This window comes from Hymenobacter persicinus (genome assembly GCF_004167665.1).
Lineage (GTDB): Bacteria > Bacteroidota > Bacteroidia > Cytophagales > Hymenobacteraceae > Hymenobacter > Hymenobacter persicinus.
In genome coordinates this window covers 1-57,671 of sequence record NZ_SEWE01000008.1, presented here as the reverse complement: position 1 = coordinate 57,671, position 57,671 = coordinate 1, and the positions used below count along the sequence as shown (strand labels likewise).

The following is a 57,671-nucleotide window of genomic DNA, read 5'->3' as shown; positions in this document are numbered from 1 at the left end:
CCCTGGGCTACGAAGTGCAGACCGAGGCCCATCCGCTCGACCCCACCATGCCCGCCTGGGGCGAGAGCCGCTACTTCACCCTGCGCCTGCGTCACCCGGCCCTGCGCCTGCGCGACCTGCTCAGCCACCTCTACGTGCTGATTCCGGTGCTCGACAACGACAAGCACTACTGGATCAACGAGGCCGAGGCCGAGAAGCTGCTGCACCGCGGCGCCGCCTGGCTGCCCGCCCACCCCGACCGGGAGTTTATCACCCGGCGCTACCTGCTGGGCCTGGCTGAGTACGTCAATCCGACCCTGCGGCGCCTGCTGGCCGGTGACCAAGCCGACCCGACCGACCCGGCCGCCGAGGAAGCGCTGCCCGACGAGCCGACCGTAGCGGAAGCACGCACGCCCCGGCAAAACCTGCACGACCTGCGTCTGGACCGCGCCGCGGAGGTAATCCGGGAGCTGGGGGCGCGGCGGGTGCTGGATTTGGGCTGCGGCGAGGGCAAGCTGGTGCGTCGCCTGCTCCAGCAGCCACAGGTCGAGCACATTCTGGCCCTCGACGTGTCGTGGCGGGAGCTGGAGCGGGCTGCTCAGCGCCTGCACCTGGCCGAAATGCCGCCCCGGCAGCGGGAGCGGCTCACCCTGGCCCAGGGCTCGGTGCTCTACCACGACCCGCGCCTGGCCGGCTACGATGCGGCCGCCGTCGTGGAAGTCATTGAGCACCTCGACGAAAGCCGGCTGGCCTCCTTCGAGCAGGTCGTCTTCGCCCGGGCCCGCCCCGGCGCCGTGCTCGTCACGACGCCCAATGCCGACTACAACCAACGCTACGAAACCCTGTCGGCCGGGCAGTTCCGCCACGCCGACCACCGCTTCGAGTGGACCCAGAGCCAGTTCCGGGAGTGGGCCGAGGGCGTGGCGGCCCGGCACGGCTACCGGGTCCGCATCGAGCCGCTGGGCCCGCAGGCGCCGGAAGTGGGCGCGCCCTCCCAGCTGGCCGTGTTTGAGCAGTAATACCAGGTTGGCTTCCGTATTAAATGTGGGCCGGGGGTGACTACTTTTGGAGAACCGCTCTGATCTGGTCTGTTCGATGATGAAGTTTTTGCTGCTGTTGGCGTTGGTGATAAGCTGGGCAAACCTGCGGGCGCAAAACCCGGCGGGCGGGCAAACCTACACCGACGCCCGCTCGGGCTACCGGCTCGTGTACCCCTCCGGCTGGTGGGTGCAGCAGCTCGACAACCCTACTGACGCCGCCTTTTACCTGGGCCCGTCCTGGCAGCAGGCGCAGGCCGTGGTCACGCTGACCATCCGGCCCCTGCCCGACGCCCAGAAAGACCTTAACCTGCTGGCCCGCGGGCAGGCCGACTCGCTGCGGCGCGCGCTGGCCACCCTGCCGCAGGTGCAGGCCCTGCGCCTGGCCGGCTCCGACGTGGGCTTCTACCAGCAGGTGCAATATGATTACACTTTCGTGCCGGATGCGGCGCCCGCCGTCCCGACCCGGGTGGTGGGGCGGCGGCTCTGGCGCAACGGCTACGAGTACCGGCTCGAGTACCGGGCCGCCGTGGCCCAGGACGCCCGCGCCCTGGGCGAGGGCCGCCGGCTGGTGGAGTCCTTGGTGCTCATTGGCAAGGGCCTGCCCAGCCGCCGCTACGCCGACCAGCCCTGCGACGACAAGTTCTACGGTATTGCCGCCCTGCGCTTCAACGGCGACCAATGGGAAGACGACTGCCAGACCATCCACGAGTTTGCCGGCTCCGACCTGAGCGCCTCACCCACGGTGCACCGCCGGGCCCTGCCCTTCCAGTCGTACGCCCTGGCCAAGGGCTTCGACAACTGCCTGTACTCGGTGACCAAATCCCCCACCGACGCGCCCGAGTACGTGTACCGCTACGACCCGGCCCTGCGCCAGGGCGCCTACACCCGCTGGCAGCTGCCGGCCCAGGGCCCCGAAACCGTCTGGATTGCCGCCTCTACCGACGCCCGCGGCAACCTCTATTTCATCACGGCCGATGCCGCCAAGCTGGTGAAAGTCAGCCCCACCACCGACTCGGTAAGCCTGGTGTGGGAAGCGGACCCGGTGCGGCGGGCTTCTTACTACGCGGCCATCGGCTTTGCCGGCGCGGGCACCCACGCCAACTTCTGCCTCGACGAGGCGGGCACCCTCTACCAGGTCTACAGCACCGACGGCTCCCTGCTCCAAATCAACCTCGCCACCGGCCAGCCCGCCCCCGAACTGCTGCCCTTGGACGGGCTGCCGGCCAAGGGCGGCTACAGCGACATACAGCTGCAAAACGATGCCGCCGGCCGCCGTCACCTGTACCTGGCCGGACCGAAGTCGGTGTACCAGGTAGACCTGAATCGGCACCAGGCCCGGCGGGTGCGCAGCGGGGTCTACACCGACCTGGCCGGCTGCAACATCTTCCGCCAGCCGCCCGTACCAGCGGCCACGGCGGCCTGGCGCGGCCGAATACTCGACGCCACCACCCGCCAACCCCTGCCCCAGGCTCAGCTGCGCCTGCAAGCCAATGGCCGCGAAACCACAGCCGCACTGACCGCCGACGGCAGCTTCTCGGTGCCGGCCGCACCGGGGCAAACTCTGGCGGCCCAGGTGCGGCAGGCCGGCTACCTTACCGCCGACAGCACCTATAAAATCCCCGCGGGTGGCCTGGCCCAGGACATTCTGCTGCGTCCCCTGGCCGTCGGAGCCACGTTGCGGCTCGACAAAGTACAGTTTCAGAAAGGCCGGGCCGTGCTGCTGCCCTCCTCCTACCCCGCCCTCGACCCGCTGCTGGCTTTGCTCACCCAGAATCCCCAGCTCACCATCGAGCTGCGCGGCCACACCGACAACGTGGGTGACCCGCAGAAAATCGTGGTGCTCAGCGAGCAGCGCGTGGCGGCAGTCAAGGCCTACCTGGTCCGCCACGGCGTGGCCGAAGCGCGCATCACCGGGCTGGGGCTGGGCGGCACCGAACCCCGGGCCAGCAACGAGCGGGAAGCCACCCGCCAGCTCAACCGCCGGGTGGAGTTCCGGGTGACGGGGCTGCGGTAACGGGGTCGCAGCTCCCCTTCCGGCCGGGAAGCCCAAACAGCCCTGTGGTCCTTAGGGGAGTTGCTTTTTGATTTCCTCCCGCCACTCGTACAAGCCTGCAACGTCAAAAACGCCGCCCTGCAGAAACCGTCCGATAAATTCCGCTAAAGAGTCGGTGAGCACAATCGTTAGCGCGTCACTGCCGTGGTTCGAAATCTGGTAACGGCCAGGCTGCTCTTCATTGAGTTCAACCTTCCACATGTCACCGTAGATGAGATACTCAGCCACGTAAAACTGTCCTTTGGGGTGCTCACTCCTGCGTTCTAGAATTTCTTCGAGCGGAATAACCCGGAACACGTCCTCTTCGGATTCAAAGCCGTTGCAGAACGAGTAAAACTCTTTAAAGTCGGCCGGTAAAACCAGTCCCATTTCCGCCTCGAAGTGGCTGACAAGTTGCGCACTGGCGGCCGGATACAGGCTGATATCGGTTTGCGCCGGGTTGGCCGTAAGCAGTTGGATCAGCGCAGAACTAGGCATAAAGGTGTAATCTTATAGTCCGAATCAACCAAATATAGCACCGCTACCTTTCCTTATCCATTATGCCCCTTACGACTCTGAAGCTCCCCGAACTATCCCTGGTCTTGCTCATTGGCACCTCAGGGGCGGGAAAATCCACCTTTGCCCGGCGCCTGTTTCGGCCCACCGAAGTCGTGTCGTCAGACCAATGTCGGGCCCTGGTGGCGGATGATGAGAATGACCAGTCGGCCACGCCCGCGGCCTTTGCCCTGCTGCACTACCTGGTCGGCATGCGCCTCAAGCGCGGCTTGCTGACGGTCGTGGACGCTACCAACGTGCAGCCCGAGGCCCGCAAAGCCCTCGTGCAGCTGGCCCGCGACTACCATGTGCTGCCTACGGCCATCATCCTCGACGTGCCCGACCGGCTGGCCGAGGACCGCAACCGCGCCCGCGCCGAGCGCCAGCACATGGGCCGGCACGTGGTGCCCCAGCAGCGGCAGCAGCTGCGCCGCAGCCTGAAAACGCTCAAGGCCGAGGGCTTCCGCCAGATCTTCCACCTGCGCGGCCCCGAGGAAATCGACGCGGTGCAGAGCATCGTGCGCGACCCGCTCTACAGCAACCGCAAAGCCGAAACCGGCCCCTTCGACATCATCGGCGACGTGCACGGCTGCTACGACGAGCTGGTGCTCCTGCTCACTACCCTGGGCTACGCGGTGCAGGACGAGCCCGTGCACGATGCCCGCGACCTGGGCGTGCGCGTGACGGCTCCCGCCGGCCGCCGGGCGTTGTTTCTGGGGGATTTGGTGGACCGCGGCCCGGCCTCGCCCCAGGTGCTGCGCCTGGTGATGAGCATGGTACAGAGCGGGGCGGCCCTGTGCGTGCCCGGCAACCACGACATCAAGCTGCTGCGCTACCTGCTGGGCAAGCAGGTCAATGAGCAGCACGGCTTTGCCGAAACGGTAGCCCAGCTGGCCCCGGAATCGGACACGTTCAAGAGCCAGCTGCGGCAGTTTCTCGACGGGCTGGTGAGTCACTACGTGCTCGACGGGGGCAAGCTGGTAGTGGCCCACGCCGGGTTGCGCGAGGAAATGCAGGGCCGGGGCTCCGGCGCCGTGCGGGCCTTTGCCCTGTTTGGCGAAACGACCGGGGAAATCGACGAGTTTGGCCTGCCCGTGCGCTACAACTGGGCTTCGGAGTACCGCGGCCGGGCCATGGTGGTGTACGGCCACACGCCCGTGCCCGACCCGGAGTGGCTCAACAACACGATTGACATTGACACGGGCTGCGTGTTTGGCGGGCGCCTGACGGCCCTGCGCTACCCCGAGCGGGAACTGGTGAGCGTGCCTGCCGCCCAAGTGTACTGCGAGCCGGTGCGCCCGTTGCGGCCCGCCGAAGCGGCCCAGGAAGCCGTCCAGCTCACGGCCCAGCAGCAGCACGACGAGCTGCTCGACATCGGCGACGTGACTGGCAAGCAGATCATCAAAACCCGGCTGCTGCCCTCGGTCACGATTCGGGAGGAAAACGCGGCGGCGGCTCTGGAAGTGATGTCGCGCTTTGCCCTGAACCCGAAGTGGCTGCTGTATCTGCCGCCCACCATGAGCCCGTCCGAAACCTCGGCCCTGCCCGATATGCTCGAGCACCCCGCCGAGGCCTTCGACTACTTCCGTCGCCAGGGCGTGGAGCGAGTGGTGTGCGAGGAAAAGCACATGGGCAGCCGCGTGGTGGTAGTACTGGCCTGCGACGAGGACGCCGCCCGCCGCCGCTTCGGCGTGGTGGGCGAAGGCGCGGGCAAGGTGTATACCCGCACCGGCCGCAACTTTTTCACTGATTCCGCCCTGGAAGCTGCCTTTATCACTCGCCTGCAGCAGGCCCTGACCACGGCCGGGTTCTGGGAACGGTTCCAGACCGACTGGGTCTGCCTCGACGCGGAGCTGCTGCCTTGGTCGGCCAAGGCCCAGGAGCTGATCAAGAATCAGTACGCGGCCGTGGCGGCCGCAGCCACCGCCGCCCTGCCCGAAGCCGCCGCCGTGCTTGCTCAGGCCGCCACCCGCGGCCTCGACGGCGTGGAAGCGCTGCTGGCTCGCACCACGGCCCGCCAGTCGGCCGCCGCCCACTACGCCGACGCCTACCGCCGCTACTGCTGGCCCGTGGAAAGCCTGGACGACCTGAAGTTGGCGCCGTTTCATCTGCTGGCCACCGAGGGCCGCACCTACTTCGATAAGGACCACGCCTGGCACATGGAAACTCTGCGCGCGCTGAGCCTGGCCGACGAAGGCCTGCTCCGGGCCACGCCCTACCGCGTGGTGCCCCTGGCCGACATTGCCGAAGTGGAAGCGGCCACGCAGTGGTGGCTCGACCTGACCGCAGCCGGCGGCGAGGGTATGGTAGTCAAGCCCTACGACTTCATTCCCGGGGGCCGCAAAAATCTGGTGCAGCCGGCGCTGAAGTGCCGGGGCCGCGAATACCTGCGCATCATCTACGGACCCGACTATCTGCTGCCCGGCAACCTGGAGCGCCTGCGTGACCGGGGCGTGAAAGCCAAGCGTAACCTGGCCCTGCGGGAGCTAGCCCTGGGCGTGGAAGGTCTGGAGCGCTTCGTGGCCGGCGCCCCGCTGCGGCAGGTGCACCAGTGCGTATTTGGGGTGCTGGCCCTGGAAAGCGAAGCCGTGGATCCGCGCCTGTAGCCGGATTCGTTTGGGCAGCTGACCGAGGCAACTAGGTAGAAATACGTGGTAGGGAAAATGCGTAGTTCTACGGTGCTATGCCGGGTCTGAGCGGGGCTCCTTTGCGGGTAGAAACGCTATGCCTCCCGCCCCGCCTTCTTCCGAGTTGACTACTGCCGACTTTTGCGCGCCGGGCGGTATTCTGGTGGCCGATGCCGAGCCCCTGTTCCGCAGCGGGCTGCGGTACGTGCTGAACCAGACATTTGCGGCGCATGCACTGCGGGAGGCTGGCACGGCGGCGGAGCTGATGGCGCTGGTAAGCCGTCAGCCACCGGCGTTGGTTGTCCTCACAACCAACCTGCCCGATACGGCCGGCGAGTTGCCCCAACTACTCACCGACCTGCGCGCGGCGCAGCCCCAGCTGGCTATTCTTGCGCTTCTCGAACCTGCGGCGGCCACGGAGCTGACCATTCTGCGCTTGGTGCGCCAGCGCATTTCCGGACTGCTCCCACGGGCGGCCACCCCGTCCGAAGTGAGCGAGGCGGTGGCCGCAGTGTTGCAGGGCGGGCAGCACTACGCCGCCTGGACTTTTCCCTGCCTGCCCGACCCGGCCAGCGGTCTGCCGCCGGCACCAGCCATTTTCACGCCCCGGCAGCTGGAGGTACTGCGCCTCGTTGCCGACGACCATTCCAACGAGGACATTGCCGAATACCTCGGCATGAGCGTCCGCACCGTGGAGTACCACCGCAGCCAGATGCTGCACAAAACCGGCACGCGCACCACCCTGGCCCTCGTACTTTTCGCCCGGCGCCGGGGCTGGCTGTGCTTTGCGCCCGTGGAAGCGACAGAATCAGCCGGCGTCCCCCGGCGCTCGTGACCTCTGCAGCCCGGCTGAAATAACGGCAGCCGCACGGCCAGCGGTTAGTAACGCTTGCCAGTCCGGCTGCCAAACTTCCTGTGCGCACCATTCGCATTCAGGCAGGCTCCGGATAGCGCCCCACTTGTTTAGAAGCAACTCCTTGATCAAAAGAACTATACCCCAATAACCGCGAGGCAAATAAATTAAATCAATAAAATTGTTTTGATATTTTATAATATAAAATAAATATTAGCAAAATAAAATACTTTTAGCTGGCCAGCGCTTTTCTGCGTGTCGCCTGCTTTAGTATTTCTCCGCCCTACCAATCCTATTGCGCCATTTTTTCCGGCCTTCCCCTAACTCATCGGTGGGTTCGGGCTGGTTACGTGCGTCCTGTATTATCCATTTTCTTCACTGGTACTCCCATGAAAAAACTTTCTATTTGTTTACTGGCCGCTTTGGGGCTGGCAGCTCCGGCCAAAGCGCAGTTTTCGCTTACCCCAAGCACGCAGCAGAAGTTGAAGGAAAGTGACAATAAAGACTTGTCCGAACTTTATTTTGTGGGCAACGGGGATATTCAGACGGGCTTTACAAACGCGAAAAAGGAAATTGCCGCCAATACCGGCTTGGGCATTCTGTTCTGGCGCATCTGGCCCAACTGGGAGTTGCAGCTCGACGCGAAAGTAAACGTGGCCTCCACGGTCGACACGCTCACTAATGAGCGCGTCAACGGGCTGGTTCAGAACAACCGGGTCTATGGCCGCAGCGTGCTGGTGCCCGGCTTTTCCAGACAGTCGACCGTAGTGCACGCCTTATGGTACCGCACCAAAGCCGCCAAACCTTTATACGGTTTTATCAGTGGCTTTGAATTCCGGGTGGCCGCTTCCAATAATGTGTGGGGCTATTTTGAAAATCAGCAGATTATCACTGCCAAGGACACCTCCACCGTCCGGCGCAATACGTTTATCGACGTATCGAATCTGGGTGGGCGGTTCGGGGCCTTTTACGAGTTTGTGGACGAGGACCAGCGGCGGCTGAACGGTAATTCTGTGCGGCTCGGGCTCAACGTTATTTTCCGCAGCATCCAGGGAGATATTGGGCGGCACACCGATGCCGTGCGCAGCCTGCGCCGCGACTTTTTGCTCACCTCGAATACCATTCACGTGGGCTTTGAGCCGGTGCTAACTTTCCGGCTGAAAAATATTCAGGCCGAAGCTTCCGTGCCGTATTTATTTGCCGGGTCCAGCAATACAGTCCCGGGCTTATCGGGCGCCCAGTTTATCACTTCCATCAGCTTTGTAGGCGGCTTCCCGGTCAAGATGGAATAAGCCCCGCGGCCTGCTGGGCCCCGCCCGGGGTAGCTGCCGCAAGTCGGGGCCAGCAGGCCGTAAGGACAAGAGGCAACGCGGTCCGGCCGCATTTTTTCTGCTACTTTCAGGCGCCCTTATTATTACCCTTAGCTAGAAAGATTTTCCTATGTCCTTGCTCGCCTGGAAGCAAAAAGTATGGCTGCAGCTGGCCGTCATTTACACCCGCTACCTGATTGGCGGCGCTTTCGTTTTCGCCAGCCTCATCAAGCTCAAAGGCCGGCGCTTTACCACGCTCAGCGGCGAATCGGCCCCGATTCATTCGGCTGCGCACTTCTTCGAAACGCTTTATCAGGCCGGCCCCTACTGGAAATTTATCGGTCTGGGGCAGTTGGTGGCCGGCCTGCTACTCATGACCCAGCGCTACGCTTTGGTCGGGGCTCTGCTGTTTCTGCCCATCATTGCCAACGTGTACGTCATCACGTATTCCTACGACTTCGGCGCCACCACCTGGACCACCGGGCTCATGCTGCTGGCTACCGTGGGGCTGCTGGCCTGGGACTGGAACATCTTGCGCGCCCTGGTGCACCAGCCGGTGCTGCCGGCGCCCACGTCGGCGCTGTATGAGCGCCGGCTCTGGGAAGCGGTGGGCGGCGTGCTGTTTCTTTACACGGCCATTTACCGCGCCCTCGTCGACCAGTACAACGCGCTCCAGTGGTTTGCCATCTGCGGGCTGGTGGGGCTGCTGGGCTTGGTCATTGCTGCGGTGCTGCACCGGCGCGAACGGCGGGCACTGCCCAGCTAGGCCGCGGCGGATAGCCCGCGCTCCTGGTCGGCTTCGGGGCCCGGCTTGTTATCAAGCCGTCAGAAAGCTGGTCAGCTCGCCCGAATAGGTGAGCGTGAGCTGGTGCATGGCCCGGGTACAGGCCACGTAGAGCATGCTCCGGTCGACGTCGGTTTTGTAGGTTCGGGCCGAGGCGAAGGGCACGATAACCTCGTCGAATTCCAGCCCTTTGGCCAAGTGGGCCGAGGTGATGATGACGCCTTCCTTGAACGTGGTCGACTCGGCCGTGAGCAGGTGCACGCCGGGCGCCTGCAGGGCCTGATAGGCCTGCTCTGCCTGGCGGAGCGTCTTGCAGATAATGCCCAGCGAATGACTCGCGGAGCGCTGAAACTCGGCAATCATGCCCCGGATGGCCGCTAGTTCTTCGGCCGGGCCGGCGTAGCGCGCCACCACCGGCTCCCGCCCGTGCCGGTCGAGGGGCAGAATGTTGGGGTTGGGGGTGATGCGCTGGGCGAAGGCCGTGATTTCGACCGTGGAACGGTAGCTGCGAAAGAGCTTGACCACGTCGGCCTGGGGAAACACCCGCTCAATGGTTTCGGCCGAAGACGAGCTATAAGGGTTCACCATCTGGCTCACGTCGCCGAGAATGGTCTTGCGACACGTGAACAGGCGCGAGAGCACGGCGTATTGCACGGGCGTGTAGTCCTGCATCTCATCCACGAGCAGGTGCTTGACGTGCTCGTAGGCTGTGATGCCCTCCAGACGCAGGCGCAGGTAAATCAGGGCGAAGACGTCGGCGTATTCGAGGTACTGGCGCTGGTCGAGCTTGAGCAGTTCGGGCTTGCCGAGCCAGCGGTAAAAATCCCGGTACAGCTCCGGCACCTGCTGAAAGCGGAACATGCGCGGAATGGCTTCCCCGATACTGGACTTTTCCTGCCCGGTGAGCTTGCGGCGGGTGGCATCGCGGACAAAGTCGCGCACGTCGTTGGCTACCAGCGGAAAGCGCTTCAGCAACGGCACCCGGTGGTAGGCCTTGAACCGGGCCAGCAGAAACGGCGCAGGCACCACCGTGCTGCCCACCCGCAGCTCTTTGACGGTGAAATAAGTGTTTTCGACGTAAATAAGGTACTGATTGAGCTGACTCAGAAACTCAAACGACGACTTAAACCGGATTCGCTCGATGAAGGCCGCATCGTGGTGCTCGAGCAGAGCCGTGACCTGCTCAAAGAACGTCTGAAACCGGAACCGGGGGTCGAGCAGGTCGGCGGCCAGCTCGTCCATGCCCAGCTCGGGAATGTGCTCCTCGCCCAGCTCGGGCAGCACGTTGGAGATGTAGTCGGCAAAGACCTTGTTGGGCGAAATGATGAGCACGTCCTTGGCCGCAATGGTTTCGCGGTAGCGGTACAGCAAAAACGCAATCCGGTGCAGGGCAATGGAAGTTTTACCCGAGCCCGCCACGCCCTGAATCACCATCACCGAGGCGTCCTCGTTGCGAATCACCGCATTTTGGTCGCGCTGAATGGTGGCCACGATGTTCCGCATTTTGTCGTCGGAAGATTTGGCCAGCTCACGCTGCAACACGTCATCGTGGATGTTAACGTCGTTTTCGAGCATAAACTCCATGCGCCCGTCGCGGATTTTGTACTGGCGCTTACGCTCAATCTGTCCCTGAATCCGGCCCGAAGGCGTGGCGTAAAAGGCGTCGCCGAGTTCGAAGTCGTAGAACATCGACGAAATCGGCGCCCGCCAGTCGTAGATCCGGTTCAGGCGCTGCTGCTCGTCGAAAAAGGAGTGCACACCGATGTAAACCGGCGCGGCGGCTTGGCCCCGGGCGGCAAAATCGATGCGGCCGAAGTACGGGGACTGGCCCAGCTTGAGCAGCTTGCGCTTGCGGGCCACGGCGCCCTCCCCCGTGAAAGCCATGCGGTTGATAGACTGCCCGGCGGCCACCATGTCGGCTTCGTCCATGCCCGACTGGTGCTCGTGGATGTACTGCTTTTTCTGCCGCAGCTCGTCGGAAAACTGCCGCACGGCGTCGTCGACCCGCCGGATGGCCAGCGTGAGCTGCTCCTTGATTTCCTCCAGATACTCTTTTTCTTCCTGTTCGGTAACGTTCATCATGGCGGGCGGCTTGGCAAATGGAGGGCAAAGGTCGCACTATATTCCGGGCCGTGGGAGCCCACCCAACGGTCCAGGGCACTACCCTGAGCTCATTTTTCCCGCTCCTCCCCGTGCAAGCACCAATAATTTTCCCGCAGCACCGGCTAAAAAAACAACTGCCGCCTTCATCTCTGCTCACCCACCCCGCAAGGCGTATGGGGTTGAAGTGCAGCAGTCAGGGCCCAATGGCTTACGCCCCGCTTAATGGTCAGGTGCGCCGCGTTAGTTCAACCGAAATTTCTGCATCACCCTCGGCACCAGCGGATGCCGGTCCGACAGCAGGGCGTACTGAATGGCAAAGGTGAAGGCCAGCAGCAGGGCAATGGTAAGGTTGCTAAGCAGGGTGGCCTGGCCTTCCGTAACCCGGGAGTTGTGCGAGAGTTCCTCCCCCACCCGTTGCTGAATGGCATTGAGGTGGCGTAGGTCGGCGTGAATACGGGCAAACTGCTGCGCCGCCGCGGCCTGCGCCCGGCTGGCCGGAACCGGCGCGGTGAGCAACTCTTTTTCGAGGGCGTTGTAGTGGCGCAGGTGGGCCTGAAACGCGCGCAACTGCTGGTTTTCGTCGGCCACCAGGTAGGTTGCCTGGTGCCGCTCCAGGATGGAGTCAATCTGCACGTTTCGGCCCGCCAGCTGGGTGTAGGTTTCCCGCCGGCCGGCCGGGGTGGGCGCCGCCAGGAAACCGGCCAGCAGCTGCCGCTTTTCGTGCATCAGGTCGTTGAGCTGAAACAGCCCCGTGGCCGGCAGCAGCCGGTCCTGGTAAAGCGAGGACACGGAGGTGCTGAACTGGCGGATCAGGCGCTTTTCTACCAGAATGCTGCCCACAATGCCCAGCATAACGACCAGAAACAACAGTACTGGCCGGGCCTTGCGGTGAATGCGCGACAAAAAGCTCATTGCAGTAGCGTAAGTGTGATTAAAAGCCGGAACCAGCCCGCCCCCCAACAACGGGCCCGGTCGGAGCGCCCCAGGCTGGCCCCGTACAGGGCCGTGAAGCTGCCCAGCGCCGCCTGCAGGCCCAGAGGTTGCTGCCCGGCCAGGGTAAACAATCCCAGCGGCAGCCCCATTGCCACTGCGGATTCGAGCCCGACCTGCCAGCGCCAGGGGGCATCGTGCAGTTGAATCAAGCTGCGCATAGCCCGGCGGGTACGCGGAACATAACGCTGGAAAGAAGCTTTCATAGCGGGCGGAGCACCATACGGCGCCAATACGGGGCTACACGCTCAGCGTGGTGGTAATGGCAATGCTGCCTTCCAGGGACTTGTGAATGGGACACCGCTCGGCAATGGCCAACAGGCGCTGCCGCTGCTCTTCGGATAAAGCCCCGCCTAGCGTCAGCGTGCGCTGCAGACTGCGCACCACGTGGTCGGCGGCATTTTCAAACTGAACCTCAGCTTCAATGCTTTCCAGCGGCCAAGCCTTGCGCGCGGCGTACAGGCGCACCGTAATGCAGGTGCAGGCGCTCAGGGCCGCGGCCAGCAGCTCACCCGGCGAAGGCGCCTGGTCCTGCCCGCCGGCTTCCACGGGCTCATCGGCCAGCAGCGCGTGTCCGGCGGCCGTGCGCAGGTGAGTTAGATAGGCGGGCCCCGTAAGGTCGGTGTGGGCGGTGAGCGTGGGCATGGGCGGCGGATGGTTGGGGTTGGCAAGATACGCGCTTCGGCGAGGCCGCGGCGAGCTTTACGGCCGGGGCTTCACTGCGGTGAAATAAGACGCGCAACCGCCGGTTCACGAAAAGCCTGGCCCGCAGCTTCCCGCAGCATTTATTCAGGTACCCCAGCCGTCGAAGTGGGCAGTAAAGACGGGATAAGCGGCGGACTCAGGCACTGGCGCTTTCCCTGCCCTGCAGGCATTCGGGGCTGGCCGCAACGGCTTCGGCGGGGCGTTGCCGGAGCAGTGCAAATTCCTTTACCTTACGCAGCGGGCCAGCCGATAACCCTGCGAAAACCCGGCGGCCTGGGCTCCACCCGGAAGGGGGTGCGCACCGAGGCCGGGCCTGAACCGAACTCCCCTCAGGCCGTAGTAATCTGCCGGCTCCGGTGGGTCCGGCGCCGCCGCCGCCCGCCGCCCGAGCTGCTCACTTTTAGCTTTAGACTTATGGAAGTTGGCATTGATAGTTTCGCCTCGCACCTGCTCCAAAACGGCGGCCTGCCCCTGAGCGGGCAGGAGGCAATGCGCCTGCTGCTGGAGCGCATTGAGCGCGCCGACCAGGTCGGCCTCGACGTATTTGGTATCGGGGAACACCACCGCCGCGAATACCTCGACTCGGCCCCGGCCGTGATTCTGGCCGCCGCCGCGGCCCGCACCCGCCACATTCGCCTTACCAGTGCCGTCACGGTGCTCTCGGCCGCCGACCCGGTGCGCGTTTTTCAGGAGTACGCCACGCTGGACCTTATTTCGCAGGGCCGCGCCGAGATGGTAGTCGGCCGGGGTTCTTCCACCGAGGCCTTCCCGCTGTTCGGCTTCAGCCTCGACGACTACGACGAGCTCTTCGCCGAAAAGCTGGACCTGCTGCTGGCCATTCGCGACACCGAGAAAATCCGCTGGCAGGGCCAGTACCGGCCCGCCCTTACGGGCCAGGGCGTGTACCCGCGGCCGGCGCAGGCCCGGCTGCCCATCTGGCTCGGCGTGGGCGGCACGCCCGAGTCGTTTGTGCGGGCCGGCACGCTGGGCCTGCCGCTGATGGTCGCCATTATCGGCGGCGACACGCACCGCTTCCGCCCGTTGGTTGACTTGTACCGCGAGGCGGGCCGCCGGGCCGGACACGCGCCCGAGCAGCTGAAAGTGGGCCTGCACTCCTTGGGCTACGTGGCGCCCACGGCGGAAGAAGCCGTGGCCGATTTTGTACCCGGCTACCTCGATACCTTCAGCAAGCGCGCCCGGGAACGTGGCGGCAGTCCGCTCACCCGCTACCACTTCGACGCCCAGTCCGGGCCGCAGGGGGCGCTGCTGGTTGGCAACCCGGAAGAAGTAGCGGCCAAGATTCTGCGGCACGCCGAGGCCCTGGGCGGCATTTCGCGGGTAACGTTTCAGATGGACGTGGCCGTGCTGCCCCACGAGAAGATTCTGCGGGCCACCGAGCTGCTGGGCACCCGGGTGGCCCCGCTCCTGCGCGGCTAGCCATTGGCCGGCGGCCTGCCTGCTGGCTCTAGTCTGGCAGGCGGCCCGTTCGGAAAACGCTGCCGGATGCTCCCGCCGCGCCTTCGTCTTCTGGTTTAAGCTTCCCGCCGTATGCAAATTTCGACGCCCGTAGAAAATGTGCTGCACGAGCTGGGCGTAGACCCCGACACCGGGCTTTCCGACCAGGAAGTGGCCGCCCGGCGGGCGCAGGTGGGCTCCAACCGCCTGCGGGCCCAGGCGAAAAAATCCATTCTGCGACTGGTGCTTTCCCAGCTCAACGACGCGCTGATTTATGTGCTGCTGGCGGCCGTGGCCATCACGGTAGCGTTGGGCGAATACGTGGACGCCGTTATTATTGTGGTCGTCGTTCTGATCAACGCGGCGCTGGGAGTGGCCCAGGAAGTGAAGGCCGGCAATGCCATTGAGGCCCTGAAAAAGCTCGCGACGCCCCGGGCGCTGGTGCGCCGCAACGGCGGGCAGGTGCAGGAACTCGGCTCGGCCGAGCTGGTGCCCGGCGACATCGTCATTCTCGACGCGGGCCGGGTTGTGGCGGCCGACCTGCGCCTGCTCGAATCGGCCAACCTGCAAATCGAGGAGTCGGCACTGACGGGCGAATCGGTGCCGACGAACAAGAATGCGCAGGCCACTTTCGCCGATCCGCAAACCCCGCTCGGCGACCAGGCCAACGCCGCCTTTATGTCGACGCTGGTAACCTACGGCCGGGGGGTGGGCGTGGTGGTCGGGACGGGGATGAACACGGAGGTTGGCAAAATTGCTATCCTTATCGACGAAGAGGAAGAAGGCCAGACGCCCCTGCAGAAAAAGCTCGATGGGCTGGGCAAAACCCTGGGCAAGGTGGCCATCGGCATCTGCGCGGCCTTGTTCGGGCTGGCTTACTGGCAGGGCCGGGACTTGGCCCACACGTTTCTGTTGGCCGTGTCGTTGGCCGTAGCGTCCATTCCCGAGGGCTTGACGGCCATCGTGGCCGTGGTGCTGTCCATCGGCGTCACGGCCATGGCCCGCCGCCACGCCATTATCAAAAAGCTACCCGCCGTCGAAACCCTGGGTTCAGTTGACATTGTGTGCTCCGACAAAACCGGCACCTTGACCCAGAATAAAATGACCGTGACCCGCTACTTCCTGCCGGGCGAGGGCGACGTGGCGCTGGACAACGAGGCCGCGCCTTCGGCCGAAGCTTTGTTGCTGGCCCAGGCCCTGATTCTGTGCTCGGATGCAACCTATGAAAACGGCACCGGCACCGGCGACCCCACCGAAATTGCCCTGCTTGTGTTCGGCGACCAGCTGGGCCTGGACCGCAAGGCCCTGACCGCTGCCACTACGCGGGTCGGCGAGTTGGCCTTTGACTCCACCCGCAAGCTGATGTCAACCCTCACCGACGACCACGGCCAGCTGCGCGTGTACACGAAGGGCGCCATCGACTGCCTCCTGCCCCGCTGCACCCACGTGCGCGCCCAGGGCCAGGTTGTACCCCTCACCGACGCCCACCGCGCCCGGGTGGCCCAGGCCACCGATGCCCTGTCGGGGCAGGCGCTGCGCCTATTGGCGGCGGCCTACAAGCCGGTCGACCAGCTGGTGGCGCCGGAAGCAATGGAGCAGGAGCTGATTCTGCTGGGCCTCGTGGGCATGCTGGACCCGCCGCGGGAAGAAGCCCGGCAGGCCATTCGACAGGCCGCGCGGGCCGGCATCACCACCGTCATGATTACCGGCGACCACAAAAGCACGGCCTTCGCCATTGCCAAAGCGCTGGGCCTGGCCGACGCGCCGAGTCAGGCCGTGACCGGGGATGAGCTGAACCAGTATTCGGACGAGGAGTTTGCCACCCGGGTGGCGCAGTTCCGGGTGTTTGCCCGCGTCTCGCCGGAGCACAAGGTCAAGATTGTGCGCGCCTTCAAGGCCCGGGGCCACATCGTGTCGATGACGGGAGACGGGGTCAACGACGCGCCTTCACTCAGCGCGGCCGACATCGGGGTAGCCATGGGCATCACCGGCACCGACGTGGCTAAAAACGCCGCGGCCATGATTCTGACCGACGACAACTTTGCCACCATCATTGCCGCCATCGAGCAGGGCCGCAACATTTACAACAACATCAAGAAGGCCGTTATTTTTCTCCTGGCCAGCAATACGGGTGAGGTCGTGGCCATGGTTGTCAGCATCCTCATTGGCTGGCCGGCCCCACTCGTGGCCACCCAGCTGCTGTGGATCAACCTGCTCACGGACTCGCTGCCGGCCATTGCCCTGGGCATGGACCCCGGCGACCCGGACGTGATGCGCCGGCCGCCGCGCCGGCCGAACGAGAGCTTTTTTGCGGGGGGTGCGGGCTGGCGGGTCGGGCTGGGCGGGGTACTCATCGGCTTGCTTACGATGGCGGCATTCTGGTTCGGCTTCTACGAGCACGGCTACCAGCCCTTTGCCCGCTCCCTGCCGGAGCCCGTGCTCGAATACGCGCACACCATGGCCTTCATGACCATCATCTGCAGCCAGCTATTGTATGCGCTCAGCTTCCGCAGCGACACCAAATCTATTTTTCAGGCGGGACTTTTCGCCAATCCCTACCTGACCGGAGCCGTGGTGCTGGGCATAGGTCTGCAGCTATTGGCCCTCACCGTCCCGGCGCTCCAATATGCCTTCAAGCTTCGGCCGCTGGACGCGCGGGGCTGGCTGGTGGCCATCGGCCTGGGCTTGGTGCCCTTGCTGGCCACCGAAGTTGCCAAGGCCATCAAGCGCTGCCGGTCCGCCGGTCCGCCGGCCGGCACCGCCTGAACTTGACCCGGCCCGGCGACTTCTGGCCCAGGCAAGTAGCCGCGGGCCGAACGGCTACCGCATCAATGCCCTACCTTGCGGCACCCGGGAAAGCCCTGCCCAGCTGCTCCCCCTGCCCTGCTACGCTATGAACATCATCTACCTGACCGACCTACTCGGCACCGGCGTATTTGCCGTATCGGGCACGCTGGCGGCGCTGCACAAAAAGAAGGACCACGACTTACTCACGCTGTTCATCTTCGCGTTTGTCACCGCCGTTGGGGGCGGCACGCTGCGCGACGTTATTATTCAGGCCTACCCGGTGGTCTGGATTAGTGATGCTAATTACCTGGTTGTCATTACGGCTGGCGTCGTGCTGGCCGTAGCCTGCCGCCGCTGGTGGCTGGGCATTCTGCGGCGCCCCCTGCTGGTTTTCGATACCCTGGGTACCGGCATTTTCACCATTATGGGCCTGGAAAAAGCCCTGCACGCGGGCGTGAATGCGTGGGCAGCCGTGCTGCTGGGCATTGTGTCGGCACTGTTTGGGGGCGTCATCCGCGATACGCTTGCCAACGAGGTACCCCTGGTATTTGAGCGGCAGCTCTACGCCACTCCCTGCCTGATTGGGGCCATTGTGTACGTTCTCACCCGGCCCCTTCCCATCCCGGCAGCGGTGCACTTTCTGGGAGCCGTGGGGCTGATTACCGGCTTTCGGCTGCTGGCCGTGCGAAAAGGCTGGACGTTGCCGGCAATTCGAAGCTAACGCGCCACAACCGGCGGCACCTAGCGCTGCTGCAGCCAGGCACAGGCCGTGGCTAAATCATCAAAAGCGGCCACGAATGGTTTGGGGGTGCTTCCTAAGGTTGTATCCAGCGAAAAGCGGGCGGCCAGGGCTTCCAGGTACACGCACGCCACGCTGCGCACGCCACGCTCGGCCAGTTGGGGAAACAGGGCCTCCCCCGCCCACTGCTCCCGGCCGGCCCAGCCTTCCACCGCGTCGCGGGCATCGTTGAGCAGCTTGGTGCAGGGCTGCAGCCGCAGGCACCGCAGCAGCAGGACCCAGCCGGCGCCCGCGTCCTGCTCCCGGTAGTTGCCGCGCCACCGCACGTACAGCCACCGGGCCCCGGCATCGTACCAGATCTGCACCGACGTGGTGTCGCCTAATAGAGTTAGACTGCTGTTTTCCAGAGGCCAGGCCATCATCAAATAAAGGTAGCAGGTCGGCGGCTTGCAACGACTCCGCAACCGAAATTTCAATGCCGGCTGAACCAAGCCACCTACCTATTCACCATCCTCACTGAGCCGCATTCATTGCCGCTTCACTGGCAGTGGACCAGCAGCGAGATTATAGTGTCCCTGCTACGCCACCGGTGCGCAACCCTTCTCTGCTCGACACTGCGCGCCGGAGCTAAATAAAAAACCCTCCCTGCATGACGCAAGGAGGGTTTTGGTGATCCCGCTGGAATCACGCTATAACTTACACTATTTTATAAAAACAGCTTCTACAGGCGCTCTAAGGCCTATTGTTAGTCAATAGGCTTATCGAGATTACTATCCAGTAGGCGAAATTTACATACCCACTTGCATACCCACTTTTACTTGTGCTACTTTTGGGCAACTCCTCCCCTACCCCTGCATGGCCACCACCAAATTGCGTCTGCGCAATGACCGCACGTCTTTCGGCAAGACGACCGTGTACGTCCAATACACGTTTAAGAGCCGCAACTATTACTTTTCTACCAAAGAGAAAATAGATCCGGCCCACTGGCATGCTCGGCTGGAAAAGGTGTCCGGTAATGCGGAGGAAATTAAAGCCCTCAATAGTCGGTTACAGGCGTATCTGGCCGATATAAACCAGCTTGTTGCGGGAGCCATCCACCAGAAGCTCGAGCCTACACCCGCCTACCTCCGCGAGCAGCTGTCCTCCCCGACCGGCTCCGCGGCTACCTTGGCAGAAGGGACGCCAACCGCGACGCCGAACTTCTTGGCCTTGTTCGACGCCTACATTACGGCGACCCAGGCTACCAAAGCGCACGGCACCATCAAGCATTACCGCACTACGCTGAACCATCTCACCGCCTTTGCCGCCCAGAAACGGCGTCCACTAACGCTGGACGCCATCGACACGCCCTTTTACCATGCCTTTGTCACCTTTCTGACCAAGGAGTTGCGCATGACCAATGGCACGGCCAACAACCAACTCAAGCGGGTCAAGGTCGTCATGGGCTACGCTAGTGAACAGGGCTTGACGCAGAACACCTCCTTTCGCCAGTTTAAGGCCCTGCGCCATACCGAAACCGACGTGGTTTATCTCACCCGCGAGGAACTCGACCGCCTGGTACACTTCGATCTGCTAGCCGAGCCGCGGCTGGCCCGCGTGCGCGACCTGTTCGTATTTGCCTGTAGCACGGGACTACGCCACTCGGACTTCAGTACCGTGCGCCCTGACCAGATCAAAGGCAACCAAGTAGTAGTGCGCACTATTAAAACCCGGGACTGGCTGTACCTAGACCTGAACCCGTATTCGCGGGCTGTCCTGGAACGCTATCCGCAGGGTCTGCCCCTACTCTCCCAGCAAAAGTTCAACACCTATGTGAAGGAGCTCGGACAGTACTGTGGGCTGGACGCGCCGGTGCAGGTGGTTCACTATCAAGGCAGTCAGCGCATCGAGCACTGGCAGCCTAAATACGAGCTGCTCTCCTCCCACACGGGACGGCGCACCTTTGTGACGCAAAGCCTGGAGCGCGGCATGGCCCCGGCCATCATCATGAAGTTTACCGGGCACAAAGACATTAAAACCCTGATGCGCTATGTCAAGGTAGCCGATACGGAGAAGCGGGCCCAGATGGAAAAAGCCTGGGGCTAGCGCTCCGCCCACCGACCTGTAGGCATCACCGGGGGGTGGCTTAGTTACTTTAGGTGCCCGAACCAGCCCTCTCAGCCACTTTCGATGGCTAGCGGCGCGTGGGGTACGGCCCGACGCCCGCCTTTTTGAGGCGCTCCAACGCGTAGGGTATGCGTGGTGGTGTGAACGCGCGGCTCCATCCCCAGGGCTCGTCGCAAACCCACACAAACCCAAGTAAACCCACACAAGCCCACGCCCCCCACAGAAACCCTTTGATCCGCGCGGCGCTGGGTCCTGCCTCCGCGGCCACCAAGCAGCCGTAGTGAGTGCTCCATCCCAAACTGGAGGGCCAGTCCAAACGGTCACAAGCGTTCAGAAACGGGCATAAACGTTTTTGAAACGGTCAGAAGTGTTTTGCACCGGGGGTGGGAAACCGTGAAAAGAGCACCCTGCCGGGGCTGCGCCAAGGCAACGCGGTGCGTTGGGGCAGTGCCGACCGGATGCGCGAGCGCGTCGACTTCTATGGGTGGCAGAGATAACACCAGGTATCCCCCTCTGGGATACGTTATTATCGAAGCAAAAAAGAACAGCGCCAGACCGCCTTGGCTTACCAAAGCGGGCCGGCTGATGGGTCCCAGGCCCCGGTCTGGGACGGGCAACCGCCTACTACGACCACGGAAACGCTCGCAAGTGCTTCCGAGCGTTTAAAAGTGCTTCCGAGCGTTTAAAACGCTCGGAAGCACTTTCCAGAGGTTGAAATGGCTGGGGAGCTGCGCACTTCCTAGCCGACCAGCTGGCGCAGGGGTGCCTGGCGGGGTCAAAACAACTTGCTAGGCCTGGCAAACGCTCGCCCGTTGCTGAGAATAGTACCAGGAAACGGCACCCTGCTGTGGAGGGATTCTACGCCCCCTTTTTGGATCGATAAATCCCCAGTGCTAGGCCGTACCAATGCGGCTCTTTGGCTGACGCAAAAAACAGGGGCTTTCCTCCCGCCGATACACGTGGCAGCAGCACCGTATTGTAAGGCTTTTCGTGGGGTGTAACGACCCCGCATACGGGCACGATATGCCAGACCAATGCAGCCCCCTGGAAATTGCCAACCTGTTCAGCGGATTCCGCGCAGGAGCCCTTTTTCTCCGCTCATCGGCTCACACCTTTTCCGGGGTAGAAGACCGGTTCCCGCACTCAGCAAATGGCGTTACCAGGGCATCCGATCCGCCGCGCTCCGTTCGGGGCCAGATACCGCTACAAACGGGTGTCAAAACATCCGCCTAAAGGCTGGTGTAGAAGCCCTATCTACCAGTACGGGAAAACCGCGTCAAACGATGGGCCTTTCGGCCCAGTTTTGCCCGCACCGAATCGTAGCATAAGTCAATTTCGATGAGGTCAGCGACACACCGGCTCCAGCCGGCGCGGGAAAGCTATGCCGGATACCACGCCGGCTACCCTTTTCGGCGGTAGTTGAGCGCTTGCGACCGTTATTCTGTACCTAATATAGCGTTACAGACGCGGCCTTTGTGAAAAGCGGTAGTTTCGAGGCTTAGCCGTTTATGTAGTATTACGTCACTATGCCCTCCCCCTGCGAAGCCTGCCGTCTGCGGCCCGTTGTGATACGAGAACGGCTCAACGAGTCGGTACTTCCCTACTGTCTATGCCAGGCCTGCTATCACCGGCTGCAGCAGCGGTCCTTGCGGCCACTGGAATACTTCCACCTAGTGGCTCGCCATGGACACGAGTACGATCTACACGATGACTTCTATGACGACGATGGGATTGCCTGCGCGGCTGAGGAGGTAGTCCAACATGAAGAGTTATTCGCTTTCCCTACCCTGGTTAGTTTAAGTAGCCAGGTGGATGGCTTGATTGATTATGCCTTAGTCAAATGGTGGTACCCGCCTGCAGTGACAGCTTACCTAGTGGCTTTTGCTCCCAGCCAAGTGCTACATGTTTTAGACGAGAAGCTAGCTCTGAATCCGTATTTACTCCCGAAGTGCGTAGAAATTGCCGCAGAATCATTGGGGGACCAAGCCTATGCCTGGGTGAAATATCAGCTGGATTTAGCTGAGGAGCCAGAACAAGTGTTGGCTTTTGCTTACGCCTTATCTCGCTGCTTTCCTGCCGCTGAGGCGAATGCCTACATCCTGTCAGCGCTCAATACACTTAGTGAAAAGACCCTTGCAGAATACGTAACGTGCTTGTGTTATTTAGAGGGCGCCACGCCGTTAGACTGGCTTGAGACTCACTGTTCTTCAATTACCCATGTCGTAGGAAACTATGGCGTGGCCGCTGCCGCTCTGGGCATCACCTGGGAGCGCATCGATAGGTGGCTGCAAGCTGGGCGCCCCTTAAGTTTAATTGCGTTAGATGCTTTGGTGAATTGCAGCACCACGAGCGAAACACAAAATACCTCACTCTGGCTGCGCGAACATCTCCCACACCTGCATGCTCCCATTGCAGTGGAAGAAATGGATGAGGTGCTACAGGAATATGTAAGCCGAGATAGTGTGCCCCGAACGAAAAATGCCCTTCGGTTCATCCAGGAACATTGGCAGCAAATTCTGAAAACAGAACAAGGTTAATACAGATCCTCCTTTCGCTTTCGCTTTCCCTACCCTTTTCGTGAACTTAGAGGCACTGCTTTAGTAATACATTATTCATTATTCGTCAGCAAGTCCCTAGGAATACTCCGGACCAAAACAGCCTCGTTCCACCGCCTGTAGGATGTCGCCGACGGTAAAGAGCTCCCTCGGGCGATACCCCATCAAAAAGTTGCCCAAGTGGGGCTCTGAATAAAAATATTTATCCCAGCGCAGGTGGCGCAAGTCGACGTGGTAGCGCGCAGCAATAGCGAGCAATAAGTCAACAGCATCTTGCCCTGTAACCCCAAGGTCTTCCTCAATGCGAGTGGCCGGGGTGATGACCAAATCCTGAGTACTGGTGACGTCTTGGATAAACGTCATTATTGCTTGCGCTGCTTCCATTCTCAAAAAAGGTGATTGTACCTTGGTTAATAAGGCTACGAGGCGGCCTTACGCTGCCAAATCATGTAGCTCTGCACTGATGGCAAGCAGCACGCATTTAGGTAGCTTATTCCTTAGAATTCTTAAGTTGTTCAAGTTTGGCTTTGGCCTGCTCTGAGGTGCATTGTCTCCGGTTTAGACGTTGCAGGGCATTGTATTTCCCACAGTGCATCCGTGCCACCCCGTCAGGTATTTCTATTAAGTTTAATTCAAAGCAAGCCTGACACTGGGCAACCATAAAGCAAGCACTAGGAATGGCCTCCCGTTTTTCAAGAATAAACGTTTCTAGTACCGCCTTACACTTCGTGCACTCCTGCGTAAGGGCAGGAGCCGCCTTTTGGGGCTTGACACTCTTAAATACCTCTATTAGCGCAGAGAGAGCATTCCCGTAAGACCACGTATTTAATTCGTCCTTCATATCGACTTCCACGAGCTGCGCCAACTCATAGATCCTATCAGCGATGAACTCCTTTTCTTCGGTATCATAATCTCCACTGTCAAAAGTAGTAAGCCCCATCACCAGCGTCTGCTTTAGTTGGCGCTTGGTGGTTCCCTGTTGAACCTGGATAATTAGCTTTTCAGTGCAGTCATTAAACAAGCTCTTCATGTGGGCCAACAACTCGCTGGCGGACGAATTCAAACCCCGTGCTTCCCATACTGCATCAGCAAATTTGTTTTCAGCCTGGAAAGCCTGCAGGTTAATTAGGGTTCGAGAACTCATGGTAATGCGTTGGTTGTAGGGCTAGAAACTTGAGATAGTAAAGCGGATGGCTGCCTAGTTGCGTTGCGCAAAAGATACCAAATAGAATCCATCACTTCGGGTTACCCTCGTTTCGCTATTCGGACCGTTTCCCTAAACGGAACGCTCTTTACTTTTAGCACCCATGTACCGTTTACTTCCTGCCGACCATGGATGAGCCGAATCGCTGTTATTTCCCCTTGGTCCTTCCTTCGGACCCGAAGGTCATCGGGGTGCGCAATGGCATTATGCAAGTCGAGATTTGCGACGACGACTTTCTCGCGACGCTGCAGGCATCTGAGCCCCAAAGCGATGCAGTGCCCGGCGGGCGCATCCGGTGCTTGCGGGTGCTGCGTGGGGCCAAAATGACCGATTTTCTTTCCTTCGGGCCCCATCTGTGGAAGTGCCCTTTTTTGCTGCATAAACGGACACAAGCCCTCCTCGCGCCGTTCAACACCCGCTTCACGCACACCTTCCCCGTGGAGGTGCCGGGCGGGGCACCGGGCGTAAACGACTATGCGCTGGTGCGGGTGCCGTTGCTGGGCGCGGGCTTTATTGATTTTTCCCGCTCAACCTTTTGCACCGGCAATGACCTGTTGAACAACAAGCAACAGCTCCGATTCGCGACCCAGCAGGAGTTCCTCAACTCCCAGGAATGGCTCATGTGGCCGGAGCACTTGGTACTGACTCCCGCGTTTGACAAGCACCTGGATTTGTTTTTTCTACAAGGGGCAGGCCTTTACGTGTCGGAGCGCGTAAAGCAAACGCTGGAGCAAGCACAGAGCACCGGGATTAAATTTTCGGGCATGCAGTTACCTATCATAACTTGCTAAAGCCTGGTTTAGCTGTGGACCGTTTAGATGAACCAGTAAGCACTAGTGTTAGATTCCATTTGCTGGTCAGCGCGTTTCAATCCACGCATCTGCCAGGTCGTGAACGGCGCCTTCGTCCCTCGCACGTTGCGTCTCCCTGGGAATGCTTCAATCTGCCGACGGTACCCGGTACAGGGTGCCCCCTCTGGTGACAACGTACAGTGCGTTTCCGCTGGCTACCAAGTTCGAGAGCGAATTATCTAGTGGGGAGCTGTACTGGAGCCTGACAGTGCCCGGGGGGGCAGTAAGAGCCAAGCGCACGAGTCGGCCGTCAGCGCTGCCGAACCACACTGCTCCAGGGCGAGCGAGTAGGGCCGTGGCCACCTGCGCCCCCGCGGGCAAGGCTAGCTCTTCGCGGGTTCCGCAGCTCACGTCCACCACGTGCAAGCGTGGGGGGTAGAAGCCGAATACAAGCTGGGTCCCGATGAGGGCGGGCCGGACCAGGTTCTCAGCCCGATGCAAGTATGGGCGGCTCGCCACAGGCGTCGCGTAGGTGTGCTGCACCCGCCCGTCGGCCAGTCCCATCATCACTGTCAGAGCGGGTGCCTCCCCCAGCGAGGAGGTGTTGAGGGCTACCTGCGTGGCGGTGACGGCCGGGACAGAAACAAAGCGGTCGGGCAAACGAGTACGCCACACGAGCGCGCCGGTGTGCGGATTGAAGCAGCTGACCGCGTCCTTAAAGCCGGCGACCACAAGCCGCTCCCTCTCTAGTGCCAGGCCCCAGACCGCACCCTCCTCTGCATGGGTCCACCGTGGCTGCCCCGTCGCCGCCTCCACGCAGTAAAGGCCTGTGTAGGCCACGTGGAAGTAGAGGTGCCCACCAGCGCGCACGGCATGTTGGATAATATAGGGGTAGGAACGGTGCCAGAGGCGCCGGCCCGCGGCGGTGAAGGCACTTAACTCACCGCCGTGGGCGATGATGAGCACCCCATCCTGATAGCTGGTCGCGTATACGTCCCCCTCCACGGCCACCGTACCAAGGGGTTGTAGGCGAAACGGCGGTCCGGGGCCCAGGCGGAACAGAAAGATGGCTTTGTCGTTGGCCACGACGAGCGTGTCCTGATGCAGCGCAAAGGTGGCAGTCCGTATCGGGGGGGGCAGATGGCCGATGGCAACGGGTGCAAGAGAAGGCGCCGTGCCGGGGTGCTCTCCCCCTGGGGAGTTTTTGACTGTATCGCCGGCATAATACGCATTCTCGACGGCAAAAAAATCGTGCATAAAGAGTCGGGCGGATTCGCGTGCTTCAGGGGAAATCGTCGCGGTGGTATCCGCAAGGTTCATGCTAATCACAAACAGGCGGTAGGAGGCGTACTGTTCCATCAGTTTGCCCTCGCAGATGCGGCGAACTGCAAAGGTGTTGGCCTGAGCATCGGTGTAATACGGTCCTTGCTGTTCCAAGCACCGGCAAAAAGCCTTGCCTGCTTCCGTGCCGTCTTCCCCCGAGCGGCAACCGGCAAGTAATAAGGGCAGGACCCAAGAAAGTAGCTGGCGGCAAAGTAGCTGGCGGCGCATAACGTAAATATAGCCTCGTTTAGATTTCTGACCGTTTCACTGAACGCGCATTAGCCCTACAGTATTATCGATTCTTAGTCAGGATATGCTCTACAGCCAGCATACACAGCAGAAATAGCGACAGTATTCCATAATACATTCGGAGAACACCGTCTAGAACAAAAACATAGAGCAAAACACTACCTATCAGGAGCAGGCCAGTCATAATGTAGGCGGGAGTGGTGCGTAGCTCCCCATATTTCAGAGTCTTGTACACCCGAACAGCGAAAAAGATGGGTACAAATAGCGCCGACAATCCTACTGCGCCCTGCATAAGAGTAATAGCTAGGTAAAGACGCATAGTATTCCGAAAACGGGGTTGGCGAAATCATAAACGGACTAGTTGGTAAAGGTAGCTCATCGTTTTGCTGATTGGACCGTTTCGCTGAACGATAATTTGGCTTCTGGCTATAGCAGCACGAATGTGGTCGAACCCGCCTTGATGTCGGCAAGGCGCAAGAAATACGTGGTGGTATCGGCCGAGAGTCGGTGCGCGCTTTTGGCCCGTCTCACGACCACCCAACTGGGCACCGGCGAATGCCTGTTGACCATCTGCACCACCCGTACGCGCCGCCCGGCCACCCGTGCGCTCGTGTCGCGAAGCTGCTGGTAGATGACGGCAGGGACCGCCAGTTTCAGCAGGCGGGGATTGGCCGAACAGGCCAAGGGCACAGGCGGGGCTTCTTCTTGCCCAGCGGGGAGAGGACGAGCCTGTGCCACGCAGTACAGTGGCCCAACCCCAAGTAGCATGAGTATGAAAAGACGCAAGACCATTGATAGGAAGTGGTAGATATCTCAAATGTATCAAAACACTCCTTTTGCTCTTAGGAACTCTTAGTTGATCACTTCTTGCAAGGAGGAAATCCTATCATAGATAGGAGGCACAACCCAACGTCCCGTTGTATCAACGAGCCCACTTTTGCGCAGCCCTTCTGTGCGTACATGAAACACTCCGAACTCATACTTGCCTGCTGGCATCCCAACATCTTGTCTGTGGAATAACAGGTGCTGGTGTCGATTCACCACCAGCACTTCTTCGTCCACTGTGCCGTTGTTGTCCATAAACAAGTCGTGGCCCAAGTACTTAAGATTCACGTACTCAAAAGGCAGTACTACTTCTCCGGCTATAGTAATCACGCCCATGCCCGAAAGCGTGCGGCGTGAGGCAAGCAGTAGCCCCCCTTCCAAGAGGTTTAGGTGCCTATAGTCAAAATCAAGTACCCGGTTTCCCTGCCGATCCAATAGTGCCGCAGCGGGCAGCTGGTCTGCATTATGGATCTGCCCTGTAGAATCTGTCTCAAGAAAGTAGACACGTACTTGCGGTCCTCGTTCTACGACGGCATACGCGCCAGTAAAGGAGGTGACCCGGCTGTATTGCGGCGGCACGATCTGGCGACCTGTTTCATCGATATAGCCGTAGTGTAGTGCCCGGCCGAAGGAAGGTTTTGGCGCTTGGGGATCAACCATGCCGACCGCTGCTCGACCCGAGGAGAAGTCTTCCGCCCTGTCGTAAATAGCCGGTATGGCCAATTCGCCTTGCCTATTGATATACCCATATTTGGTGTAGACAGAGCTTTCTGAACCAGCTACTTCTACTCGGGCTAACCCGTCGTGGAAGGAACCAATTGAGTGGTAACAGGGCTCCAGCACTGGCTCTCCTTGCCGATTGATCAGACCGTAAAGGCCTTCTTCTTCCCCATATTCATTGCGTTTAGTCAGGCGCCGATACACGCGTGCCAGTCCATCTTCAAAAGGCAGTACTGTATCATACGCTGGCGCAATGTGCCACTGCCCCTTGTTCGTTAAATAACCCCATTTCCCCGTTGCGTTGGCTGCGGCACTCAAGCCATTGTGGAAAGAGCCTACTGCCCGAAACTGGGCCGGAATAATCAGCTCTCCTTGTGGATTAATAAAGCCCCACTTCTTGCCAATACGGACGGCTGCCAACCCTTCACAAAAGCCATATACTTCCTCATAGCGAATAGGAATCACCTCTTGCCCCTGGGGATTGCAAAAGCCCCAGGGGCCACCACGCTTGAGAAAGTTCTTTGTCTTCGCACCCCGGTTTACGGCGAGAAGCCCTTCTTGCCAAACTCCTAGGTCGTCGTAGGCAATCGGTATCACGACCTGACCCTGTAAATCAATACAGCCATGCTTTTCATGCTGCTCAACGGAAGCGAGGATCAGAGGATTGGCCACAGGACTTAGAAGTAATGGCAAGAGAATAAAGAGAAAATACCACATCGACAAAGATGCCGCATAGGCGCGAAAAACACATCATTCTCGATAGAAAGCGGCTTTCATTCAATGCTCTACTAAGTCGCTAATAGACCCTCGTTTCCCTGAACCGCAGGGTAAGCTCAACCCTGCGCATGGATTGCCTTTCCACGCAATGGAGCAGTAAAGAAAACTGGTTCAATTAACTAAGTACAGAAAACCGTACCTTGATATGAGTTTCCTGTACCGCGCTTATGAAGATTGGCTACGCTCGCGTGTCGACCCGCGACCAAAACCTGGAACTGCAACTGGACGCCCTGGCCCAGGCCGGCTGTGAAGTGATTTACCAGGAGAAAGCCTCCGGCGCCCTGGCCACGCGCATCGAGCTAGAAAAGCTGCTGCTGACACTGCGCCAAGGCGACACGCTCTACATCTACAAGCTGGACCGGCTGGGCCGTTCGCTTAAGAATCTGCTGGACCTAGTAGCAGATCTGCAACGCCGGGGCGTCGACTTGGTATCGCTGACCGACGCCATCAATACGGCCTCGGCCCAGGGCCGGCTCGTGCTAAACCTGTTCGCCTCACTGGCCGAGTTCGAGCGCGAGCTCATCCGTGAACGCACCTTGGCCGGCCTGGCCGCGGCCCGCGCCCGGGGACGCATCGGCGGGCGCAAACCGGGCCTCTCGCCCGAAGCCGAGCGCACGGCCATCGTGGCCGCGACCCTTTACCAAGAACAGCGGCTGAGCGTGCGCGACATCGCCGCGAGCCTGCGCATTTCCAAGGTCACCTTGTATAAGTACCTGCGTTTGCGGGGTGTGAACGTGTACACCAGTCGACCACAAGTCAAAAAGCCGGTGCCCACCCGAAAAGCTAAATGAGCGTTACTTTTACATCGCTAGTGCTCCTAGCTACACCAAAGTCTTTACAGTGGTTGACCTGAACCGCCTGCAACCTTTAATTGTCCCCGCAGCATACGTCCAGCTCAATGGCTGGGACCTACCTCACTCTCCGCTGCCCAATCTGGCCTTTGTCGTGACATGGGTCGAGTTCGAAGAGGGCTTAACTTATTTGACCCGTGAGGAGTTCGAGGAGTTGGAAGCGACAGCCCCTGGGTGGCCCCAACGTGCGCTGGACAACGTGCGCCAAACGCAGTGGTTTCACCGCCAGCATAAGCACGGGCAAGCTGGTGAGTTGGACTGGATTGCTTTTCTCAATGACGACGACACAAGCAGTTCCAGCAAAGTACTGTTGCAATGGGAACTAAGCCGGATTTTTCCCGAAGGCTACCTCGTAGGAATCCCCGACCGGGCCTGCGCCCTGGTCGTTTCCGCGCATTGTACTGGAGACGCGTTGACGCAGGTGCGCGAATTGATGGCACAAATGTATGCCACAGCCACGACGCCCATGTCGCACGAGTTGTATCCGTCGTCCGACTTCCAGGTGTCGGACGCTTGGGCCGCTCCCATAGCCGATGACCCAACCCCTGGGGCTATTTTGGCATTATTCGAGAAGTAGCATGCTAGACAAAGGGGTTAGCCTGTAGTTCAAGAAAACGGTCGAATGGTGAAGAAGGGGTATTAACCCCACTCGTTCCATTCCAGCGATTCGATGTCTCGCCATAGCCCTTTGCCGATGGGGAGATATACCGCCGGTTTTAGCGTGGGGTCGATTCCCAGCAGCACGCCTAGGGGCACCATGCGTCGGTCCGCTACAGGAACCTCCGGTCCGGCTCCGGCGAAGATTTCCCAGTCGTCTGCCTCCCACCGCATCACCTCCGTGGCGGCCGCCCCCCCGCAACACCTGCACCTCGGTGAGGGCCATGGAATGGGAGGGGACCGGGTACGGCCATGGGCAGTCCAGCCACTGCCACACGGGCTGGACCGTGGCGTCATAAGTCTGTGCCATTTCGGGCACGTCCAACGTGCGGTGCAGGCCTTCAGGCACGATTTGCCACGCTGGCCAGTCAGATTGCGTGTGGTAGTCCACCGCACCCAACAGCACTCGGTTGCGCCACGAGGCGTCCACAGGTGCCAGCGTAAACGTACCCAACAAGCCCAGGCGTACCGAGAACCCCACTCCAATGGATTCCCTGGAGGGGTGAGACGCGAAGGCGTCTAGGATTTTGCCTACTTGAGCTTGGGAATAGTACTCGCCGCCGGCAAAGACCAATTCGGCGCCGACTGTGGAGACACAGCCAATGGTGTAGGCGTACCGGGGTAAAGCTCCGCCGGTAACCACCGTGACGTGGTAACCGTGGGCGGTGATGTTGTCTTGGATCAAATGGAGAAACTCACTTTTCTGCATCATGCAAGCACTGGGGCCTCGGCTATACGGCGGAGTTTCATGGCTCCGACAAGTTCGCGTAAACGGTCGAAAAGCCAACCACAACAGCTAAGCCCCTTACGGCAGGATTGGCAACATTGCCGCAACACTACCGAAGCAGTGGGAAAGAATGACACAGCTCCTCTTTCCGGGAGTTTAGATGCTACTCCTGCAAGGTAGGATTGTTCACTCGAACGGTCACATTACTAAAAGCTAAAGGTCTAATACTAAGCGCTCACAGGGGCTGGTTTAGTGAGGCGTAGACGCAGTACGCCAACACACCAACAGTGAGGGCCAGCATTCCCCACTCCCAGGTGCTTACTGGGGTTGCTCCCAGCACGAAGCGGGTAGGGTGGTCTGGATCATAGAGCACAGTCACGGTTTGCCCTTTCACATAAGCGGGCACCTCAGGACCGTGCGTATAGCGGGCTTCGAGCCACACGCCCCGGCTAGTATGAAAGCGCACTACAGGATAATAGCGCTGTGTTTCCAGATCGTTTTCATCAGCCTCAAGCCGTATGACTGTCCCTTCGACACGTTCACCCACGCGGAGCAGGTGTTGGCGCAGGCGATAATAGGCGGCGGAAGCAAGAAGAATGATCGTAAGGACCAAAAAACTAACGAAAGAGTCGATATCTACTGTCGAGATAAGCATACTAAATGGAAAGCCGGACACTCCTGCGCAAAAGGTAGCGACGCTGGGACGAAGATGTTCAGCGAAACGGTATTTCTAGTAAAATCAGGCTCACTGGTACGCACTGTGACGGATCTGCTAGTGTTTACACCAAGTCTCCCATAGCCTTCTTGAGTGCAGCTGTACTCTTCCAGTTGAGCAGATTGGTTTTCACCGCTTCCGCTGGCAACCGACCGCTACGAGTGGATAGGTCAGCGTACAGCTCCACCAGTTTTTTGGTATTGCGCAGCGGGGCAGCGGATAGCTCAGGCAGCAGGTTGTCCAAGACCTGCTGCAGTGCATCGTCAGTTGCTGCATCGATGGCGCGGGCTTGCTGCAGGTTGTCGGCCAGGCGCTGCACGGGGACAAATTCGTTGGCCAGAAAGCGTCCGAGTATCGTGCCCAACGCGGCGGGGTCGAGCCGCCCAGTAGTACAGGCTGAAAGGAATGCTTCCAAGGCCAGTGCCCGGCAGGCAGGAACCTTGTGCATCAGACCCAGCGCCAGCAGTAGAGTGGTGGGCTCCGTAAACACGGGGCCGGGGCCGAGCAACTCTTGCAAAGCCGCTTGCACAACATCCCGCTCTGTGGATTCTAGGCCGTCGGCCCAGGCAGCGGTGCGCACGACGTGCCAGTGCAGGGGCGCATGATTATGGGGTATCAGGCTGACCACAAACCGGTAGTCATGAGGCAGCAGCCACCCCGCATGGCCCATGGCCCGGAAGCGGGCGTGCTGGGAATAGAGCAGCAGCAGCGACGGGGGCGTTTGGCTGGTGTACTTGCTCGGAAACTGCAGCACCGGGTATTGGTGCGTCATCGTAGGCTTGCCGGGTTTCCACTGCTCCACCCACGTATTGGTTTTGACCTCGAAATGCCACTCAGGTGTCCAGGGCCGAACCACGCCGATGTAATCCGTCGGAATCATGGCAGTCAGTTCCTCGAACACGCCTTCGGGCTGACGGGTACGCGCTGTCACCGCCCACAGCCATGGCCAAGCGTCGGCCAGGGCACTGCCGCCGGCGTTGCCAGGAAGCAGTTTGCCCAGTCGAGCGGTCAGGTGCTTCAGCAACGAGGTCTTCGCCGGGTGGAACGTCGGTATAGGGGGCAGGGCTGGGGTCAGCAGCCACTCCAGTAGCTCGCGCAACTCCGGACGCTGCAGTTGGGAAAGCCGGCTTAGCGCCGTTTCGGCGTCCGCTGCGTGCGCGTAGGCCGTCCGGGCTAGTGCCACGGCTAAGTCGGCCGGGTCTGGTTCAACGTGCAAGGCCTCGTAAGCCAAAAGCTTGTCGACCAAGACAGAAGGTGCTACCCAGTGTGGGGCATGTGACGGAGTACTTAGTAACGGCAGGCCGGAGCCGGTGCGCAGGTGGTATTCGGCCGCTACGAAACGACGTTGCTCTACGAGCACCAGCGGGTCGGAGGTGTCTTGGTCGTAGCGGACGTTTACCTTGTTCACGCGCTCCGTGGAGAAGCCCTGCGCCCAGCCCAGTACCAACGCCTCGACCAACCCGCGGTGACCCGCAAGACCATTGCCTGCAATGATGGCGGTGGCCTGCTCGCCGGTCTTGCCCTTCAGAAAAGGCCGCACCTGCACCAGATAGGGAAGCAGCTGCCGGGCGTAATCAGTCAGAAACAGGGGTTTTAGTCGTAGCAAGCCGTCCACCCAACGTTCCAACTCCAATACGTTGTCGTGGCGTAGCACCTGGCCGGTGAGAAAGAGCAGCTCGTGCCAGTCAGCAACGGGCGTCACCGCAGTGGCCACAGACAAATCAGGCACAAACCCGGCCCGGGGAACATAGCCGCCCCCCGACGTCAGCACGGGCTCCGGAACAGGGGCCAGCCAGGGTACTAGAAGCTGCCGGGTGCCCGACGTCATCAGGTCGGCGTAATCGGTCAGTGAACCAATCAAGTCCGCTGTTTCATCGGCCGTCAGCAGCGGCTGCCTGGGCTGAAGCAAGGAAACCAGCAGCTTGGCAGCTTTAGCCTGCACGGCCGCATCGGCGCTAGCCAGAGCAGCCGAGGCCAGCCGACCCAGTTCTGGCGCGAGGGAAGGATTTCGCTTCAACAGCTTCTCGAATCCGCTCAGCAACGTACGCTGTGCTGTTTTAAGGTCTTGCCGGGTGACCAACCCTTCCGCGTATAGCAGCAGGGGGACTGGGTCGAACGCCGCGTCCGTCCAGAAGGCTTTCACCTGGTCCAGCGCAAAGTTGACCACCTGTGGCTGCGTATGTGCCAGCAGTTCGACCAGTTCCTGTTGCCGAGCCAGACGCTCCTCCGGGGTAGGCTTTAGAGACAGGAACAGGTTCTTGAACCACGTCAGGAGCGGCCGGCGGAAGTTACGCCGCAAGGCTACTAGGCTGCGCGTGAGCAGCTCGGTACGGGCAAGATGGCTAGCTGCCGCCAAGTGCAGCAGCACGTCGTGCCACGTGACGTGCCGCTGGGCTATTCCCGTGTAGGCCTGCGCCGAGTCAACCGTCGTGTCGTAGTCGAAAAGCCCAAGTAAATCCCGCTGGATGGGGTCGGAGGTCGCCTCAAAGTCCTGCAGCAGCTTCCCGGCGTAGTTAGGAACCGGCTTGTTCTCGCGGCGTTGACGGTAGCTCTTCAGACTTAACGAATGCGCCAGCGTACGGCTGAACAGCGCCGGCTCATACTCAATGAGTTGCCGGGCTTCCATCTCCCGCAGCAGCCCGTAGTCAGGCAGGCCCCACGGGCCACCCCGGCTCTGGCGTTCAAACCATTCTCGGAACCAGTTCGGTCGGGCGTGCTCGGCCACCAGGAAAAAGTGCTGTTGGTTAGCGGTGCGGATGTCGCCTTCGCCCCAATACATGCCCAAGGGTTCGTCCAGCCCCATGGCTTCTTTACGGGTGTACGTCGCTACGCCCGCCAAAAACAGCATAACCAGCTGCGGCTCCGTGCCCGTCCGACCCCAGGTAGAGGAGCTGAGCTGACGCATGTCGGTCAGTTCCTTCCGAAGTGCCTTGGTTTTGGCACGAACTGCTATTTGCTCTTTTTTGTCCAGCGCTAGCAGAAACGGCACCAGCTGGTGCATGCTCTGATGGCGAATGATATGTTCGAAAGTATCGACAGCGGACATTGATAGGTAGTGAAAGACGGACGGTAGTATCGACGAAGGCGCAGGAAGCAAATAGAGGCGGCGTCAGCCTACAAATACCGCATTTGAGCCGCCAGAATGTGTTTGCACGGACCGCGCTGGCCCTGATGGCTGCTGAACCACGAACAGGTACAGCGGGGACCCTCCGCACCACCCACCACCACCGTATGCCATACCTCCGTGCCACGGACTCGGGCCTCAGTTCGGCCGCCGGCCCCCACGCCCACGAGCTGCACGTCATCCGCCGCGTCGAGCAGGGCGCGGGCATTTTTCAACCGGGGGTTCAGGCTCAGGATGCGGCCAAGCTTGAAGGGCAAGCGGCGGTAGAAATGGTGGTTGTCGGCCAAGTCAAAGCCTAGCAGGCCCATGGCCGAAAGGCTGGCGCATAGCCTTTCCACCGTATCGGGTGCGAGGTCGTGCTCCAGGGCAAACAGGCTGGGATTAAACACCTCGTTTCCGCGGAACAGCCGATTAGCGCCACTAACCCACTCAGTAGGCAATTCGTCCATCAGCGTTTCGAGCTGGTTGCCTTCACCCGAGAACCCGCGCCACACGTCCGCCGACAGGGCCAGTAGAAAGCGTTGTCCGCCCCCCAACTCCAACACAAAAGCCGATGCCTGACCATCCGGTGTGGCATAAACACGCGCAGCTTCGCACAGGGGCAGGAGTCCTTCGAGCAGTCGCAGGCGGTGTACGCCCCCCACCCGCACAGCCCCCGCGCTGGCCACCGGCGCAAAGCTGGGGCGCGGGCCCCGCAGGACCAAGTAGTAATCAGCCTTGGCGGTGCCCGCCGGAATGCTTTGCACCAGCTGCACAGCTTGCACGCGCGTCAGGCGCAGCTTTTCCTCCATCAACGCCAGGTAGGCCTGTACCGACGTCAGCCCTTTAATCCAGCGTTCGGGCAGAGCTACCTTCCGCTCGACTACTTTGCCTGCAGCACGCTCCAGCACTACTTCCTTTTGCCCCACGGACAGCAGTACTGGTTCTGTGCGGGAGATACGGGCCAGCGCGTTAACCATTGGCTCGTTGAAATCCACGTTGGTGGTACCGCTGCTGAGGAATTCTCCATCCAAGGCCTCCGGGCCCAGATCCAGGCGAGCATACACGCCGTTGCATGAAGAAAAGGCTTCGAAGCGTAGCTGGCCGGCGCCGGCTGTCACAATGGGGTCGCGCAAGGCAGCGCTCTGTGGCACAAACCGCGAAGCAACAACTTTGGCCAAAGTGCTCAGCCCCCGTGCCGCAAGCCAGGAGTTACGTAGCCGGCCCCAGAAAAAGCAGGCGGTTTCCGCGTCTAACCCCTCTTCGGAAAAAGCGGACAGCAGCAGGGCGTTGCCTTCCGGGCGCTGCTCCAAAGCAGAAGGGCGGGCGTAGGAATAAGCGAAGTCAGACATGAATGCAGTAGCGGCCTAGATAGACTAGCAAGCTACTGATTTTGCCTTTGAACGCCCATATAGACTGCCTGGGTCAGCTTAAACGAGGGTTTCACAGCGTGTTTCTACCCTTGGGGCTGATGAACGTGATTGCCATACTGCAGGAGCCTCTCGAGAATTTGCGGAGTCAAATCAAAAGGGAATACCAAGTCTTGAATGTCGTCGAGTTTGGTGGGGTCACTCATTCCATTCCAGTTGTTAGGTTCTACTTGGCTGATATGATACAGCAGGGCGGCTATCCGCTCGGGCTTTGCGGCAACGTCTCCAAAGCCGTTGGCCTGACAAAACGCGGTGGTACGCGTGTCAACCTTTGCCCAGAGCGTTTCATGCGCTTGAGCATAGAGATGCCCCATCGCAGGGCTTCCAACGACCTCCGATGCACCCGGCTCCAGGGACTCAAACCGCACAAAGTGGAGAGCCTTACATAACACGATGAGTTCTTGGGTCGAGAAAGAAGATAAGTCCATAAGGGCGGATGGAATAGCTGAAAGTTAAGTACACGACGCGATTGTCACCCGGCTAAAGCAAGTGAGTCAAAGGGCAAGCCGTTAAAGAAAAGGGTCTAAAAAGCGAAAGGAGGGATTTGGTATCCTTGGATACCAATCTACTGGATAGTACTGCCTGGGCGTCAGTCGTCGCCGATGGCTTTACTCGGATGGTTTTAGGGGGAACAGCCAGAGCAGGATCCGGTCCAATAGGCCGCTGCCCTCCAGCCCGTAGTTGACTCGGCTCATTCGGCGCAACTGGATGACGGTGGTCACCGTGGCACAGTCTCGGAACAGGTCCGCTTCCAGGCGTTCGGCACATGCGGCCGACAATAACCCTTGCTGCATCCGCCGTAGGTCCTCCAGGTACCGCTTGATGAGGGCCCATTGCTCGTCGTTGAGCAACGCCTTCTCGTCAGCCCCACCCTGGCGGCAAAAGAGGTCCATGGAGCCACTGTACCGGTTATACACAGCGAGCCGTTCCACGGTAAGCAAGCTGCTGTCCGGAGGGCACGGCCGCGCACTTTTCCGGCCGGCAGCACGGATTGCCACGCCCCCAAGCAGCAGCGCCAGTAAGTACGGCAGGGCCAGAACCGCCAGGGCCACGACTACCGCCAGGGCACCGAGCGCCAGCACGGCCAGGAGCACCTTGACGATTCGCCGCAGCAGTTCCATGGGGCGGCCGGCTGTGAGCCAGTACAACAACACGAACCCGCTTACAACCAGCCAAGCGGGCCGGAAGGAGTCGAGGAGTCGTATCGCTTGGTTGAGGATAGACAATACAGATTGAAAGGACTTGTGAAGAAAGGGGCACAGGGACAACCAGCTCAGGAGCAAGTTGCGCCCGCCAGTTCAGCAAAACGGTCCAAAAAGCGAAACGAGCGTTACTTTGGGTATTGAATGACCACAATGAGAATTGAGGGATGGTGAATACAACGTTGGCTGCAATGCTATCAGCTTCCTATTGGAGGTTCCGTCGTCAGCGCGAAGGTCATGGAACGAGTTTGTTTTGGGCCAAAGTAGTCCTCTCCTTTCCTGCTCCTATGTGGGGGCTGGCCTTAACTCGTTGGCTAGTGACTACTTCTAGTTGGTTTGAGCCAATGCAATCTGCGGTCGACTACTTGCTTCCTCTGTTGATCCCCGGTTTATGGGGGGGGGATGGTTTTTGCTGCACCGATTTGTACAAGCAAATACGTTTGTGTTCACTATGAAAATGTCAGAGGACGCTTATCAAGTAGGAAACTTGTACGCTTTTATTTTTGTGGCACTCAGTGTGGGGGTGACTATCTATACCGCCTTAACCTTAGGGCCTTTCTAATAGGCAGACGCACACCTTTGTTTAGGGTATTGGCAGAAGTATGATGTGTTGATAGTTTAATCAAACGGTCCGAAAAGCGAAACGAGCGATTCACTTCACCATGCTTCGTCTGGAGACGGGTAAGACGACCCACCCGCTGGAATCTTCTCGCAGGACGTACCCACAGGGTACGGTGTCATAGTCCTCTGGCTCGACGTAACTCGTAACAACCCGCCCGTCGCAGGCTTGCACCTGCCACACCGGGGGGTGCTCCAGCGTGTAGCCCGCGGCAAACCGCACCCGGTGTGCGGCCAAGTAGCGAGCCAGTTCGTCAGCAAGGCCGGGCTAGGTCAGGTAGTTTTCGCTGCCGCCGTAAACAAGCACAACTGTCGAGTCCACGGTGCAGAATTGGCTCGGCAGGTCTGGGCCCTTGACTTGGTTGTACGAATAGGTGAGATAAAAAAGCCCGCCTTCGCCAAAGGGCCGCCGCTTCAAGGTCAGGTACACCACCGTCTGGCGTGGGTTCACCCGGTGGGCCGCCACGAACCGCCGCAGCGCGTGCACCACCGTCGTGTCGGTAAGGGTAGCTTCGTGGGGGTACCGGGCAGGGGGCGAGTTGTTCGGTTCCCGACAACTGCTTGCCAACAGCACCAGGGTCCCTATCCACCATCGGATAAGCCTAGGCCAGCAGGAAGAAAGGGACATAGAGTACTGATAGAGGGTGAGATTACCTAGGCAATATCCACCTGTTCACTTTAACGGTCCGAAATCTAAACGAGGATATAAATCTCCTAAGGAGCCCTTGGGGGATTACTGCTCGTTTGATTCCAAGAATCTCACCTCCTTCCTTAAGGCAAAAACATTATAAAGGACTAGTCCACAACTTAAGAGAAAGAACAAAATTAGGATAATGCTATCCACGTTTTTGTTAGTTCCGGAAATCAGGAAGACGTTTGGGTACCTATCCATGTGCTTAAGCTTAATGAACTGTCCGACATGCAACTGTCGGCATAAGCGGGCAGGTATTACGAGTTGATGACGCGTTTGTTCAAACCGGAACGTCATATACAGACTTTTTGCCAAGCCGCTACAATCAGGTAGCTCCAGAACCTCCACTCCAACGAGCGTACCTCGTTGTGCTACGGCGCGTTCAGCTAGCTCATGAGGAATATTAGCTAGTATCATTAAGATAAAAAACATACCGGCAGCAATATTAGATTTTCGCATATGTCAGGGTAGAGTGACAAATATGTATAACCTTCTTAGCAAAGGGAAAGCGTCTGGCAGGCTCGTAAAGTAACGGGATTGGTAGACGTGGCCTGCAGCGTGAGGTTAAGACAAGCCCGGACGATAACAAACGAAAACGATCTGTTCAGATAAAGGGTCGTTCAAGCAAAGAAGGAGGCTTTTATTCATCCCTTGTTATAACTCAAATTTGAGTCCTTCTCCTAAGTCATTGAATAACTCCAGGTGGAGCCAGATTAACAAAGTAAACACTACCAAAGCGGCCAGTCTAAGCCACCACACCACTAGCTTCTGACCCCATAAGGCTTTCGCAATGAAACCAAGCGAAAGCAGTGCTCCTAGCAGCACCATTGAATTCATGAAGCCTTGTCCCTCTGCGTCATGCGAGCCGCCGCCCGTGAGTTTGATCCCGATGTCTTGTAGTGCCAGTAACACGGCACACAATCCTGTTTGTAGGTATGGGGGCCATACAGGTCCATAAAACATAACCAGCCTCGTCATGAGAGCTGCTACCAGCGGCGACAAGACCATCCCCATAGGGGCTTGATAGTGATTAAACAGCACATTAGCGACAAGGATAAGACAGGAAAAAACAACCCAAAATTTAGAGGACGTCATAGTACTAAATAGCAAACTGAGGAAGTTTAGCGAAACGGTCCGCAGCTAAACCAGACCTTAACAGGTTATGATAGGTAACTGCATGCCCGAGAATTTAACCCCGGTGGTCTGTGCTTGCTCCAGTGCCTGCTTTACGCGCTCCGACACGTAAAGGCCAACCCCTTGTAGAACAAACAAATCCAGGAGCCTGTCAAACGCGGGAGTCAGTACCAAGTGCTCCGGCCACATGAGCCATTCCTGGGAGTGGAGGAACTCCTGCTGAGTCGCAAATCGGAGCTGCTGCTTGTTGTTCAACAGGTCATTGCCGGTGCAAAAGGTTGAGCGGGAAAAATCAATAAAGCCCGCGCCCAGCAACGGCACCCGCACCAGCGCATAGTCGTTTACGCCCGGTGCCCCGCCCGGCACCTCCACGGGGAAGGTGTGCGTGAAGCGGGTGTTGAACGGCGCGAGGAGGGCTTGTGTCCGTTTATGCAGCAAAAAAGGGCACTTCCACAGATGGGGCCCGAAGGAAAGAAAATCAGTCATTTTGGCCCCGCGCAGCACCCGCAGGCACCGGATGCGCCCGGCAGGCACCGCATCGCTTTGGGGCTCAGATGCCTGCAGCGTCGTGAGAAAGGCGTCGTCGCAAATTTCGACTTGCATAATGCCATTGCGCACCCCAATGACCTTCGGGTCCGAAGGAAGGACCAAGGGGAAATAACAGCGGTTCGGCTCATCCATGGTCGGCAGGAAGTAAACGGTACATGGGTGCTAAAAGTAAAGAGCGTTAACGCTTACGTTGCAGTGTCTTCAGCGAATCTACTGCTTGTTGGTAAGATAACAGGACGTGCTGGTTCCCTCTGTAATAGTCTATTTCCCATGGTTCTTTGCAGGTGTAGCAGTAGCCGAAATCGATATTAACACCACCACTACCTTTGAATATGAACAAGTCGCTCTCCCGCTTGATGCCGCTGAGGTAATTTACTTGTACTCTTTTCCGGACGTGCCCCAAGCCGTAAACGTTGTCGCCCCAAAACTGCACTTCTCCAGTTGCGCGACTGTAATGGCTTTGCCAGCCGGGTTCGACTATTGGTATCCCCAATGTCCTTCTGTGGGCGTTGTATGCGTGTCCATACAGTTTCAGCCGAAGTGTCATTCCACCGATGAGCAGGGGGATAGCGCTTAGCATTAGATAGCTTATCAGTCTTCTCATTCGCTCTTGTATATGATGATAAGGGCCATGGCTCAAAGGTCGGGGCAAGAACAAGATGAATCGTTCGTGCAAGCATCATAACCGAAGGGCAGCCGTTAAAAGCCCGCAAGTAGGGCTCGCAGTGCGTCTACTCAAACGGTCGAAAATCTATCTGCCTTCAGAAGCTGGATAAGAATCCGACCTGAACGGTGGTCGCCTTCACTCCCGAACGGTATTGCTGGTTCCGCTTCGTTTCGTATTCGAGGTTGGCGGCTAAGTATACCGTGTGGCTCATGTCGCTCCGGATACTATCTAACCAGTCGGGAAAGACCGAGTTATCACGATCCGTTATACTAAGGTTTTTGTGGGGCGTTTTTGTCTCGAAATACCCCCCCGCCGGTTGTATCTCAACCTGCTTTCCTTTAAAGGTTAAATAGGCGTCCATCAACCCGTCAAAACCAGGGTAATGCGTTTCCACCACAGCAGGCTGACCACTGGCTTGGGCATACGTTCCGTAAAAGAACTGGCTAGTGGCCCCTTTGTCAACGCGCGTGACGAATGTGCCATGGCAAGAATATTCCGTTACTCGGTCCGGTCCACAACCAGTGAACAGCAGCGCGGCCAGAATAAGAACCTTGTTTTGCATGGCAACGCGCCTTGAGTAAAGAAGCATGAGTAGCCAAGTTAAGAAACACTCGTTTCTATAGTGCCTATGGTTCAGCAAAACGGTCCGAATAGGGAAACGAGCATTAAGGAACACACTCTGTTCCCGACGGAATTGTACCTTCCGCCTATGCTCCGAAAGCTTCCCTTATACCTGGCTCTGTTGCTGCTGACCCAATGCAGCAAGTGCAAGAACGACCCGCGTCCGGTCGACCCCGTCAGCCAGCTACCCCCGGCCACGCAGACTGGGGCCAACACCTTCGGCTGCCTGGTCAACGGCCAGCTCTACACACCCAAAGGCTATGCCGGCGTCTCTAACTTCGCCGTTCTCTACGAACCCGGACCAACCGGCGCAAATCTAAACATATTGACGTACCGCATTACGTCCACTGGCCGACAGTACCTGGTTGTGGCTTGCGGGCCCATTACCCAACCCCGCACGTTTTCGCTGAGCATTCCTGTCACGGAAGGGGCCGCCAGTTACGTGGACACCTCCCGTCCTCAGCCGTGCGACAGCTATGACGGCAATCAGGCTCCGAGCTACCGAAGAGGCACGCTCACTATAACGAAGCTAGACGTGAACGCGGGCATCATCTCGGGCACCTTTGAGTTCACCCTAGCCCAGCCCGGCTGCGACACCATTAAAGTCACGCAGGGCCGTTTCGATAAGAAACTATAAGTCAGCACCAGTTCAGCCAAACGGTCGGATTATTAGGGCAGCTGAATCTCAAGTACTCGCTTCTCTTCGTTTAAAACCATATGGGTGCTCTCGAGCTGCTGCGGCACACAATCGAGTAGATCCTTCCCGTTTAAATAGTGTCGATAGGAACGACTACCTAAGTGAACGACAAGTTGGTACAGGTGCTGACTGGCTCCTTGGCCTTTCCAGCGGCGATCTAACCACGCACGTAGGCGGATATGATGTGTCTGGGAAACCGAAGCCAGGGCATAATCTGATTCCCATTCTGGACCAAGTACTCCATCACACCAATATCCTCGCAGCTCGGGCAAGGCATCGGAGAGACTCCATTCCAGTTGTTCTAGAAATGCTTGACTAATCATAGTGTTGACTACGGATAAGTAATGAACTTAAGCACCAGTAAGAAGGGGCCTGCGTTCAGCCAAACGGTCCAATTCGTAAAGGGAGCGTTATTTTCCAGGTATTAACTCTCCTTGTGCATCCAATTCGATGGATTGGGACAATTCTTGAATTGGTATCACCCTGCGAATGCGCTCTCCCATAGGGCCGACCACGCCAAACTTGAAATCGTAGTCTAACAACAATGGGAGCAGTGCGCCCTTGACGTACACGAATCGGGAGGTCTGCCGAATCAACGTCTGGCTTGATGGTAACGCCTTTTGTTTAGGGCTAACCACAAGGGAATAGCCGTTTGGGGTTGGATACAGCACGCAATAGTATTCTTTACTGCCATGCGTAACCGCATACAGCTGCTCTTCAACCTTCTTGGTGATAGCATACCTGATTTTCTCAGGGGAAGGTTCGGGACCTTGTTTAACCCCAAGAAGGAGGCTCGCTAGTAGCAGGAATGAATACATGGTTCATCGGTTAGGTACCTCCTTAGCTAGTTTCATTTCCTAAAAGGGGGGATTTCCTAGGGTTCACCCTTTCATTGCGTCGGACACCTCCGCTTCCTCAAGAATTTTCAGCAGCTTTTCGTACTCGGGCAGGTAGAAACCGTTCGACAGCCATTCGTAGTGCCTCTGGTATCGCTGTTGCAGTTGGTCGTACGCGGGGGAGTCGACCAGTTTCGCTAAAATTAGCCCTACGTTTCCTTCGTATTTCGGGCCCGAAAAAAGCCCTGTACCCGGCGGTGCATTAACCTCGTGTTCCAAAGCCGCCAGATCGTGGTAGCGGGCAAAAAAAGGTCGGGCCCATTTGGCAAACAGCCGCTCCACCCAAGCCCGGCACGGAGCAAGGTCAGCGGCCGTGCGCAGCGTCATGTGAGTCGCCTGGCCCTCGGCCAGCAGCTTTTCCACGGGTAAGCCAACGGTCGGCGTGGTGCCATGGTACTTGGGGTCAAAGGAGGAGGCGCGGTGGTAAAGCTGCTCGACGCGATGGAGGCGGATCAAGAGCCCTGCCTTAATTTCCCATTCCGGATTTCGCCACAAGAACACTAGCTGCACTTTGTTCCATCCATCTGGGGTGCGTTGAGTGAACTCGGCCTGAGCGCGATTCAGCATAAACCCGAAGGGTAGCAAGTCCGCCGCCACTGCGGTGAGCAAGGCATTACGTAAGTCGCGACTGGTCATGGGTAAGCTAGCTGTGGGCGCTTGAAGGTAAGGGGGGCAAGCTGCTTCGGCGTTAAGCAAAACGGTCCCACTAGCGAAACGGGCATTAAGGTACACACTCTGTTCGCGACGGAGTTGTACCTTCCGTCTATGCTCCGAAAGCTTCCCTTATACCTGGCCCTGTTGCTGCTGACCCAATGCAGCAAGTGCAAGAATGACCCGCTTCCGATCGACCCCGTCAACCAGCTACCCCCGGCCACGCAGACAGGGGCCAACACTTTCGGCTGCTTGGTCAATGGGATGCTCTACACGCCGAGTGGCTATAATGGCGTCAGTAACTATGCTGTGCTCTATGACCCAGGATTTCAAGGGGGCAGTTTGCAAGTTCAGACTTATCGTTATCCGAAGCAAGGTGTTTCGAAAACCCAGGAAGTTGCTTTGGGTGGGATACATATCAATCATATCGGGGATTACCAAATTGGACTAACGGAGGACGTTGGGGCATCATTCATCGATGATTACAGAAACACGCCCTGCAATGAGTACAGGAGTGACCGAAACAATACCTATGCAAAAGGCACGCTCACTATCACGAAGCTAGACCTGAACGCGGGCATCATCTCGGGCACCTTTGGGTTCACCCTGGCCCAGCCCGGCTGCGACACGATCAAAGTCACGCAGGGCCGTTTCGACAAGAAACTGTAAGTCAGTACCAGTTCAAGAAAACGGTCCAATAAGCAAAACGAAGGTTCAGCGGAAAGGTCCGCAAATGCAATAGCTATAGCGCCACGCCCACCCAGCCGAAGTTTTCTGTTTCTTTGGTGCTATGAAGAATCTGCTATACCTCTCTGCTGTGCTGCTAGCCAGCTGTGGGGAACAAACTACCACGCAAGTTCAGGCTGAATCTGTTGCCCGTGATACAGATACTGTGACCAACAAGCCAAAGCCATTAGCTACCACGCAAGTACCCGAAACGGAGCTGGACCGAGCGAACGGTTTTGGAAACGTCCATTTTGGTGACTCCCCGGACAAGTTAAAGGGAGCCAAAGAAGACTTTCGAACCGGACCTTTTGCTACCTACGCGCAACATAACCAGGTCAAGCACAAGAATCACGTTGACGGAGAGTCCATCTTTTGGGAGTTCAAGGATAACAAGCTTACGGGTGTCCTGTATGTGGTAAATGGGTCAGGAATTAAGCCCTTTATGGAAGCCTTCCAAGCTCGATTTGGAAAGCCAACTATGCGCAATGACACGATGTTTTGGCACGGCAGAACGGTATCTGTGAGAGCGAATGTTCGTGCCCCTGGTTATAACCCCCACAATACGGTGGACTTAGATCCATCTCCAGTAAAAGAGGCCACTTTAGATATGAGGCTGCAAAAGCTACCAGCGAGCAACTAGCAAACATAGGGGCTTGACCATAGCGACAACGTAACGATGGCCCGCGATGGAAGCAGTGGACTCCTCGATGATAAGCACCTCCAGAAACTGTCAGGTCGTTCACCCAAACGGTCGGATGTTTTGACTTACTGGGGCTTCGGTAAAGGTATGTGTCCCAGTCTTATGGTACCATCAAAAAGCCCCGGCCGGGTGGTCGGGGCTTTTTCGTACATAACAGCAGATCAGATCAGCGGACTAGAAACCCTTTATCCAGCCAGGCCTTGATATTTTGAGTGCGCACAAAGCGGGTTTCCAAATGGCCCCAGGCATCATGCTTGTACATGACCGTTTTGCCTTCCTCCCGACTATAGACTGCGGCTAGCAGGTCAGCATGGGAAATGGGCTCGGCAACTACTTCACTAGCTTTGCGATGACGGGTGCGTTTAACAGGTGTTGACATACTGAGGCAACAAGGTGGGTAGTTAAAAAGATTCGTTCGGGCGCATTGGCCCCTGTTGAACGACTAGAAAAGCCTCGACCAGCTAACCTTGTCCTTACCCAACTCTCAAACTGCATCGGCTGGGGCGTGTGCTGATTCATCCTGGAAGGGGAAGGGCTACAACCCGAGTGGTTGAAAACAGTCATCCTGGTTCAATCCATTCCTTCTTCTACTCTTGTCACATTTGTTAAACGGTCGTTTAAGAAATGTGACAAACACGTATCTTGCCCCTTTTCCACTCCTAATCTAGACGTTGATGACGCAGTATGTCGCCTACTTCCGCGTGAGCACCGCCCGCCAAGGGCAATCGGGTCTCGGGCTCGAAGCCCAGCAGGCGGCCGTGCGCAACTTCGTCGGGACCGAGGCCAGCATTGTGGCCGAGTATGTCGAAATCGAGAGTGGGCGCAAGAACGCGCGGCCCCAACTGCAGGCGGCTATCACCCGGGCCAAGCAAGAGAACGCCGTGCTGCTCGTGGCCAAGCTGGACCGGCTGGCGCGCAATGTTGCCTTCCTGGCCACCCTCATGGAAAGTCATGTGCGCTTCAATGCCGTCGACCTGCCGGCCGCCGATGAGTTTACCCTCCACATCTTGGCCGCGGTGGCGCAGAAGGAGGCAACCGCCATCTCGACGCGGACGCGGGATGCGCTGACGGCCAAGAAGGCGCGAGGTTTTCAGCTCGGCACACCGGCCAACCTGACGGAGGTAGCCAGGGAGAACGCATTAGTTTCGCTGCAGCTCAACGCACAGAGCAATTTGAACAACCGGCAGGCGGCGCAACTGGCGGTGTTGTTGCGGGCCACCGGGGTAACATTGCGCGAGATTGCGGCTCGGCTCAATGAATCGGGGTACCGGACCCGGCGGGGGAAGGCCTTTCATCCCATGGGGGTGAAGCGGTTGTTGCCAAATACGAAGAAGCCTAGCAAGCTTATGTAAGAAAGAGACACTCGTGTTGTCAATGAGTAGAGATGACTTCTGTACTGCAGTAGGAAGGTTTTTACGTGTATATGTAGCACTTTACAGTGCCGTAACTCCTAACTGAAAGTAACCAGCAAACTTTTTTCGTAGCTTGGCACCCTCCATTCCTGACCTTGCTGCTTGTGGAATAAATCTGTACACTACAGGGAGTCAACTTGTATTGCGATCTTTTCGACCGTGTCAAGATGCAAGTTCAAGCCTGACTTCTGGCAGAAAGTTTATAATAATATCATCCTTGATTTTGGCTTTGCCTTCAAACAATGCATGTAAATGACATATTTACTCCAGGCGCATTACCAAGCGTAACCTACTATGAACGCTCAGCACTAGCTCTTGAACAGAAGTTATCCAATGCATTAACTACAAAGGGCTTCATTAGCGTTATTAGTGGCCCTTCTAAGTGTGGCAAGACTGTTCTCTGTGAGAAAGTTATTGGTGTGGAAAATATGCTGCTAATCACAGGGGCAGGTATTACTTCTATTGACGTTTTTTGGAGTAAACTAAGACAAGAGCTTGAAACAGAGCGATCCTCTTCCCAAGCCGTTGGCACAACATTAGGTGGCACAATTACTGGTACTGCAAGTGCGACTGGGAGTATTCCGTTCCTAGCCAAAGCAACTGGTTCTGTAGGGGGCAATGTCAATGCTACTCGTCAGCAAACATTGAACAAGATATTTGATGATAGAAATTCAAAAGCCTTATTCAAACTCCTTAGAGATGAAAATTTGACACTTGTAGTCGATGATTTTCATTATGCAGAAATTTCTGTACAAAGAATTCTGGCTCAAGAATTTAAGGAAGCAGCTAGAGAAGGAACTCGCATAGTATTAGTGTCAATTCCACACCGTTCAGATCAGGCTATCCGAGCTAATAGAGATCTGCGTGGTCGATTGCGACTACTCGATATTACTTACTGGAGTGCAGATGAATTGATTGAAATTCCAAGAAGGGGATTTCAACAGTTAGGGATAACGCTGGACAATCACACTTTGAGCTTTTTAGTTAAAGAGAGCCTGTCTTCCCCACAATTGATGCAGACCCTTTGCCTTGACCTTTGCTATAGTAACGGCTACATCACGGAGCGAATCCCTCCTACTCACAAGTCGCTTAATGCGCAAGAGTTGAAAGAACTGCTTAAAACTTCCTCTTCCAATACAGACTGTTCAACAGTATATACAATATTGAAGACCGGCCCGAAACCTCGGGGTTCTCAACGAAAAATGTACTCTTATTCTGGTGGACAGATCGGTGATATCTATGTAATCGTGCTAGCTGCTATTGCTAGCGGTGAGGCTGCTTTATCCTTCTCGTATGATGACTTAAAAGGGCGTATAGAGTCATTGATTGATGCTGGAGGCACAGAACCACGTGGTAGTGACATCACTAGTACTCTCATTCAAATGGATGCTTCTATTAGAACACGATCTGAGGAAGACCGCGTAATTGAGTATGACAAGGAAAAAGAAGCTTTAAATATACTTGATCCTTACTTCTTATATTACCTGCGATGGGCTACAAAATAAACTTTCTTTTCGTACTTTAAGCGCCAGCTCTTACCCAATGCTATACTTCCCCTTTCTTCGCGTTAAAAAAGGTGAGATAAATGCGCTTTGCACATTAAAGCCGACATCAAAATATTCTGTACGACCTGTCCTCAGAATAGCACCGCCTGACCTTGATGATCGTGGCAATATAGTAAAGCCTTCTTTTGAGTATACTACAAAAATAGCAAATACGCTTCAAGCTGTTTTAGCTCCTGCTAGTAACTTGGCTTGTTTCTTAGACCCTGGATCTTCAGGAATTTCAGGCGATTTACTTAGGAGTTTACTCTTCTCAATTACAACCAGTGGTGGAAAGTTTTATCCTGTCTACAATTTAACAGGCTCTGAAGAATACGCCCAGTTATACAAAGCTTTAGTAGGCGATGACCTGCCATTTATTCTTCGTATTCATATTAACGAGCTAAATGGCACACTATTGAAAAGACTAGGAAATGCCATTGATTTGTATGGCGTAAAACTCACTAAAGCTTTTATTTTATTAGATGCGGGTGATATTAGTGCGCCTGCTACACCATTGGGTTTATATGAAACTGGGCTACAGGGATTTATCTTTCGGGCACTTAACTTGAATCCAGCTGGTATCATTATATCGTCTACTGCATTACCCAGTACGATTACGGAATCAGCAAAATGGGCACAACTTCAATTTCCTAGAAAAGAGCTAGACTTTTTTGCTAATGTTAAAACTGGTGTCGAAGGCAACATGCACTTTGGCGACTACGCAACAGGGAGCGTTTCTATAGATCCGAGCCCTAGCCGTGTAGGAGCGCCTAAAGCCCGCTACACATTCGCTCACTACTATGAGGTAATTAAGGGACAAAAAGTAGGCCCTTCACCTTACACTATGAGCGAACAGTTTCATAGAATCAGCATGGGTATCGCAAACCATACTGACTTTCCTGGTAAGGACTTTAGTTGGGGAGATGAATTTATTTATAATGCCAGTCAACCTGGTGCGCACCCTCGTGGCAATGCTACTACGTGGGTTGCGGTCAATACGTCTCATCACATAGAAATGGTTGTTTCTATGCTTCCCGCCATGACGTACGCGCTTTAAGCGTAGTGCGCACATGATGCGAAACTTGTTCAATTGTCAAGTTCTCAGCAATACGCTCCCATAGTTCCCAACGGCGTAGTCGGCTTAACCCTTTGCCAAAGCCTAGTTCTACAAGCAGAGCTTTGGCTTCTTCATGCCAAAGCAGACTGGCAATCATGTACGCCTTCCTATACGGATTCTGAGAGGATTCCCGGACTGTCACTAACTCCCACTTGTCAGCCAACTTTTGAGTAACTAATATGCCGATATGCTTTGGCAAGAAGCCTTGAAGCTTTCCTAAGTGCTTCGGGCCGCATATCACAGTAATACGGTCAAATATCTGGTTGTATACTTCTAATTGACTTGGTAGTCGGTTCAAATTATCTCGGTCGCTTTTAATCTCATAGCCTACCAGTTGACCATTGATTACACCAATGTCAATTCTGGCTGCATGTGCTGACAGGCCCATCTCTTCTACCACACACGATACCCCATCCTCCTTGTATTGACGGAGGTATGAAGTGTGAAGATAGCTTCGGATGTCCCTATCAAGCATTGTGGAAATACTTCAAAACCAACCCTTTAATTTACAAGTTTTTAAACAACCTTCATGCAATCTATCTGGTTTTGTACTAAGTCAGAGACCTTCGGACGATACTAACCACTAAAAAACTTAGCTACAATCAGTTATTTTCTATCATTCAGTCCTCTTTAGTATACCTGTTTTTCAATACCTCTACTAATGTTGCATGCTCTAACGGATAGATATCAGTGCTAAGTTGATATGATCCTCGTCGAAGCTTAATCCTAATCGAAACGCTTCTGTATTGGAGGACGTGTACTCTGTTCACTAGCCCCTTTCTTCAATGACCGTGGCTGTTGCAGAAGGCCAAGCGAGGAGCTTAAACAGCGCCTTTGCCGCGAAAAGGCGGATGAAAAGGGCTGGAAGCTGCCTTTTTTGGGCTGTTGCATGCTCACCCCTCCGTCGGCCAAGAATGAGCAGGGTTCTGCAACAGCCACGGTTGTTTCCTGGGGTTAGCATCCTATCAACGAGCGTTCATAGAATGTTATAGATTCCATTTCGACTACTTCACATCACTTAGGTAGGTCATGCTGTGAATGGCTTATGATCAACTAAGCCCTGGAAGCTCTTGGTATTGCAGCGGCCAAGCTGTGTATTTACCGGTTAACGCTGAAGCTTTGTAAATGCGTGTCCTATTCCGCCACTAAGCGTATCGCGTGGATACCACAACGCACAACATAGATGCCAGCAGGCAACTCAACCGGCAACACTAATTTTACGTGCCCCTGCGTATCGGTTATGCTCGTGTGCACCTGCCGGCCTAGCGCATCGAATATATGCACCGTAGCCCCGGCTAAAGCACCCGTCAGAGTCGTCGTTCGTGCTGGGTTGGGAGAAAGCGTTAGTGGGTTCGCCGTGGCGAACCCACGTGCGGGGCGCACAGGTAAGGCCTGGCCTTGGTTAAGGCGTACAGCGATCACTTGTCTGGTTGATACGGCGACCATATCCAGGTCCCCATCTTGATCCAGATCGGCGGCGCGCAGGACTCGGGGCAATTGGGTAGTGAACGCCGGTGCAGTCATTCGAAACACTCCCCCACCCGTATTCAGGCACACGGTAACGGTACTGCCTGGGTAATTCCCCATTAACAGATCTAACATCCCATCTCCATTCATATCGGCTACATCGAACACCGACTGATCGACCGTTCCGGCTATAGTAGTAGCATTTCCGAAAAAGCCCGTTCCGTCATTCAGACAGATAGCTACAGCTGCATTATATTCAATGGGAATAATCAAATCGACATCCCCATCCCCATCTATATCGGCTAAGTTGGGAGCCGAAAAAGCAATAGCTGGGGAATTCGTCGCCGCACTAACTATGGGGTGGGTGGGGTGAGGTGAAAAGCTCGCCATACCATTATTGACCAGCACGGCGACTTGATACACATCTAAGGCTAATGATTCGGATACCAGGAAATCCAGGTCGCCGTCACCATCTATGTCGGCTACCGCTAGGTCCCCGCCGCGGCCGCCGATAGGTTGGTCAGCACGTCGCGTAAAATGTCCCTGTCCATCATTTTCTAGGAAGCAGACGGAATTACGGGAGGGATTGCTCGGCGCATTAGTCACACTGGTAGTTAGCAGGTCTAAATCCCCATCTCCATCGAAATCTGCCAAGGCTAGCTCGCGCGGACCAGAGGCAACGCCAACCTCAGCGCCTACGGCCGGCGGAAGAAAATGCCCCACTCCATCATTAAGTCGAATCGAAATGGTTGCTCTCGAAGGGGACCCTAACGGCCCATCATTGCCCGTTAGGAAATCTATATCCCCATCGCCATCGAGATCCCCCACAGCCAATGAATTCGGATAAGGACCAGTAGGGATCGTCGTAGAGCCTGAAAAATTGCCCTGCCCATCATTAAGCTTTACTAAGACATAATTCGCTGATCCATTGGGGTCGTAGGTAAGTAAATCCAGATCCTGGTCGCCATCGACGTCCGTTGCCTGCACCTCATTCGCAGTGGCGCTGGGAATCGGGATATCCATGCCAGCCGTAAATACGCCAGGTCCGGGGGCTGCCGCCGCACGGAATTCTACTACTTGTGGCTTCTCCAGCACTACACCACTTAGGCTTTGGGCCGTGCGCAGTACGGTTAGCTGTACCCGCTCACCCGCTTGGTAGGCCTGAGTGGGTAGAAAGGATACGGTTGAGGAGCCGGCCCCGCTATAGGTCCCGGGGAGAAGGCCGCCACGCTGCGTGCTAAAGAGCCTTATGCCCTGTGCAGATGCTGTCGCCGTCTGCATGGGGAGGGAAAAGGTAACTGTAACGGGGCTGGTTCGTGGAACACTGACCGTGTTGCGAGCTGGAGAGAGCGCTGTCACTCGGGGAGATTGTGCCCATGTGGGCATCCAGCTGACAAGTAGGCTGCTACCCAGCAGTAGCTTCAGTAGGCGTAGAGAGAAGGGCATAGTAAAACTGGTCAACAGCGCGACATAGCAGATAACGAGTACCGACCAGCTAGTAGTTGGTCGACAGGGTATGATTCCTCGCAAAGCTACTCGAATGCCAGGCATTAATGCTAAAAACAGGACATTGATAGGTGAGCATGACCTCACCGTTGTAGCGCACTGCAAGCAACAACGTACTTGCTGCAGAGGAGCACATTTTTGTGCAATTGGAAAATGGGATACAACTGCCTTGCAGCCCCTGCCAAAGTACCACGCCAGCAGCACCCCGTGCAGAAAGGCGAAAACTACCACGATTCTAAGGCGTGTCTGCGACCTGTTGTTATGTTAATGGCCTTTTCCGAGAAGTGGGTTAGGAGTAGTAAGTTGCGACCTTCTTCGCTATTTACAATCTATGTTACTTCACGGGGTGCTCTCTCTTACCACTGCTCCACCCGCCCGATGGGTGACGCAAGACCAGCTGGAAGAGAGTAATTTTCTGTGTTTTTGGTCCGACACCCTTCCCTACACCTTCGGTGCTCGAATACAGCGGCTGCCTGAAGGCCCCATTGGGCTGGGTGCCATCAAGCCTGCCGTGCTTTCGGTTTCTGCGGAAGCCGGGAGGCTCATAGGCCTCGGCGAGCGTATTCCTATTGGAACCGCCAACCAGGAAGCGATTGGGCAATTCGTCATTGCTGCGAAAGAAGAGCAACTCTCATGCGACCGACCATTTGGGATACAGCCTATCCCTGTGCGTGAGCGGGGTACCTTAACCGAGGACGAACAGCAACTCTTTACCTGCATCGAACACTGGGTGCAGCAAGCGCACCAGTTGTGTAGCACCTTACGCGATGCGTTCCAGTTGGATTTCACCCGCATGGGACGAGTAGAACGCAACGCGCGCATGGGCATGCAAGGGACTGTAAACGGGCTCTGCTATGCCTTCCATGGGATTGGCTGCTATTTTGAAACCAACGACCTTCAAGTGGATGTCGATTTTGATTCGCAGGGCGATTGGCGAGGGTTTGATCTATGGCGTGTGCAGACGTTCATTGACTGCAATTACCCCCAATTAGCCCTTACCTCGAGCAGTATAGAACAAGGCATCCTGGAGCTGCTGCGTAAGAAATGGCTGTACCAAGAAGGGCATAGCTACAGCAAGTTCTATTACGTGCCACCAGTAGCATAATGTCTTTATAAGTCCATTTATGTTAACTGATAAGTTATTAACACCAGACCGTAAAACACTTAGCCTAAGCAAACAGGGTATTAGGAGTACAGTCCCCTTCTCCTCTTCTAGCCAGAGTTGGGCTCGATGGCCCCAACAGCAGGTGGAGCACCTGTCACTGCCTAGTGACGTGCTTTGGCAGCGACCCGTTTGGGGCGCTCCAAAGAGGCGAGTACCTCTGCCCTCTTGAAGTAAACGCGCCGGCCCTGCCGGTAGCTGGGCAGTCGACCCTCTGCCATCCACTTGTTACAGGTCGGCCGCGTAATACTCAGCAGTTGGCAGACTTGGGCCATTTGCAGCAGCGGCTCCGTCGCACTCGTTTCTTTCGCTGAGGGGAGCATTCCGTGTTGAGACAAAGCCCGGGTGACGCATTCCATAATGAACTGCTCGGCATCGGGCAAACTGAGTTGAAATAGATATTCGCTCATGGTGTTGGAGAAGTAGAACACAAAGGAACCGCACTCGCTGAGCCGAACAGGGCCGGAAGGAACAAAACGAACTAAGCAGACCTTTTTATTCTATTACAAATTGTATTTCAACTACTTAACATGGTTATTATTTTATAAAAGTGACCTATTGCCCTTTATCTATCAAGGCTACTGCAGGCTATTAATGTCGCCACCGCACCGTGTGCGTACGCACGAGGTAACGGCCGGGAAACAGCTGGGCAAACTCAGCCATGACTTGTGGATTCGCCTTGTTGCGCTTGCTGGCATACGAAACAGGAATGGTCAGCTGGAAGCGGGTTATAAAGCCGCGCACGATATGCGTCCATTTTAATGGGCGCAGGTACCCGCCTTCCTCGAGTACAGCCAATAAGGCCATCAACTCATTGGCTTTGCCGCTACGGCCCTCCCAGGCCAGCTCGGCGGTGAGCACGGCATTGCGCTGCAGCGCAGTCAGTAATGCCGGCACAGACACGTGCTGGTCAAATAAAGCTTCGAACGCCAGGTCCGGCTTCCGCACTCGTTTGGGGCGGGCATGCAGCAGGGCCTGTTGGGCCTGCTCTTGCTGCAGGCGCTCTTGCTGTTGCTCGAGGGAATCCAGGAGGCTCGTGGGCGCGGTGTAGCCTAGGGAAATAAGCCGTAAGCGCCGAAGTTCCTGCACCAAGCGCCGGGAAGCCTCTAAATAGACGTACGCTTGAAAGGTTACCTCGTCGGACAGGGCTAGAGCCACGTCGCGCATCGTGAGCGGGTCATGTGCTATAAATGTACGGTAGAGCGGACGCTGCTGATATTGTTCCACAGCCGACTCGTAGAGGATACCCAGTACGGTCGCTTTGTTGGCTGGGCCCACGACGCTTTCCAAAGGCTCACACCACTGCCTCAGCGTGCGAGAAACTAATTCGGGAATACTCGTATCCCAGCTCAGTGCCCGCTGGGTAAGTGTGACGTCGTCAACTGCAGAATTCTGGCGCATAGAGTGAGGGCGAGATGCCTGCGAAGATACGCCTCGCCGACAAGGCGCACTACTGCACGTAAGTAGTTTAGCAAGCAAAAAATCGAGGAGAGGATCTCTTTACATCAAGCGCCGGAACCTGCTACCAAATGCATCAGCTCCCCACAGAAGTTGACAAAAACCTCATTTCCCGTGCAAAGCAATGTAAAAGCGTGGCCGGTTTGCATACCCACTTACATACCCACTAAATAAAAAACCCTTCCTGCGCAATGCAAGAAGGGTTTTTGGTGATCCCGCTGGGATTCGAACCCAGGACCCGTACATTAAAAGTGTACTGCTCTACCAGCTGAGCTACAGAATCGTTTACTTGCGTTCAGAAATTGTGTTCCCTGATTGCGGATGCAAAAGTAGAGGCGTAGCCTTTAATTGCCAAATATTTTGCTTAAAAAAGCCCTCTTTTTTCATTTCCTGCTGCTTGTTATAATCCAAGAAGCTACTGGTCAAAAAGTTACTCCCCAGCTAGCGCAAGCCGATTCGCTTTTCGCGACGGGGGCCTACGAAGCGGCTTATCCACTCTACCATCAGCAGGTGTGGCAGCAGCGGCAGGTGTCGCCGCGGGCGCTGCTGCGCATGGCTTACGTGCAGGAAGGCCTGGGGCATTATCCGGCGGCACTGTATTATCTGCACATGGCGCAGGCGCAGCAACCCCGGCAGGCTACCTGGCAGAAGATAACCGAAATAGCCCACAACCACCGCCTCACCGGCTATTCCAGCACCTGGCGGCAGAGCCTGCGCATTACGCTGCAACGCTACTATTACCGCGGCCTGCAACTGCTGCTGCTGGGCGCCGTGGCCGTCGGAATTCTGCTGCTGGTGCGCCGGTCGGCGGCGGGGGGCGCGTGGTGGCTTTCCTATGCCCTGTATCTTGGGCTGGTGGGCCTCTACCTGAATCTGCTGCGGCCAGAACGGGTCGGGCTCGTTGCCCGGGCCCACGCCGCCCTGATGACGGGCCCCAGCGCCGGGGCGACCTGGCTCACCACTGCTACGGCCGGAGACCGGCTGGTGGTGCAGGGCCAGCAGGATATCTGGTACCGGGTATCGTGGCGGGGTCGTAACGCCTACATCCGCCGTAACGACCTGCTGCTAGTACCATAAACTGCGCCGCTCATGTGGTTGCCTTATAACGAGTGACGCCCGGCCGGCATTCGAGCGGAATGCTGACCGGGCGTCACCGGGCGCTGAACCTCACGTCACCGGGGCTACACCGGCGAGCCTTCCTCCTTGCGGAAGTGGTTTAGCACGAGCTTGTCGGTGAGGGCGGGCAGCCATTTATTCAAGAACACGGTGAGTTTTCCCTGCCCGGTGAGCACTAGGTCGCGGCGGCGCTGACGCACGGCGCTGAGCAGGTGCTCGGCCACCTCCTCGCTGCTCATCATCTTGGCCTCGTCGCGCGGTGACTCCCCCTGGGCGGAACCGTCGGCAGCCAGGGCCGTCTGACGAATGTTGGACGAGGTGAAACCCGGGCAGGCCACCAGCACGTGCACGCCCTGGGGCAGCAACTCGGTGCGCAACGCCTCCAGGAAGCCCTGCATGGCAAATTTGGAAGCCGAATAGCCCGTACGCCCCGGCAGACCCCGGTAGCCGGCAATGCTGGAAATGCCCACAATGGAGCCCTTGGCGGCCAGAATGTGGGGCAAAGCAAACTTGGTGGTGTACACGGTGCCGAAAAAGTTGGTTTGCATCAGGCGCCGGATAACGTCGAGGTCGGCGTCCTGAAACAGGGCCCGCATCGAGATACCGGCGTTGTTGATCAGCACGTCGAGGCGGCCAAAGGCAGCCACGGTATCGGCCACGGCCCGCTCAGAATCCGCTTCCACGCCCACGTCGGCGCGCACGATGCGGTGTTGAATACCGAGCTGGGTTAGCTCCTGGGCCGTTTCGGTGAGCTTGGCTTGGTCGCGGCCCGTGACCACAACCTGGGCCCCGGCCCGGCCAAACACGACGGCGCAGGCGCGGCCGATGCCGGAAGTGCCGCCGGTGATTAGTACAACTTTTCCTTTCATAAACGCAGACTCCAGTAAAAATGGCCCGGGCACGCCCGGGTGAACGGCGCAAAACTACGGCTTTCCGCGTTTATCGCCGGGTTTTCCCTGCTCATCGAGGAAGTTCTGGGGCTCGTCTGGGAGAAGCGGGAAAATTGGATTTAGTCGCTACATTTAGGGATAAAATTCACTCTTTTCGTCCCGGGCATTTTCTATGATGCAACTTCTACGCTTTCGGCGCAAAGCGCCAATGCTTTACGGCTTCTTACTTCCCCTGCTGACGATGCTGGCCACCGGCGTCGGCGCGCAGGCCCAATGCCCGGTTGCCGCCAGCTGCACCCCCGGCCCCGCCTCCAATTCGGGCGCGGGCAGCATTGGAATGGGTATTCTGAACGTCACGCTGGGCACCATCAACAACTCCACCAACGGCGTCCAGGACGGCTATAAGGACTATTCCTGCACTCTGGGCACCAACCTGACGGTGGGCGCGAACTACGCCCTGAGCGTGACGACCAACCCTAACGCCGACGAGAACGTGCGGGTCTGGATTGACCTCAACAACGACGGCTCGTTCAACGCCACTTCGGAGCTCGTGTTCAGCTCCGACAGCAAGCGCCTGCACACGGGCACGCTGCGCATGCCCCTCACCACGACGCTCAACACCAAGTTGCGCATGCGGGTGGCAGCCGACTATTTTGCCGCGCCGGTTCCGGGTCCGTGCACCACGCCCCAATTTTCACAAACCGAAGATTACGCCGTGACGGCCCTGGCCAACACCGCCGCGCCGGCCGTGGAGTTTGTGGCCGACCAGACCCTGACCTGCTCGGGCTGCGTGCAGTTCACGGACCAAAGCCAGAACGCACCGACCTCCTGGCTCTGGAACTTCGGCGACGGGCA

General features: G+C 57.7%; 50 protein-coding genes, 1 tRNA gene and 1 pseudogene (1 of these 52 running past the window's edge). 23 read left to right on the top strand and 29 right to left on the bottom strand.

What is annotated here, in order from left to right:
• A protein-coding gene (locus tag EWM57_RS05570; RefSeq protein ID WP_129920154.1) for a 3' terminal RNA ribose 2'-O-methyltransferase Hen1 crosses the window boundary here: on the top strand, positions 1–998 show its 3' portion. 418 nt of this gene lie to the left of the window's left edge; only the last 998 of its 1,416 coding nucleotides appear in the window; its start codon lies off the left edge, out of view; the stop codon is at positions 996–998.
• A gap of 46 nt (positions 999–1,044) precedes the next feature.
• Complete coding sequence (locus EWM57_RS05565; protein WP_129920153.1) at positions 1,045–3,033, top strand: OmpA family protein; 1,989 nt, start codon at positions 1,045–1,047, stop codon at positions 3,031–3,033.
• Positions 3,034–3,084: 51 nt separating this feature from the next.
• Here EWM57_RS05565 and EWM57_RS05560 read toward each other — a convergent pair whose 3' ends face one another.
• A complete protein-coding gene (locus EWM57_RS05560; protein ID WP_129920152.1) occupies positions 3,085–3,549 on the bottom strand; it encodes an SMI1/KNR4 family protein in 465 nt (154 codons plus the stop codon).
• A gap of 62 nt (positions 3,550–3,611) precedes the next feature.
• Here EWM57_RS05560 and EWM57_RS05555 point away from each other — a divergent pair, with 62 nt between their 5' ends.
• The 4 genes from EWM57_RS05555 to EWM57_RS05540 all read left to right on the top strand — a co-directional run bounded on the left by EWM57_RS05555 (position 3,612) and on the right by EWM57_RS05540 (position 9,162).
• Positions 3,612–6,212, top strand: coding sequence for a polynucleotide kinase-phosphatase (locus EWM57_RS05555; protein ID WP_129920151.1), 2,601 nt, complete (start codon positions 3,612–3,614; stop codon positions 6,210–6,212).
• A 145-nt stretch (positions 6,213–6,357) separates the two neighbouring features.
• Entirely contained in the window at positions 6,358–7,068 is a 711-nt protein-coding gene (locus tag EWM57_RS05550; protein ID WP_165370423.1) for a response regulator transcription factor, read from the top strand.
• Between the two features lie 524 nt (positions 7,069–7,592).
• Positions 7,593–8,378 carry a hypothetical protein gene (locus EWM57_RS05545; protein ID WP_129920149.1) on the top strand — a complete coding sequence of 262 codons (786 nt, stop codon included), beginning with the start codon at positions 7,593–7,595 and terminating at the stop codon, positions 8,376–8,378.
• A 148-nt stretch (positions 8,379–8,526) separates the two neighbouring features.
• Positions 8,527–9,162, top strand: a complete 636-nt coding sequence (locus EWM57_RS05540) for a hypothetical protein (RefSeq protein WP_129920148.1) — start codon at positions 8,527–8,529, stop codon at positions 9,160–9,162.
• 51 nt (positions 9,163–9,213) lie between these two features.
• Here the strand turns inward: EWM57_RS05540 and EWM57_RS05535 are convergent, their stop codons facing one another.
• From EWM57_RS05535 to EWM57_RS05520, 4 genes are all read right to left on the bottom strand, one after another.
• Positions 9,214–11,262 (bottom strand): HelD family protein, encoded by a 2,049-nt coding sequence (locus EWM57_RS05535; RefSeq protein ID WP_129920147.1) that lies wholly within the window; start codon positions 11,260–11,262, stop codon positions 9,214–9,216.
• A 261-nt stretch (positions 11,263–11,523) separates the two neighbouring features.
• Positions 11,524–12,195, bottom strand: coding sequence for an MCP four helix bundle domain-containing protein (locus EWM57_RS05530; protein WP_129920146.1), 672 nt, complete (start codon positions 12,193–12,195; stop codon positions 11,524–11,526).
• Entirely contained in the window at positions 12,192–12,434 is a 243-nt protein-coding gene (locus EWM57_RS05525) for a hypothetical protein (RefSeq protein WP_129920145.1), read from the bottom strand. Before EWM57_RS05525 ends, EWM57_RS05530 begins: the two co-directional genes overlap by 4 nt.
• A gap of 79 nt (positions 12,435–12,513) precedes the next feature.
• Positions 12,514–12,918, bottom strand: coding sequence for an OsmC family protein (locus tag EWM57_RS05520; protein ID WP_129920144.1), 405 nt, complete (start codon positions 12,916–12,918; stop codon positions 12,514–12,516).
• A gap of 474 nt (positions 12,919–13,392) precedes the next feature.
• Between EWM57_RS05520 and EWM57_RS05515 the strand changes: the two genes are divergently transcribed.
• The 3 genes from EWM57_RS05515 to EWM57_RS05505 all read left to right on the top strand — a co-directional run bounded on the left by EWM57_RS05515 (position 13,393) and on the right by EWM57_RS05505 (position 17,941).
• Positions 13,393–14,415, top strand: a complete 1,023-nt coding sequence (locus EWM57_RS05515; protein ID WP_129920143.1) for an Atu2307/SP_0267 family LLM class monooxygenase — start codon at positions 13,393–13,395, stop codon at positions 14,413–14,415.
• A 111-nt stretch (positions 14,416–14,526) separates the two neighbouring features.
• A complete protein-coding gene (locus EWM57_RS05510) occupies positions 14,527–17,199 on the top strand; it encodes a cation-translocating P-type ATPase (protein WP_129920142.1) in 2,673 nt (890 codons plus the stop codon).
• A 127-nt stretch (positions 17,200–17,326) separates the two neighbouring features.
• Positions 17,327–17,941 carry a trimeric intracellular cation channel family protein gene (locus tag EWM57_RS05505; RefSeq protein WP_129920141.1) on the top strand — a complete coding sequence of 205 codons (615 nt, stop codon included), beginning with the start codon at positions 17,327–17,329 and terminating at the stop codon, positions 17,939–17,941.
• A gap of 20 nt (positions 17,942–17,961) precedes the next feature.
• Here the strand turns inward: EWM57_RS05505 and EWM57_RS05500 are convergent, their stop codons facing one another.
• The gene (locus EWM57_RS05500) at positions 17,962–18,381 is read right to left on the bottom strand and encodes a hypothetical protein (RefSeq protein ID WP_129920140.1); all 420 of its coding nucleotides are present in this window, start codon (positions 18,379–18,381) and stop codon (positions 17,962–17,964) included.
• 433 nt (positions 18,382–18,814) lie between these two features.
• On the opposite strand from EWM57_RS05500, the gene EWM57_RS05495 reads away from it, so the two are divergent.
• Positions 18,815–20,044, top strand: coding sequence for a site-specific integrase (locus EWM57_RS05495; RefSeq protein WP_129920139.1), 1,230 nt, complete (start codon positions 18,815–18,817; stop codon positions 20,042–20,044).
• A gap of 1,694 nt (positions 20,045–21,738) precedes the next feature.
• Positions 21,739–22,602 (top strand): hypothetical protein, encoded by an 864-nt coding sequence (locus EWM57_RS05490; RefSeq protein ID WP_129920138.1) that lies wholly within the window; start codon positions 21,739–21,741, stop codon positions 22,600–22,602.
• A 96-nt stretch (positions 22,603–22,698) separates the two neighbouring features.
• Here the strand turns inward: EWM57_RS05490 and EWM57_RS05485 are convergent, their stop codons facing one another.
• Together EWM57_RS05485 and EWM57_RS05480 are read right to left on the bottom strand one after the other, a co-directional pair.
• Positions 22,699–23,004, bottom strand: a complete 306-nt coding sequence (locus tag EWM57_RS05485; protein ID WP_129920137.1) for a DUF1493 family protein — start codon at positions 23,002–23,004, stop codon at positions 22,699–22,701.
• Positions 23,005–23,110: 106 nt separating this feature from the next.
• Positions 23,111–23,764 carry a DUF4844 domain-containing protein gene (locus tag EWM57_RS05480; protein WP_129920136.1) on the bottom strand — a complete coding sequence of 218 codons (654 nt, stop codon included), beginning with the start codon at positions 23,762–23,764 and terminating at the stop codon, positions 23,111–23,113.
• A gap of 188 nt (positions 23,765–23,952) precedes the next feature.
• Here EWM57_RS05480 and EWM57_RS05475 point away from each other — a divergent pair, with 188 nt between their 5' ends.
• Positions 23,953–24,615, top strand: coding sequence for a hypothetical protein (locus EWM57_RS05475; protein ID WP_129920135.1), 663 nt, complete (start codon positions 23,953–23,955; stop codon positions 24,613–24,615).
• A 147-nt stretch (positions 24,616–24,762) separates the two neighbouring features.
• Here the strand turns inward: EWM57_RS05475 and EWM57_RS05470 are convergent, their stop codons facing one another.
• Together EWM57_RS05470 and EWM57_RS05465 are read right to left on the bottom strand one after the other, a co-directional pair.
• Entirely contained in the window at positions 24,763–26,052 is a 1,290-nt protein-coding gene (locus EWM57_RS05470) for an outer membrane protein assembly factor BamB family protein (RefSeq protein ID WP_165370422.1), read from the bottom strand.
• A 987-nt stretch (positions 26,053–27,039) separates the two neighbouring features.
• The gene (locus EWM57_RS05465; protein WP_165370421.1) at positions 27,040–28,404 is read right to left on the bottom strand and encodes a WG repeat-containing protein; all 1,365 of its coding nucleotides are present in this window, start codon (positions 28,402–28,404) and stop codon (positions 27,040–27,042) included.
• A 272-nt stretch (positions 28,405–28,676) separates the two neighbouring features.
• On the opposite strand from EWM57_RS05465, the gene EWM57_RS05460 reads away from it, so the two are divergent.
• Both EWM57_RS05460 and EWM57_RS05455 read left to right on the top strand, forming a co-directional pair.
• Entirely contained in the window at positions 28,677–29,300 is a 624-nt protein-coding gene (locus EWM57_RS05460) for a recombinase family protein (RefSeq protein WP_129920132.1), read from the top strand.
• 49 nt (positions 29,301–29,349) lie between these two features.
• A complete protein-coding gene (locus tag EWM57_RS05455; RefSeq protein ID WP_129920131.1) occupies positions 29,350–29,937 on the top strand; it encodes a hypothetical protein in 588 nt (195 codons plus the stop codon).
• Here EWM57_RS05455 and EWM57_RS21910 read toward each other — a convergent pair.
• The 10 genes from EWM57_RS21910 to EWM57_RS05405 form a co-directional block, all read right to left on the bottom strand.
• Positions 29,923–30,726 carry a DUF4262 domain-containing protein gene (locus tag EWM57_RS21910; RefSeq protein WP_394345400.1) on the bottom strand — a complete coding sequence of 268 codons (804 nt, stop codon included), beginning with the start codon at positions 30,724–30,726 and terminating at the stop codon, positions 29,923–29,925. The two genes, EWM57_RS05455 and EWM57_RS21910, sit on opposite strands and share 15 nt — an antisense overlap.
• Before the next feature lie 253 nt (positions 30,727–30,979).
• Positions 30,980–31,399: a DUF3592 domain-containing protein gene (locus EWM57_RS05445; protein WP_129920129.1), complete on the bottom strand. Its 420-nt coding sequence runs from the start codon at positions 31,397–31,399 to the stop codon at positions 30,980–30,982.
• A 124-nt stretch (positions 31,400–31,523) separates the two neighbouring features.
• A complete protein-coding gene (locus EWM57_RS05440) occupies positions 31,524–34,505 on the bottom strand; it encodes a DUF6493 family protein (RefSeq protein WP_129920128.1) in 2,982 nt (993 codons plus the stop codon).
• 68 nt (positions 34,506–34,573) lie between these two features.
• Positions 34,574–35,914, bottom strand: a complete 1,341-nt coding sequence (locus EWM57_RS05435; RefSeq protein WP_129920127.1) for an SWIM zinc finger family protein — start codon at positions 35,912–35,914, stop codon at positions 34,574–34,576.
• Between the two features lie 104 nt (positions 35,915–36,018).
• Positions 36,019–36,420: a hypothetical protein gene (locus tag EWM57_RS05430; protein ID WP_129920126.1), complete on the bottom strand. Its 402-nt coding sequence runs from the start codon at positions 36,418–36,420 to the stop codon at positions 36,019–36,021.
• Positions 36,421–36,600: 180 nt separating this feature from the next.
• Positions 36,601–37,113, bottom strand: coding sequence for a hypothetical protein (locus EWM57_RS05425; protein ID WP_129920125.1), 513 nt, complete (start codon positions 37,111–37,113; stop codon positions 36,601–36,603).
• A 967-nt stretch (positions 37,114–38,080) separates the two neighbouring features.
• The gene (locus EWM57_RS05420; RefSeq protein ID WP_129920124.1) at positions 38,081–38,302 is read right to left on the bottom strand and encodes a hypothetical protein; all 222 of its coding nucleotides are present in this window, start codon (positions 38,300–38,302) and stop codon (positions 38,081–38,083) included.
• Positions 38,303–39,157: 855 nt separating this feature from the next.
• Positions 39,158–39,598 carry a hypothetical protein gene (locus tag EWM57_RS05415; protein WP_129920123.1) on the bottom strand — a complete coding sequence of 147 codons (441 nt, stop codon included), beginning with the start codon at positions 39,596–39,598 and terminating at the stop codon, positions 39,158–39,160.
• Between the two features lie 57 nt (positions 39,599–39,655).
• Entirely contained in the window at positions 39,656–40,318 is a 663-nt protein-coding gene (locus EWM57_RS05410) for a hypothetical protein (protein ID WP_129920122.1), read from the bottom strand.
• A gap of 629 nt (positions 40,319–40,947) precedes the next feature.
• The gene (locus EWM57_RS05405; protein WP_129920121.1) at positions 40,948–41,415 is read right to left on the bottom strand and encodes a hypothetical protein; all 468 of its coding nucleotides are present in this window, start codon (positions 41,413–41,415) and stop codon (positions 40,948–40,950) included.
• A gap of 147 nt (positions 41,416–41,562) precedes the next feature.
• Between EWM57_RS05405 and EWM57_RS05400 the strand changes: the two genes are divergently transcribed.
• Positions 41,563–42,111, top strand: coding sequence for a hypothetical protein (locus EWM57_RS05400; protein WP_129920120.1), 549 nt, complete (start codon positions 41,563–41,565; stop codon positions 42,109–42,111).
• Between the two features lie 470 nt (positions 42,112–42,581).
• Here the strand turns inward: EWM57_RS05400 and EWM57_RS05395 are convergent, their stop codons facing one another.
• Complete coding sequence (locus EWM57_RS05395; RefSeq protein ID WP_129920119.1) at positions 42,582–42,989, bottom strand: hypothetical protein; 408 nt, start codon at positions 42,987–42,989, stop codon at positions 42,582–42,584.
• A gap of 63 nt (positions 42,990–43,052) precedes the next feature.
• The gene (locus EWM57_RS05390; protein WP_129920118.1) at positions 43,053–43,703 is read right to left on the bottom strand and encodes a hypothetical protein; all 651 of its coding nucleotides are present in this window, start codon (positions 43,701–43,703) and stop codon (positions 43,053–43,055) included.
• Positions 43,704–43,832: 129 nt separating this feature from the next.
• Here EWM57_RS05390 and EWM57_RS05385 point away from each other — a divergent pair, with 129 nt between their 5' ends.
• The 5 genes from EWM57_RS05385 to EWM57_RS05365 all read left to right on the top strand — a co-directional run bounded on the left by EWM57_RS05385 (position 43,833) and on the right by EWM57_RS05365 (position 49,157).
• Positions 43,833–44,387, top strand: coding sequence for a DUF6252 family protein (locus tag EWM57_RS05385; protein ID WP_129920117.1), 555 nt, complete (start codon positions 43,833–43,835; stop codon positions 44,385–44,387).
• A 121-nt stretch (positions 44,388–44,508) separates the two neighbouring features.
• Positions 44,509–45,084: a hypothetical protein gene (locus tag EWM57_RS05380; RefSeq protein ID WP_129920116.1), complete on the top strand. Its 576-nt coding sequence runs from the start codon at positions 44,509–44,511 to the stop codon at positions 45,082–45,084.
• Positions 45,085–45,818: 734 nt separating this feature from the next.
• The gene (locus tag EWM57_RS05375; protein WP_129920115.1) at positions 45,819–46,496 is read left to right on the top strand and encodes a recombinase family protein; all 678 of its coding nucleotides are present in this window, start codon (positions 45,819–45,821) and stop codon (positions 46,494–46,496) included.
• A 302-nt stretch (positions 46,497–46,798) separates the two neighbouring features.
• Complete coding sequence (locus tag EWM57_RS05370; protein WP_129920114.1) at positions 46,799–48,061, top strand: hypothetical protein; 1,263 nt, start codon at positions 46,799–46,801, stop codon at positions 48,059–48,061.
• Entirely contained in the window at positions 48,018–49,157 is a 1,140-nt protein-coding gene (locus EWM57_RS05365) for a beta family protein (protein ID WP_129920113.1), read from the top strand. Before EWM57_RS05370 ends, EWM57_RS05365 begins: the two co-directional genes overlap by 44 nt.
• Here the strand turns inward: EWM57_RS05365 and EWM57_RS21905 are convergent.
• From EWM57_RS21905 to EWM57_RS21900, 3 genes and pseudogenes are all read right to left on the bottom strand, one after another.
• Positions 49,126–49,692 carry a sce7726 family protein gene (locus tag EWM57_RS21905; protein WP_165370420.1) on the bottom strand — a complete coding sequence of 189 codons (567 nt, stop codon included), beginning with the start codon at positions 49,690–49,692 and terminating at the stop codon, positions 49,126–49,128. The two genes, EWM57_RS05365 and EWM57_RS21905, sit on opposite strands and share 32 nt — an antisense overlap.
• Positions 49,693–50,351: 659 nt before the next feature.
• Complete coding sequence (locus EWM57_RS05355) at positions 50,352–51,707, bottom strand: T9SS type A sorting domain-containing protein (protein WP_242509990.1); 1,356 nt, start codon at positions 51,705–51,707, stop codon at positions 50,352–50,354.
• Between the two features lie 51 nt (positions 51,708–51,758).
• Positions 51,759–52,070, bottom strand: a pseudogene (locus tag EWM57_RS21900) (Ig-like domain-containing protein); the annotation flags it as partial.
• Positions 52,071–52,536: 466 nt separating this feature from the next.
• On the opposite strand from EWM57_RS21900, the gene EWM57_RS05350 reads away from it, so the two are divergent.
• Positions 52,537–53,295, top strand: coding sequence for a DUF6896 domain-containing protein (locus tag EWM57_RS05350; protein WP_129920110.1), 759 nt, complete (start codon positions 52,537–52,539; stop codon positions 53,293–53,295).
• Positions 53,296–53,456: 161 nt separating this feature from the next.
• Here the strand turns inward: EWM57_RS05350 and EWM57_RS21895 are convergent, their stop codons facing one another.
• The 3 genes from EWM57_RS21895 to EWM57_RS05335 form a co-directional block, all read right to left on the bottom strand.
• Positions 53,457–53,627 (bottom strand): helix-turn-helix domain-containing protein, encoded by a 171-nt coding sequence (locus EWM57_RS21895; RefSeq protein ID WP_394345399.1) that lies wholly within the window; start codon positions 53,625–53,627, stop codon positions 53,457–53,459.
• A 316-nt stretch (positions 53,628–53,943) separates the two neighbouring features.
• Positions 53,944–54,753 carry a hypothetical protein gene (locus EWM57_RS05340; protein WP_129920108.1) on the bottom strand — a complete coding sequence of 270 codons (810 nt, stop codon included), beginning with the start codon at positions 54,751–54,753 and terminating at the stop codon, positions 53,944–53,946.
• A gap of 264 nt (positions 54,754–55,017) precedes the next feature.
• A tRNA-Lys gene (locus tag EWM57_RS05335) sits at positions 55,018–55,093 on the bottom strand.
• Positions 55,094–55,320: 227 nt separating this feature from the next.
• Here EWM57_RS05335 and EWM57_RS05330 point away from each other — a divergent pair.
• On the top strand, positions 55,321–55,887 hold the full coding sequence (locus EWM57_RS05330) for a hypothetical protein (protein WP_129920107.1): 567 nt from the start codon (positions 55,321–55,323) through the stop codon (positions 55,885–55,887).
• A 104-nt stretch (positions 55,888–55,991) separates the two neighbouring features.
• Here the strand turns inward: EWM57_RS05330 and EWM57_RS05325 are convergent, their stop codons facing one another.
• A complete protein-coding gene (locus tag EWM57_RS05325) occupies positions 55,992–56,795 on the bottom strand; it encodes an SDR family oxidoreductase (RefSeq protein WP_129920106.1) in 804 nt (267 codons plus the stop codon).
• A 193-nt stretch (positions 56,796–56,988) separates the two neighbouring features.
• On the opposite strand from EWM57_RS05325, the gene EWM57_RS05320 reads away from it, so the two are divergent.
• On the top strand, positions 56,989–57,671 hold a 683-nt coding region (locus EWM57_RS05320; protein ID WP_242509989.1), incomplete at its 3' end, for a GEVED domain-containing protein.

Bases quoted from the DNA above. Each gene is read 5' to 3' on its own strand.
- EWM57_RS05555 (WP_129920151.1), top strand. From the start codon at position 3,612: ATGCCCCTTACGACTCTGAAGCTCCCCGAACTATCCCTGGTCTTGCTC.
- EWM57_RS05435 (WP_129920127.1), bottom strand. From the start codon at position 35,914: ATGTCTGACTTCGCTTATTCCTACGCCCGCCCTTCTGCTTTGGAGCAG.
- EWM57_RS21905 (WP_165370420.1), bottom strand. From the start codon at position 49,692: ATGCTTGATAGGGACATCCGAAGCTATCTTCACACTTCATACCTCCGT.
- EWM57_RS05425 (WP_129920125.1), bottom strand. From the start codon at position 37,113: ATGGAACTGCTGCGGCGAATCGTCAAGGTGCTCCTGGCCGTGCTGGCG.
- EWM57_RS05380 (WP_129920116.1), top strand. From the start codon at position 44,509: ATGAAGAATCTGCTATACCTCTCTGCTGTGCTGCTAGCCAGCTGTGGG.
- EWM57_RS05440 (WP_129920128.1), bottom strand. From the start codon at position 34,505: ATGTCCGCTGTCGATACTTTCGAACATATCATTCGCCATCAGAGCATG.
- EWM57_RS05410 (WP_129920122.1), bottom strand. From the start codon at position 40,318: ATGGATGAGCCGAACCGCTGTTATTTCCCCTTGGTCCTTCCTTCGGAC.
- EWM57_RS05560 (WP_129920152.1), bottom strand. From the start codon at position 3,549: ATGCCTAGTTCTGCGCTGATCCAACTGCTTACGGCCAACCCGGCGCAA.
- EWM57_RS05395 (WP_129920119.1), bottom strand. From the start codon at position 42,989: ATGTATTCATTCCTGCTACTAGCGAGCCTCCTTCTTGGGGTTAAACAA.
- EWM57_RS05445 (WP_129920129.1), bottom strand. From the start codon at position 31,399: ATGCTTATCTCGACAGTAGATATCGACTCTTTCGTTAGTTTTTTGGTC.
- EWM57_RS05405 (WP_129920121.1), bottom strand. From the start codon at position 41,415: ATGCAAAACAAGGTTCTTATTCTGGCCGCGCTGCTGTTCACTGGTTGT.
- EWM57_RS05485 (WP_129920137.1), bottom strand. From the start codon at position 23,004: ATGGAAGCAGCGCAAGCAATAATGACGTTTATCCAAGACGTCACCAGT.
- EWM57_RS05535 (WP_129920147.1), bottom strand. From the start codon at position 11,262: ATGATGAACGTTACCGAACAGGAAGAAAAAGAGTATCTGGAGGAAATC.
- EWM57_RS05340 (WP_129920108.1), bottom strand. From the start codon at position 54,753: ATGCGCCAGAATTCTGCAGTTGACGACGTCACACTTACCCAGCGGGCA.
- EWM57_RS21895 (WP_394345399.1), bottom strand. From the start codon at position 53,627: ATGGCCCAAGTCTGCCAACTGCTGAGTATTACGCGGCCGACCTGTAAC.
- EWM57_RS05355 (WP_242509990.1), bottom strand. From the start codon at position 51,707: ATGGATATCCCGATTCCCAGCGCCACTGCGAATGAGGTGCAGGCAACG.
- EWM57_RS05495 (WP_129920139.1), top strand. From the start codon at position 18,815: ATGGCCACCACCAAATTGCGTCTGCGCAATGACCGCACGTCTTTCGGC.
- EWM57_RS05540 (WP_129920148.1), top strand. From the start codon at position 8,527: ATGTCCTTGCTCGCCTGGAAGCAAAAAGTATGGCTGCAGCTGGCCGTC.
- EWM57_RS05390 (WP_129920118.1), bottom strand. From the start codon at position 43,703: ATGACCAGTCGCGACTTACGTAATGCCTTGCTCACCGCAGTGGCGGCG.
- EWM57_RS05530 (WP_129920146.1), bottom strand. From the start codon at position 12,195: ATGAGCTTTTTGTCGCGCATTCACCGCAAGGCCCGGCCAGTACTGTTG.
- EWM57_RS05500 (WP_129920140.1), bottom strand. From the start codon at position 18,381: ATGATGGCCTGGCCTCTGGAAAACAGCAGTCTAACTCTATTAGGCGAC.
- EWM57_RS05460 (WP_129920132.1), top strand. From the start codon at position 28,677: ATGAAGATTGGCTACGCTCGCGTGTCGACCCGCGACCAAAACCTGGAA.
- EWM57_RS05375 (WP_129920115.1), top strand. From the start codon at position 45,819: ATGACGCAGTATGTCGCCTACTTCCGCGTGAGCACCGCCCGCCAAGGG.
- EWM57_RS05505 (WP_129920141.1), top strand. From the start codon at position 17,327: ATGAACATCATCTACCTGACCGACCTACTCGGCACCGGCGTATTTGCC.
- EWM57_RS05430 (WP_129920126.1), bottom strand. From the start codon at position 36,420: ATGGACTTATCTTCTTTCTCGACCCAAGAACTCATCGTGTTATGTAAG.
- EWM57_RS05385 (WP_129920117.1), top strand. From the start codon at position 43,833: ATGCTCCGAAAGCTTCCCTTATACCTGGCCCTGTTGCTGCTGACCCAA.
- EWM57_RS05480 (WP_129920136.1), bottom strand. From the start codon at position 23,764: ATGAGTTCTCGAACCCTAATTAACCTGCAGGCTTTCCAGGCTGAAAAC.
- EWM57_RS05510 (WP_129920142.1), top strand. From the start codon at position 14,527: ATGCAAATTTCGACGCCCGTAGAAAATGTGCTGCACGAGCTGGGCGTA.
- EWM57_RS05370 (WP_129920114.1), top strand. From the start codon at position 46,799: ATGCATGTAAATGACATATTTACTCCAGGCGCATTACCAAGCGTAACC.
- EWM57_RS05325 (WP_129920106.1), bottom strand. From the start codon at position 56,795: ATGAAAGGAAAAGTTGTACTAATCACCGGCGGCACTTCCGGCATCGGC.
- EWM57_RS21910 (WP_394345400.1), bottom strand. From the start codon at position 30,726: ATGCAGAAAAGTGAGTTTCTCCATTTGATCCAAGACAACATCACCGCC.
- EWM57_RS05520 (WP_129920144.1), bottom strand. From the start codon at position 12,918: ATGCCCACGCTCACCGCCCACACCGACCTTACGGGGCCCGCCTATCTA.
- EWM57_RS05525 (WP_129920145.1), bottom strand. From the start codon at position 12,434: ATGCGCAGCTTGATTCAACTGCACGATGCCCCCTGGCGCTGGCAGGTC.
- EWM57_RS05475 (WP_129920135.1), top strand. From the start codon at position 23,953: ATGGATGAGCCGAATCGCTGTTATTTCCCCTTGGTCCTTCCTTCGGAC.
- EWM57_RS05515 (WP_129920143.1), top strand. From the start codon at position 13,393: ATGGAAGTTGGCATTGATAGTTTCGCCTCGCACCTGCTCCAAAACGGC.
- EWM57_RS05415 (WP_129920123.1), bottom strand. From the start codon at position 39,598: ATGACGTCCTCTAAATTTTGGGTTGTTTTTTCCTGTCTTATCCTTGTC.
- EWM57_RS05400 (WP_129920120.1), top strand. From the start codon at position 41,563: ATGCTCCGAAAGCTTCCCTTATACCTGGCTCTGTTGCTGCTGACCCAA.